Below are 57,671 nucleotides of genomic sequence, written 5' to 3'. Positions count from 1 at the left end.
CAAGGCGGCATTCTCGCTATCGCGCATATACGCGGAGGCGGCGAACTGGGACCCGCATGGCACGAGGAAGGGAGAGCGGATAAGAAAGAAAATTCCATTACCGATTTTATTCGTTGCGCTGAATATCTTATCGACAATCGCTACACCTCACCATCAAAACTGGCGATCGGTGGCGAGAGCGCAGGGGGAATAATCGTGGGTATGGCGATGGCCCAGCGCCCGGAACTGTTTGCCGCTGTGGCCATAGACGCAGGGATGCTCAATACCAGCCGACTGGATAAAATTCCGATAGGCGTAATGAACTATGAAGAACTGGGTTCGCCGATGACGCCGTCTGGCAGGCGCACCTTAATGAAAATAGATGCATACCGGCATCTGGTGACTCAAAAACGTTATCCTCCCGTTCTGTTGACCGTGGGTCTGAATGACCAGCGAGTTTCCCCATGGCAAACAGCAAAATTCGCTGCCCGTTTAGAGGCGATAAGCACGCCGCGAAATGTGCTGGTGTTGGCTTACCGTCAGGGAGGTCACAGTGCGGCAACATATGCCGAGGCTGATTCAAAATTAGTCGACACGGTAAGCTTCTTTATCTGGAAAACCGATCCTCACGTTCAGGATAGGTGAAAGCGGCACCCAGCTACGGGTGCCCTGTCGTTCATGCACGTAATGGTTCAAACATCCGGGAACATCACGCTATTCCCCGGCGCTTCCCGGTGCAAATGGATAAAGTTCAGGTGCCGTTCATACTGGTCCAGAATGTCCGTGATCACCTGCTCCTTGCTGTAATCCATCAAATCATTCCCCTGGCTACCCTCCAGTAAGAAGGTTTCCAGCCGGTAGTAGGTCGATTTCCCGCTGCGCGCCCGGTAGGTAAAGCCGGGTACCGAATACTGCTGCGGCCAGATCTGGTAGACAAAGTTCTGCTCGTCGCCCATATGCACCAGCAGATTCAGATGCCCTAACGTCTCTCCCTCCTCCGGCGGCAGGTTTTTCAGCTCCACGTAGGCACCACGCAGCTTCAGTTCCTGCGCCACCTCTTCCATCGCCGGGAAGCAGACCGTCTCCATCATCTGTTTGGTGTAGCGCGTGCCCGGGTAGTTCATCAGGCGTGACAGACGTTTCTTCCAGCTCAGCCTGTCCTGCGCGCCCATCGGGCGTGGCGCGGTGTCACGGCTGGCGCTTTCGCGGCGGTAATCTTCCACCTTGAGGGATTTATACAACCCGGCCATCACAAAGAAGATCACGAAGCTGAACGGCAGCCCCATGATCACCGTGGTGTTCTGCAACGCCGAGATCCCGTTGGTCATCAGCATGCCCAGCGTCAGCAGGCCGATGGCGACGGACCAGAAGATGCGCAGCCAGTTCGGCGCATCGCTGTTGATATCTTTCAGCTTCGAAGTGAAGTTGCCCAGCACAAGCGCACCGGAATCCGCAGAGGTAACGTAGAACAGCAGGCCGGTAATGGTTGCCACGGAGGCGCTAAAGGTGAACGCAGGGTACTGCGCCAGCAGGCTGTAGAAGCCGCGCTCCGGGTGCGCCATCGCTTCCTGCGCGAAGGTCGCGTTGCCATGAATAATCTCATGCAGCGCGCTGTTGCCGAAAATCGACAACCACAACAGAGTAAAGGTGAACGGGATAATCAGCGTGCCCATCACAAACTGGCGGATGGTGCGGCCACGTGAAATACGTGCCAGGAACAGGCCAACAAACGGCGACCACGCCACCCACCACGCCCAGAAGAACAGCGTCCAGTTGTTCATCCATTCGACCGGGCGATCAAAGGCGAAACTATTCAGAGTCATCCCCATAAAACGGTTCACGTAGTCGCCGACGTTAAGCACTAACGCATTGAGCAGGAATGAAGTGTCGCCCATAAACAGCACGAACAGAATTAAACCAAGCGCCAGGGCCACGTTCAGCTCGGAGAGCACGCGAATGCCTTTATCTACCCCCGACGTCACCGAAATGGTGGCGATAATCACCGACAGCGCAATCAACGCCGCCTTGGCAGCCATCGAATCCGGAATATCAAACAGCACGCTCAGGCCGTAGTTGAGTTGCACCACACCGATGCCGAGCGTCGTCGCGATACCAAAGATGGTACCGATCACCGCCGCAATGTCGACGCTGTGACCAATCGGCCCGTTTATCTTTTTCCCGAAAATTGGGTACAGCGCAGAGCGGATGGTGAGGGGTAAATTATAACGATAGCTAAAGTATCCGAGCGCCATCCCCATCAGGGCGTACATCGACCAGCCGGTTAAGCCGTAGTGGAACAGCGTCCAGACCATCGCCTGACGCGCGGCCTCCATCGTCTGCCCTGCCCCTTCCGGCGGCTGCATATATTGCGTGACCGGTTCCGCCACGGAGAAGAACATCAGGTCGATGCCAATGCCCGCGGCAAACAGCATCGCGGCCCAACTCAGCAGGCTGAACTCGGGTTTTGACTGCTCTGGCCCAAGCTTCACCGAACCGAAGCGCGAGCAGGCAATGCAGACAACAAAGACAATATAGAGCGTCGCCGCCAGTAAGTAGTACCAGCCGAAGGTCTTCGACACCCAGTCAAGAGTGCGCCCAATCCACTCGGCAGAAAAACCGCTAAAGAAGATCGTCATCAGGGAAAACAACAAAATCAGCCCGGCGGAAGTATAAAAAACGACCGGGTTGATTTTGTCTTTTTCTCTGTCTTGTGAAAGGTCTGTCATCCAGTATCCTCACTGTTTTTGTAACTATTAAAATCCAAATCCGCAACAATTAAGACACATTTTATATTGAACGTCCAATCAAAAACCGCTTTAATGTATAACCAAAGCTGATGAATGGAGTGGCAAAAATGCCCAAAGTGGGGATGCAGCCGATCCGGCGCAGGCAGCTAATTGACGCCACGCTGGAAGCAATAAATGAAGTGGGAATGCACGATGCAACCATCGCGCAGATCGCCCGTCGGGCGGGCGTGTCCACGGGGATCATCAGTCACTATTTCAAAGATAAAAATGGTCTGCTGGAAGCGACCATGCGCGACATCACCGGCCAGCTTCGCGACGCGGTTTTAAGCCGTTTACGCGCTCTGCCGGACGGCAGTGCGGAGCAGCGCCTGCAGGCCATTGTCGGCGGCAATTTTGATGAAACCCAGACCAGCAGCGCGGCAATGAAGGCCTGGCTGGCCTTCTGGGCGAGCAGCATGCATCAGCCGATGCTCTACCGCCTGCAGCAGGTGAGTAGCCGCCGTCTGCTTTCGAACCTGGTGTACGAGTTCCGCCGCGAACTGCCGCGCGAGCAGGCCCAGGAGGCGGGCTATGGCCTGGCGGCGCTGATCGACGGGCTGTGGCTGCGCGCCGCGCTGAGCGGCAAGCCTCTGGATAAGCCCCTGGCGCAATCGCTCACCAGCCACTTTATCAGCCAGCATTTACCGACCGAATAACCGAGGAGAATTTATGTCCCGAATGGCAGAACAGCAGCTTTATATCAATGGTGGTTATACATCCGCCACCAGCGGTCGCACCTTCGAGACCATCAACCCGGCCAACGGTGAAGTCCTGGCAAGCGTTCAGGCGGCCGGGCGTGAAGATGTCGACCGCGCCGTTGAAAGCGCAAAACGCGGGCAAAAAATCTGGGCAGCGATGACCGCAATGGCGCGCTCGCGCATTCTGCGCCGAGCTGTCGACATCCTCCGCGAACGTAATGACGAACTGGCGAAGCTGGAAACCCTCGACACCGGTAAAGCGTATTCCGAAACCTCAACCGTCGATATCGTCACCGGCGCGGACGTGCTGGAGTACTACGCGGGGCTGATCCCGGCGCTGGAAGGCAGCCAGATCCCCCTGCGTGACAGTTCGTTCGTCTACACCCGTCGCGAACCTCTGGGCGTGGTGGCGGGCATCGGCGCGTGGAACTACCCGATCCAGATCGCCCTGTGGAAATCTGCTCCGGCGCTGGCGGCAGGCAATGCGATGATCTTCAAGCCGAGCGAAGTGACGCCGCTTACCGCGCTCAAGCTTGCCGAGATCTACACCGAAGCGGGCCTGCCGGACGGTGTGTTTAACGTCCTGCCGGGCGTGGGCGCGGAGACCGGCCAGTACCTGACCGAGCATCCGGATATCGCTAAAGTCTCCTTTACCGGGGGCGTCGCCAGCGGCAAAAAAGTGATGGCGAACTCGGCGGCCTCGTCCCTGAAAGAGGTGACGATGGAGCTGGGCGGCAAATCCCCGCTGATTATTTTTGACGACGCGGATCTCGATCTCGCGGCAGACATCGCCATGATGGCCAACTTCTTTAGCTCCGGCCAGGTATGCACCAACGGCACCCGCGTGTTCGTGCCTGCGAAGTTTAAAGCCGCGTTTGAGCAGAAAATCGTTGAACGCGTGGGCCGTATCCGCGCGGGCGATCTGTTCGATGAACGCACCAACTTTGGCCCGATGGTCAGCTTTCCGCACCGCGACAGCGTGCTGCGCTACATCGCCAAAGGCAAAGAGGAAGGCGCGCGCGTGCTGTGCGGCGGCGACGTGCTGAAGGGTGAAGGCTTCGATAACGGCGCGTGGGTTGCCCCGACCGTGTTCACCGACTGCACCGACGAGATGACCATCGTGCGCGAAGAGATCTTCGGCCCGGTGATGTCCATCCTCAGCTATGAAAGCGAAGAAGAAGCGATCCGCCGCGCCAACGATACCGACTACGGGCTGGCGGCGGGTATCGTCACCGCCGACCTGAACCGCGCGCACGGTGCCATTCATCAGCTCGAAGCGGGCATCTGCTGGATCAACACCTGGGGTGAATCCGCCGCAGAGATGCCGGTCGGCGGCTACAAACACTCCGGCATTGGCCGTGAGAACGGCGTGATGACGCTGCAGAGCTACACCCAGGTGAAGTCCATCCAGGTTGAGATGGGTAAATTCCAGTCCATATTTTAACCGGGAGGTTTATTTGCAATTTGACTACATCATTATCGGGGCCGGCTCTGCCGGTAACGTACTGGCAACGCGACTGACCGAAGATCCAAACACCACCGTGCTGCTGCTTGAGGCGGGCGGGCCGGACTACCGCTTTGATTTCCGCACCCAGATGCCCGCCGCGCTGGCGTTTCCGCTGCAGGGCAAGCGCTACAACTGGGCGTACGAAACCGAGCCAGAACCCTTCATGAACAACCGCCGCATGGAGTGCGGGCGCGGCAAAGGGCTGGGCGGCTCGTCATTGATCAACGGCATGTGCTACATCCGCGGTAACGCGATGGATCTGGACAACTGGGCAAAAGAGCCGGGCCTTGAGCACTGGAGCTACCTCAACTGCCTGCCCTACTACCGTAAAGCAGAAACCCGCGACGTAGGGCCGAACGACTATCACGGCGGCGACGGTCCTGTCAGCGTCACCACTTCCAAACCTGGCGTGAACCCGCTGTTTGAGGCGATGGTGGAAGCGGGCGTGCAGGCGGGCTACCCGCGCACGGACGATCTTAACGGCTATCAGCAGGAGGGCTTCGGCCCGATGGACCGCACGGTGACGCCGCAGGGCCGACGCGCCAGCACCGCGCGTGGTTATCTGGACCAGGCGAAACCGCGTCCGAACCTGACCATCCGCACCCACGCCATGACCGATCGCATCCTGTTTGAGGGCAAGCGCGCGGTGGGCGTCGAGTGGCTGGAGGGCGAAAGCACCATTCCGTCGAAAGCCACCGCTAACAGAGAAGTGCTGCTGAGTGCCGGGGCGATTGCTTCTCCGCAGATCCTCCAGCGCTCCGGCGTGGGCAACGCGGAGCTGCTGAAACAGTTCGGTATCCCGCTGGTGCATGATTTACCCGGCGTGGGTGAAAACCTGCAGGATCACCTGGAGATGTACCTGCAGTATGAATGCAAAGAGCCCGTTTCCCTCTACCCTGCCCTGCAGTGGTGGAACCAGCCGAAGATTGGTGCCGAGTGGCTGTTTAACGGCACCGGCGTGGGCGCGAGCAACCACTTCGAGGCGGGCGGGTTTATCCGCAGCCGCGAAGAGTTTGAGTGGCCGAACATTCAGTACCACTTCCTGCCGGTGGCGATTAACTACAACGGTTCGAACGCGGTGAAAGAGCACGGTTTCCAGTGCCACGTGGGCTCCATGCGCTCGCCGAGCCGTGGGCACGTGAGGATTAAGTCACGTGATCCGCACCAGCATCCGGCGATCCTGTTCAACTATATGTCCCACGAGCAGGACTGGCAGGAGTTCCGCGACGCGATCCGCATCACCCGCGAGATCATGCACCAGCCTGCACTGGACAAATACCGTGGCCGCGAAATCAGCCCAGGTATCGAATGCCAAACCGACGAGCAACTGGATGAGTTCGTGCGTAACCACGCCGAAACCGCGTTCCACCCATGTGGCACCTGCAAAATGGGTTACGACGAGATGGCGGTGGTGGACAGCGAAGGTCGGGTTCACGGGCTGGAAGGGTTACGCGTGGTGGATGCGTCAATTATGCCGCAGATCATCACCGGCAACCTGAACGCCACGACCATTATGATCGGTGAAAAGATGGCCGATGCCATCCGCGGACGCGAGCCGCTGGCGAAGAGCACGGCGGCGTATTATGTGGCGAACGGGGAACCGGTTCGTCAGGTAACGCAGAAGGCATAATTGTCACGCCCTCTCCGTAAAGGAGAGGGTTTTCACTATTAAAGCGCGGGTAAACCGTTGCTGTAACCTATAAGAATTAACTATTACCCTGTAATACGTTTTATTATTTAAAACAGTGTTGACACTCTCTCCTAAACTCCATTAAGTTTTAATCGAAGATTATTTATCCCAACATATACAATATATTCAAATCCAGAATGAAAGGGTTTGTCATTATTCTTTAATTCTTCCCTGCCTTTTATTTTCTGATTCACACTACAGTGAGATAAGGTCATGAATAATAGTGCAAACAAGGTTGTCGTTATCACCGGTGCCAGCAGCGGGATTGGTGAAGCCATTGCCCTCCATTTAGCGAATAACGCGTTTTCGCTGGTACTGGTGGCGCGCCGTCAGGAAAAAATTAATGCCCTCGTGGACAGGATAATCCAGCAAGGCGGTAAGGCCATCGCCGTCAAGGCCGATGTTACCCGTCAGGAAGAGGTCCAGCGCGCCATTGAGGCCGCCATCGCCGCATACCAGCGCGTGGACGTGCTGATCAACAACGCTGGCTTTATGGCTATCGCCCCCCTTAGCGAGCTGAAAACTGAAGAATGGGACAAGATGATTGATACCAATCTGAAAGGGGTACTGTACGGCATCGCGGCCGCATTACCGGTGTTTCAGCGTCAGGGAAGTGGTCACTTTATTAACGTTGCCTCGGTGGCGGGCATCAAGGTCCTTGCCCCCGGCGGCGTGGTGTACAGCGCGACAAAATTCGCCGTTCGCGCGCTGAGCGAGGGTCTGCGTCAGGAAGCAGGTAAAACGATACGCACCACGCTTATCTCTCCCGGCGCGGTCGAAAGCGAGCTGCAGTTCGGCAGCTCAGACGAAGAGAGTAAAAAATTTCTCCATGAGTTTTATAAGCAGGCTATTTCGGCTGACGCGATTGCCCGCTCCGTTTTATTTGCCATCGAACAGCCAGGCGACGTTGATATTAATGAAATTGTTGTTCGTCCGACGCAGGAAGAATTTTAGCATGAATTAAATAACGCTGAATGAGGTTTAATTATGATTAAATCATTAACGTCCTTATCAGATTTAAATATGCGGTCAGGCGCCGATATTCTTCTTGAGGTGCTGGAGAGTGAAGGCGTGGAATATATTTTTGGTAATCCGGGTACCACCGAACTTCCGCTCATTGATGCCCTGCTTCGCCATGAAAATATTCACTATATTCTGGCGCTTCAGGAGAGCACCGTGGTGGCGATTGCCGACGGCTATGCGAAAGCCTCCGGCAAAACGGGCTTTATCAATTTGCATACTGCCAGCGGCCTGGGGCACGGCATGGGGAATCTCATTAATTCGCGGATCATGAAAACCCCGCTGGTGGTCACCGTTGGACAGCAGGATACGCGACACTACGTCCGCGATCCGCTTCTGTATGATGATATTGTTTCCATTGGCTCCCCGGTCATGAAATGGGCACAGGAGGTCACCAGCGCCGACCAGCTCCCGGTGCTGGTGCGACGCGCGTTTCACGCGGCCAGCTACCCTCCGGGTGGCCCGGTCCTGCTCTCTCTGCCGATGAACGTGATGGAAGAGTTGAGCGACGCCGGAATACAGACGGCGTCCAGAGTGAACTACCACACCGTCGCGGGCTCGCTGGACGAGCTGGCAGAGGCACTCAGCGAGATCGCTCCAGGCAGGATAATGATTGTGGCGGGCGATGAGGTGCACTCCAGTGGCTCGACGCAGGAGATTGTCCAGCTGGCGGAAGCGCTCAGCGCCCACGTCTACGGCTCCTCCTGGCCGTTGAACCTCCCCTTTCCCACGCAGCACGCGCTCTGGCGGGGCAATATGCCCACCACCGCCAGTGAAATCGCCAGCATCATCAACGCCTACGATGCCGTCTTTATCATCGGCGGCAGAAGCCTGATTACCATTTTATATAGCGAGGGCGAGGCCATTCCGGAAACCTGCGCGGTATATCAGCTCTCGGCGGATATGAACGAACTTGGCCGCACGTATGCCACTCGCCTTTCGGTAATGGGGGATATCAAACTGTCCCTGCACGAACTGTTGCCGAAGCTTGAGCAGCGCCGGGTGGCAAGCAAATTGACGCATCAGCGGCTGCTCAAAGCGGCACGCGCTGAACGTGAAAAAGAGTGGCAACTGCAGGAAGAACGTCTGGCAGCCGAGCGGCTGCGCCCGCCCCTTTCGCCGATGGTCGCAGCATATGAGGTCATCCGGTCCATTCCGGCGGGTACCACCATCGTCGATGAGGCGATAGCGACCGCCAGACATGTCCGCGGGTTCATCTCTGACCAGCAGCATCAGCGGTACTACTTTATGCGCGGCGGCGGTCTGGGCTGGGGGATGCCTGCCTCAGTAGGGCATTCGCTGGGACGCGGGCGGGAACCGGTGATATGCCTGATAGGTGATGGAGCCTCCCTGTACTCGCCGCAGGCGCTCTGGACGGCGGCACATGAAAATCTGCCGGTCACCTTTATCGTCATGAATAACAGGGAGTACAACATCCTGAAAAACTTTATGAAGAGCCAGGCTGACTACAGCTCAACGCAACTGGGGCGTTTTATCGGGATGGACCTCGTGAATCCGCATATCGATTTTCAGTCGCTGGCCACTGCCATGGGCGTCCACTGCTGCTGGGTGACCGAGGCTGCAGATATCGCCGAAGCGGTAACCCGCGGACTACAGTCCGGAAAAACTAATTTGATTGAAATTGCCATTTCCGCGGATTAGCCGCGTGTTTACGCTGTACCCTACATAAAAAGCTTATAACCGAAACGCCTCAAGCCGCTTAATCTGCCGCCCTTCCCCGTCAAAATTCTCCGCCGCCAGCCAGGCGCGCAGTTCGGCGTCTCTTTGCGGCCATTCGCCGTCAATAATAGAAAGCATATCGCTGTCGCGGTTGCGCCCTTTGCGAACCAGCTTCTGGCGCAGGCGCCCTTCCCAGACAAACCCCAGCCGCTCCGCCGCATTGCGTGACGCAACGTTCATTGAATCGCACTTCCACTCCAGACGACGGTAGCCGTGCTCAAACGCATTTTTCAGCAGCAGCCACACCGCTTCAGTACCGATGCGGGAGCCTTTCATTTTGCGCGACCAGGTCACGTGACCGATTTCGACCGACCCCAGCAGCCGCTCGTTAGCCATATAGCTCACCAGCCCCACCGCACGTTCAGTGCGTAAATCAATGACGGCAAACGGCACCAGCTCGTCATCCAGCACCTTTCCCAGCACCCAGTGTGCGGTGGCTTCCACGCTTTCAGGCTGTGTGCTGGCAAGCCATGTCCAGTCGCTGTCGTCGCCCAGCGCGTAGGCGTCATAGAGATCGGCCGCGTGACGTTCGGCATCCAGCGGCTCCAGGCGGCAATACTGGCCAAACAGCGGCGTGCGGGTTAATACGCGCGCGCCTTTCCAGCCAGGAACGATATCGTTAACGGTTTGACCATGTTGATTGATTTCGGGCACGACGGTGACTCCCTGAAAGGTAAGGAGTTTGTTATAGCAGGTTAAAAAGCGGGCGAAAAGCAGCGTATTCTAATAGCCCGAGCGCATGCGATATTCCCGGAAGATATAAGCAAAGCTGAATTTCGACTTTGCGGAATTTAAGAGTCGACCTAACGTAGCGGAGCATAAAACAATCACAATATATTCTTCTCAGGGATCGCTATGACGAAAAAACTGTTGCCGTTACTGGTGCTGGCTGCGCTCTCAAGCGCTGCCCACGCCGCTACTCCGCCCAACACGCTGGTTGTTGCCCAGGGGCTTGATGACATCGTAAGCCTCGACCCGGCTGAAGCCAACGAGCTTTCCAGCATCCAGACCGTGCCGAGCCTCTATCAGCGCCTGGTACAGCCGGACCGCGATAACCCTGAAAAAATCACCCCGATTCTGGCAGAAAGCTGGGAAGCGGACGCGGCAGCAAAAACGCTGACGATTAAACTTAAGCCCGATGCCAAATTCGCCTCCGGCAACCCGCTGCGCCCGGAAGACGTGATCTTCTCCTATACCCGCGCCGTAACGCTGAACAAATCTCCGGCGTTTATTCTCAACGTGCTGGGCTGGGACGCGAGCAACATCGCCAGCCAGCTGAAGAAAGTGGACGACCATACCCTCACGCTTCACTGGACGGCGGACGTTAGCCCGTCGGTGGCGCTGAATATTCTCTCCACGCCGATTGCCTCCATCGTCGATGAAAAGCAGGTCGCGGCAAACGTGAAGGATAACGACTTCGGTAACGCCTGGCTGAAAATGCACTCGGCGGGCAGCGGCGCGTTCAAAATGCGCGTCTATCAGCCGCATCAGGCCATCGTGCTGGAAGCCAACGAGTCAGCGCCCGGCGGCGCGCCGAAGCTCAAAAGCATCATCATTAAAAACGTCCCCGACCCGGCTTCACGCCGCCTGCTGATCCAGCAGGGTGATGCGGACGTGGCGCGCGATCTGGGTGCAGATCAGATAAGCGCCCTGGACGGCAAGCCTGGCGTGAAGGTGCTGAGCATTCCGTCCGCCGAGCAAAATTACCTGGTGTTTAACACCGGCAACAGCGCCAACCCGCTGCTGAATAACCCGGCCTTCTGGGAAGCGTCGCGCTGGCTGGTGGACTATGAAGGCATCACCAAAAACCTGCTGAAAGGCCAGTACTTTGTTCATCAGAGCTTCCTGCCGGTCGGGCTGCCGGGCGCGCTGGAAGACAATCCATTTAAGTTTGACCCGGCAAAAGCGAAAGCGATCCTCGCAAAAGCGGGGATTAAAAACGCGCACTTCACGCTGGACGTGGAGAACAAGCCGCCGTTCATCACTATCGCGCAATCCATGCAGGCGAGCTTTGCCCAGGGCGGCGTGAAGGTCGATCTGCTGCCTGCCGCCGGGAGCCAGGTCTATGCCCGTGTGCGCGCAAAGCAGCACCAGGCGGCGATTCGTCTGTGGATCCCGGACTACTTCGACGCGCACTCTAACGCCAGCGCCTTTGCGTGGAACGACGGAAAATCCAGCACCGTGGCCGGGCTGAACGGCTGGAAAATTCCAGAGCTGAACAAAGCCACGCTGGCGGCGGTAGCCGAGCCGGATCCGGCGAAGCGTCTGGATCTCTACAAGAAGATGCAGGAACAGCTGCAGCAGAATTCGCCGTACGTGTTCGTCGATCAGGGCAAAACCCAGATCGTGGTGCGCGATAACGTGAAGGGGTATCAACAGGGGCTGAACGCGGATATGGTCTGGTACGATCGCGTCACGAAGTAGCCCTTGTTGCCGGGTGGCGCTGCGCTTACCCGGCCTACGTTCTCGGTTTTTGTAGGCCGGGTAAAGCGAAGCCGCCACCCGGAATGAAGAGATCTCCCATGCCACATCTTTCCACCCGCGTGCTCCAGGGTCTGCTGACCCTGCTGCTCACGCTCTTCGGGCTGCTGCTCGTCACGTTTGCGCTCTCGGCGTTTTCACCGGTCGATCGCGTGCTGCAGATCGTCGGCGATCACGCCAGCCAGTCCACCTACGATCAGGTTCGCCACCAGCTAGGGCTGGATCGCCCCCTGCCCGTGCAGTTCTGGCACTACCTGCAAAATCTTGCCCACGGTGATTTAGGCACGGCCAGCGCCACCGGGCAGCCGGTGCTGCAGGACCTGCTGCACGCGTTCCCCGCCACGCTGGAGCTGGCGACGCTGGCGTTAATCATCGGCGCCGTGCTCGGCGTGATTGCCGGGGTGCTGTGCGCCCGCTACGCCGGTTCGCCGCTCGATCTCGCCATCAGAACCCTCACCCTGATCGGCAACTCGGTACCGATCTTCTGGCTCGGCCTGCTGATGCTGGCTCTGTTCTACGCGAAGCTGCAGTGGAGCGCGGGTCCCGGCAGGCTGGACGATATCTGGCAGTTCACCGTCGAGCCGCGCACCGGCTTTGCGCTGGTGGATACCTGGCTTTCCGGCGACCGCGAGGCGTTCCGCAACGCCGTCAGCCACCTGGTGCTGCCGGTGCTGCTGCTGGCCTATTACTCGCTCGCGAGCATCACACGCCTGACGCGATCCGCCTGCCTAAGCGAGATGAACAAAGAGTACATTCTGCTTGCCCGCGCCAAGGGTGCCGGGGAGATGGCCATTCTGCTGCGCCACGTACTGCCGAACATTCGCGGCACCCTGCTGACGGTGATCGCCCTGGCCTACACCAGCATGCTGGAAGGCGCGGTACTGACCGAAACCGTCTTCTCCTGGCCGGGCATCGGGCGCTACCTCACCACCGCCCTGTTCGCCGGAGACACCACCGCCATCATGGGCGGCACGCTGCTGATTGGTATCTGTTTTGTGCTGATCAATAACTTTACTGACCTGCTCGTGCGGGCGACCGATCCCAGGGTGCGCTGATGCCGTTTTATCTTTTCTTACGCCGCCTGCGCCGCTCCCCCGCCGCGTTTTGCGGGCTGGCTGCCATCGCGCTGCTGGTGGCTATCGCCCTGTTCGCACCGTGGCTCGCGCCGCTTGACCCGAACTGGCAGGACGCCGCCGCGCGCTTACAGGCACCCAATATCCAGCACTGGCTGGGCACCGACAGCTACGGTCGCGACCTGCTTTCACGTCTGATTTACGGCACCCGTCCGGCGCTCGGGCTGGTGGCGTTAGTCACCGTTATCACCCTGCCCGCCGGGCTGCTGGTGGGGATTTTGTCCGGCTACTACGGCGGCTGGATAGAGCGCATACTGATGCGCTTTACCGACGTGGTGATGTCGATGCCGCGCCTGATCCTTGCCTTCGCGTTTGTGGCGATGCTCGGCCCCGGGCTGGTCAACGGCGCGCTGGCGCTGGCCCTAACCACCTGGCCCGCCTACGCACGGCAGGCGCGGAGTGAAATTCAGCGTCTGCGCCACAGCGACTATCTCGCCGCCGCCGAAATGATGGGCATTCGCGGGCTGCGCCTGCTGGTCGGCCATATTCTGCCCCTGTGCCTGCCGTCCGCGATTGTGCGGCTGGCGCTGGATCTGGCGGGGATTATTCTGGCGGCCGCCGGGCTGGGCTTCCTCGGCCTTGGCGCGCGTCCGCCGATGGCCGAATGGGGCGCGATGATCGCCGACGGCATGCAGGTCATTTTCGACCAGTGGTGGATCGCCGCCATTCCGGGCGGCGCGATTCTGTTTGCCAGCCTCGCCTTTAACCTGCTGGGCGACGGCCTGCGCGACGTACTGGAGCCACAGCATGACTGAACAACGCGTCATCGTCGATGCGCTGAATATCGACTACCCCGCCGCGCGCGTGGTCAACAGCCTGAGCTTCACGCTGGGCAACGAGCGGCTGGCGCTGGTCGGGGAATCCGGCTCGGGCAAATCGATGTCCGCCCGCGCCCTGATGGGGCTGGTGCGTAAGCCCGGCATCGTGAGCGCGAACCGGCTTAACGTGCTCGGCAACGACCTGCTGACCCTGAGCACCCGCCGCTGGCAGGCGCTGCGCGGTAACGGGATTGCGATGGTCCTGCAGGACCCGCGCTACGCGCTGAATCCGGCGAAAAACGTCGCCGCTCAGCTTGATGAGGCGCTCACCCTGCATCAGCGTCTGCCCCGCTCAGAACGACGTGAACGCATGCACGAGATTATCCGCGCCGTAGGACTCAACGAACATGTCCTCACGCGCTACCCCGGCGAGCTCTCCGGCGGCATGGGCCAGCGGGTGATGATCGCCATTGCGCTGATCAACAACCCGCAGGTGCTGATTGCCGACGAACCCACCTCCGCGCTGGACGCTCGCCTGCGCAACCAGATCCTCGAGCTGCTGGTGCTGCAGAGCGAAGAACGCCAGATGGCGATGCTGTTAATCAGCCACGACCTGCCGCTGGTGGCGGAACACTGCGACCGCGTGCTGGTGATGTATCAGGGCGAGAAGGTCGATGAGATGGCGGCGAACCGGCTTTCGCAGGCGACGCACCCGTATACGCGCACCCTGTGGACCTGCCGTCCAAACGCCAACACCTTCGGCCAGATGCTGCCGACGCTGGACCGTTCTCAGCCGTGGAAGGAGACCGCTCATGACGCTCGTTGACGTTAAGGATCTCCAGGTGAGCTTCGGGGAGAAAACGGCCGTGTCCGCCGCCAGCTTTGCCATCGAGAAAGGCGAAACCTTCAGCCTGATAGGTGAATCCGGCTGCGGGAAATCGACTATTCTGCGCGTGCTGGCGGGGCTGCAGCGCGAGTGGAACGGCCGCATTTCGATCCTGGGAGACGCGTTACGGCCAGGACGGCGTTTTGAAGGCGAGCTTCGCCGCAACGTGCAGATGGTGTTTCAGGATCCGTGGGCGTCGCTGCACCCAAACCACACCGTTGCGCGCACCCTGTCGGAGCCGTTAAACATCCACGGCGAAACGCAGATTACCGAAAAGGTGGCGGATGCGCTGCAGCAGGTGGGGCTTTCCGCCGACGCGGGCAAGCGTTATCCGCATCAGCTTTCCGGCGGCCAGCGCCAGCGCGTGGCCATTGCCCGCGCGCTGCTGCTGCGCCCGCAGCTTCTGCTGCTGGACGAGCCGACCTCGGCGCTGGATATGTCCGTGCAGGCGGAAATTCTCAATCTTTTGAACCGCCTGAAAGCCGAGCACGGCATGACCTACCTGCTGGTGAGCCACGATGCGGACGTGATTGCGCATATGTCCGACCGGGCGGCGTTTATGGCGCACGGGGAGATCCAGAGGGTGTTTGACCGCGAGGCGATGTTGCGGGGCGAGCACCGGATGGGGTAAGTGCGCGCGGCGGTGCCCGGTGGCGCTGCGCTTACCGGGCCTACGTTTCGTGCCGCGTTGTGGTTTTTTGTAGGCCGGGTAAGGCGTAGCCGCCACCCGGCAAAAAAATTACTTCAGCAGCTTCACCGTGGCATCAATGTCGATCTCATCTTCGGTGAAGATCAGCGTCGTGTTCTGGAAGGTGGTGATCGCCAGCTTCTTCACCGTGCGCATTTCGCCCGGCTTTTTCTCGGACTTCGGCTTAATGCTGTTCATCAGCAGCCCCACCGACAGCACCGCGTTCTCTTTGTCGATTTTAGTATCAACCGGTTCTTCTTCGTTAAACACCACAAAGGATTTGATCGAGGTGAGCTTCACGCGCTCGCCGGCAATATAGAGGTGTTTACTTTCCGGGATCACCTTCACCGCATAGGCGGAAAGGCCTTTGTTGTTGGTGGTTGGCTCGAAGGTCACCGCCGCATCTTTCTTAATCAGATCAGGGTTCGCGACCTTAATCACATGAAAATAGCGGTTGTCGCCGTTTTCATCTTTGATAAATCCAAAGCCTTTATCTTTAAACCACGTTGTGATTGTACCGTTCATCGCTGTTACCGCCTGTCAGATCGTAATGACTAAAGTTTTGCAGCGCGCAGTGTAATGCACAATGGCGGAGGAGACAAAAAAAAGCCCCTGCACGGGTGCAGGGGAAAACTCATGTCAGAGCTTATTAGTATTTAGTTAAACACCATCCCACCATCAATTAAGAGCGACTGGCCGGTCATATAGTCGGAATCTGGCCCGGCGAGGTATGAAACACAGGCGGCGACATCTTCTGGTTCAGACAAACGGCCAAGCGTAATGCGTTTGGCAAAGGTTTCAGTCCCGTAGCCGAGCGGTTTACCTGCCGCCTCAGACACCTGACGGTCGATCTCCGCCCACATTGGCGTTTTAACGATCCCCGGGCAATAGGCATTAACGGTGATCCCCAGCGACGCGAGATCCCGTGCTGCCGTCTGGGTTAAGCCGCGCACCGCGAACTTGCTGGAACTGTACACCGCCAGTTCCGGGTTGCCGGTATGGCCCGCCTGAGAGCAGGCGTTGATGATCTTGCCGCCGTGCCCCTCTTTACGGAAAGCATCGATCGCAGCCTGGATGCCCCAAATCACCCCTTTCACGTTAATGTTGTAAACCTTGTCGACAATCTCCGGTGTAATCGACTCGATTGGCGTAGAAGGCGCGATCCCGGCGTTATTCACAATCACATTGAAACCGCCCAGTGCGGTACGCGCTTTCTCCACCGCCGCAAATACCTGATCGCGGTTCGAAACATCCACCTTCACGGCGACAGCACGACCGCCGTTACGGGTAATTTCATCGGCAACCGCTTTCGCTGTTTCCTCGTTATAATCCGCAATGGCGACGGCGAAGCCATCTTTTACCAGGCGCAGCGCAATTGCTTTACCAATCCCCTGGCCTGAGCCTGTTACGAGAGCAACTTTTTGCATTTCTCTGTCCTTATATTGAGTCACAAAATCTGGCTGAGATGGAGCTGGCCCATCAGCAGCGGGTTATCGCTATAGTCGACGGGAATGGCCACCACGGCGGGGCCATCGACATCCATTGCTGCACGCAGCGTCGGTTCAAGCGCATCGGCGCTCTCCACGGCAAAACCTTTCGCACCAAAGGCGTCGGCATACACTTTGAAATCGACCGGGCCAAACTCCACGCCGGAAAGACGCTGGTATTTTTTCTCTTCCTGAATGGCGACCATGTTGTAGCCGTTATCCACCCAGATGATGTGCAGCACGTTGGCGTTATGACGTACAGCGGTTTCCAGCTCCATGCTCGACTGCAGGAAACCGCCGTCACCGGAGACCGAAACCACCTTGCGCCCCGGGTTCACCAGCCATGCGCCAATGGCCCACGGCAGCGCGACGCCCATGGTCTGCTGACCGTTGGAAATCATCACCTGACGCGCCCGGAAGCTGTAGAGATAACGGGCGATCCAGATGTGGAAGCTGCCCATGTCGACGGTGAGCGTTACGTCGCTGTTTACGATGTCCTGCATGGCACGCACGATGCGCAGCGGATGCAGGGCAAACTGGTTAAGCGATGCGCCACGACGATCGAGCAGATCGCGCTGATGCTGGCGATCGACCAGGATTTCAGAGGCGCGTGGACTCAGCTCCAGCTTATGATCGATCCGGCTGGAGAGCAGATTGAGCGTTTCGGCGATGTCTCCCACCAGCTCAAGATCCGGCACATAGTTACGTTCTTCATAGGCAGGCAGCACATCAATGTGCACCAGCGTGGCATCCCCGCTGTTCCACATAGACGGTTCGTATTCCACCGGGCTGTAGCCGATGCAGATGATCAGATCCGCCAGATGGAGCAGCCTGTCGCCCGCCTGGTTATTGAACAGACCGACGCGTCCGGCAAAGCGGGTGAAGTGCTCCTGGTTCACCGCCCCGGCAGCCTGATAGGTGCTGGTGACCGGAATGCGACTTTTCTCCAGCAGCTTACGCAGCGCGTCACTGTTAGCGGGCTGGCTGGCCATCAGGCCCAGCAGGATGACCGGGTTTTTGGCTTTTTCAATTAGCTTTGCCACGTCGTTAACCGCTGACTCCGGTGCCGGGCCCATTCTTGCTGCGCCACTGGCAGGCAAAATCGCGCCCGTCGCGGGCTGGTCGACAATATCCTGCGGCAGGCTGACGAACGCGCCCCCCGGTCTGCCGTGCTCGGCGGCACGGAATGCATTCGATACCACTTCGGCAATCGCATCCGGAGAGCTGACTTCCACCGCGTATTTGGTGACAGGGCTGAACATGGCGACCGTGTCCATGCTCTGGTGCACCAGTTTGGCTTTATCCGCTCGCTTGACCGCCCCGCCCAGCGCTACCACCGGGTCGCCTTCGCTGTTGGCGGTGGCAATGCCGGTGATCAGGTTGGAACAACCCGGCCCGGAGGTGACCAGCGCTACCCCGGCTTTGCCGGTCAGGCGCCCTACCGCCGCCGCCATAAACGCCGCATTCGCTTCGTGACGCACCGGAATAATCTCGATGGAAGAATCCAGCAGGGAATCAAAGACTTTGTCGATTTTCGCCCCCGGAATACCGAACACCTGCTTCACGCCCTGCGCTTCCAGCTGGCCGACGACCATATCGGCGCCATGCGCCCACTGACGTGACTGTTTCTCACTGTTCACGGTAGTTCTCCTGTTAGTTTTCGACGGAACGGATCGCTGCATCAAGATCGCTGGGGTGCAGGTTGGCCTGCAAAAACGCACTGTCGGCGGGCAGGTCAATCATCAGCTTGTGAATTTCACCGAAGGTCAGCACGCCGCTCTCCAGCTGGTAGTCGAGCAGATGGCCCCCGCCCTGACGGTCGTCGGTGATGAAATGTTCGTGGTAGCCCGCCACGTTAATACCCTGCATATGCTGCGGCGTGCGGAACCCGACCAGTACACCTTTCCGCTGGTTGAAGCGGAACACCGGCTGGTCGTCCAGCACGTCGGTCATCGCCCGGTACGGCGGCTTCTGACGTGGTACCGTGCGGGTATGGGCATGGCGGAAGTTACCGTCGATACGCAGCGCGCAGAACAGGTTATCGGAGGGGATTTGCTGGTCGATCACATCGTGGATCTGTTGGCGACTGACCGGCCCATCAAAGGTTTTACGATACTGCGGCTGGAACCAGGTCATCACCGCGAACGGCGTTTTCTGCTCTGGCTTCGCGGCGCGGGCGCTGCCGTCGGCGCGCAGCTGGTACACCTGGCTACTGAAGGCAATCATTTCGCCATCCAGCTCGTTGAAAGTGCCCAGACCAAAATCACCGTGTGCCAATAGATCGGCGATGGTGGTGTTCCCCTCGTACACGCCGCTTAGCAGGGCGCTCATTAGCGATGTCTGATAGATCACACTGTCAGGATGCTGAGCGGAGAACCCTCGCAGGGTCTCGCACAAGCTGGCCTCACAGTCGCAGGCAGATGAATGCATCATCATGCTCGTCCTCTTCAACTTTATTTAGAAAGGTTAAATAAATGTTGACCCGATTCAGCAGAGAGTTCCAATATAGAATCCATGCTGGTTTGAGACGTTTTAGATATGGAACTTCGTTATCTGCGGTATTTCGTCGCGGTTGCTCGCGAGCGACACTTCACCAAAGCGGCCAAAGCGCTGGGTATTTCTCAGCCTCCTCTGAGTCAGCAGATCAAACGGCTCGAAGAGGAAGTGGGCACGCCGCTGTTCAGACGCCTGACGAGGGGCGTGGAGCTGACCGAAGCGGGGGAAGCGTTCTATGAGGATGCCTGCAAGATCCTGGCGCTGAGCGACGCCGCGCTGGAAAAGGCCCGCGGAATCGCGCGCGGGCTGAACGGTAATCTGTCGATTGGCATCACCAGCTCCGACGCTTTCCATCCCAAAATTTTCACGCTGATCCGCCAGTATCAGGTGCAGAACATGGCGGTGCAGGTTCACCAGGTGGAAGCCAATATGTCTTCGCTGACGACGATGCTGGCGGAGGGTGAGCTGGATATCGCCTTCGTGCGTCTGCCGTGCGAGAGCAGCAAGGCATTCGAGTTAACAATCCTCGACCGGGAGCCGATGGTGGTGGCGCTGCATCGCGACCATTCGCTGGCGGCGTGCGGCGATCTGGCGCTGGACCAGCTCCGGGATACGCCGGTCGTGCTGTTTCCACAGGAGGTTGCGCCGGGACTGTACGACCGGGTTTACGGCTGCTGCGAACGGGCCGGGATTGACGTGCAGCACGCGCTGCAGTCATCACAGCTTTCGTCCTCCCTGAGCATGGTTTCCGCCGGCGGCGGCTTCGCGCTGGTACCGAAATCCATGGCGGCCATTTCTCCGCCGAATGTTACCTACCACGCACTGAGCTCACCGGCGCTTTACACCGATATCGCGCTCTGCTGGCGGCGTTTTGAACGCTCGCGGACGGTGAAGCGGTTTCTGGCGATGATGAGCGAGGGGTAGCAGCCGGTTTGGTTGGTGGCTTTTGTAGGCCGGGTAAGGCGCAGCCGCCACCCGGCAACATAGCCTCCGTCGTCAAATCCAGACGTCGTTCTCTGCGGTGCGCTCCCCACCTTCGTGTCCGGTATTCAGGACCCCACACGGTTCTATCATCATCATTTTTACCGTCGTTTCAGCAGACGTTTTATGTTCAACGCCTTTTGGCACAACGTACATTTCCCCTGGATTGACGAGCACATGTCCGTCAAGAAAATCAATACGTAACACGCCCTCGACCACGATGAATGCCTCATCGGTTTCAGGGTGCGCGTGCCATATAAAATCACCCGATATTTTGACGATTTTAAACTGATAGTCATTCATCTTAGCGATGACTTTCGGCTGCCAGTGCGCGTCGAAGAGAGAGAATTTATTGTCTAAATTAACAGGACTATACATTGCGACACTTCCTATGGTTGAGAAGCATCCAGGATAGAATAAGGCCGGCGTGCCGGTCTTGAACGATCGTGCAAATCAGGCAGGATGACCTTTAATGAATTTTTGCCAGCGCCCCGGCGACATACCCAACGTTTTGATGAACTGACGAGTCATGTGACTTTGATCTGAAAACCCCGCTGCAGCGGCAGCCTCAGCAAGCGACAGGCCCGCCTGAATCAGGCGTCGACAGTATACAAGTCGACGCATGGTCACATAGCGATAAGGACTCGTTCCATAAAGCGCACGAAAATCCCGGCTGAGGCTCCAGCGATCTCTGCCACTGACGGCGGATAAAGTATCCAGCGTAATATTGTGAATGAATTCAGTGTGTATATATTCGCGCGCGCGTTCTGCGGATTGATAATCCACCCGATTCCGGCGAAAACGTTGTCCTCCCACGACGGCGAGCGTGTGGGCGAGATCGTAGAGCGCATCGTCTTCTTCCAGCGTATCGAAAGATTCTTCCGGCGCTTTTAACAGCGGTTCGGTCGCTGCAAAAAGCCGGGGATCGGATGAAATTCCGCCGGGAATAAACGGCAAAGGCTTTCCGCCCAAGATTTTTTGAATTAACGCCGGATCGATATACAACATCCGATACTGGAATCCGTCGTTCGTTCCCGCCTCTCCGTCATGTATTTCGTCAGGGTGCAGGACCATTGTCCCGCCCGGCAGGCTATGTTGTTTACTTCCCCGATAGTGAAAACTCTGCACCCCGGATAAGGTCCGGCCTATGGCATAAGTGTCGTGACGATGCGGCTCATAGCCATGCCCGCTGAAATACGCCTCTATGCGCTCTATTTTTCCGGGTTGTTGCGCCAGTCTGACCCAGTCTTTGTTAGCTTTTGCATTCGACATATATGACACCTGATGCCCTGAGAGGGTGAAACAACACCATAAACGCATCGGGTGCAGTTTGGAAAGTTGTTGCAGGCAACGCGGGGTCGGATCCAGGACTTTGCTGTTTTATTGATATACGCTCCGGAACTACGTTTTCCTGGTAATTGTTTGCCGCATGCCATCTGTTACTCTGACAGAGTGCAAAGGATGACAAGGACGTGAAATGCTGAACCCCGGATTCGTTACCCGCAAAGCGCTTGCTCTCTGGCGGGATGTCCCTGCTTTTTTACCCCAGTTTCAGTTCCATGAGAAACATCGAGCGGTCATTCATACTTCCAACCCTGAAAATATTCTGCCGTTAATTGCAAGCTTTGACGTCCAGCAAGACCCCGTCATTCGGCGGCTGATGTCTTTGCGGCAATTACCGCAGAAATTTCTGCACAATCAGCAGACTAACTCGACGGGCAACTTTGGGCTGCACAGTTTTACGCTGTTGCACAGCTCAGCATCCGAGCTCTGCTTTGGCTTAAGAGGGCAATTCTGGCGGACAGATTTCGGTCTGGAAAACGCGCCCGATGCGATTGCTTTTCAGGCACCCGCCGGGCCGGGCAGCGCAAAACTGTTGCTGCGCTACCAGGTAGCGGAACTGGCGCCAGGTCAACATGAACTCTGTACTGAGACCTTCGTCTATTGTCCGGACAAACGTACTCAACTCAAAATGGCGGCCTACTGGCTGGCAATACGGGCAGGGAGCGGCTGGATCCGTAGAAGGACGCTGGAGGCTGTCAGGTTGCATGTTGAAAATCAGAAGTGAGGGATTTCTGTGAAATGCCCTGAGCACTGGAGGTTTTGATGACTATACGAGTTATTACATTTTTGCTCATACTCGGTGCATTTGCTGTAAATGCAGCTGGTGGCGGTAATGGTGGGGATGGTGGGGATGGAGGAAATGGTTCGGATGGAGGAAACGGTTCGGATGGCACCGTCTCAGCTCCGGGCCGTGCGGGTTGTTCGGGCGGAACAGATCCGGACGCGTCGGGAAAATTTTATCTTCCAGGAACAAAACAGCAATGCAATCCCGGGAAGCAGGATGCCGTGAAAAGCGCCATGCAATCAGATGCAGAGTGACAGTATGCTAACCCATCCTGACTCCACATCCTCACTTGCCTCCTGCTTCAGGCATTAATACCTGCGGCGGAATACGCAGACCTAGACTTTCTCCTCCGCACGCAATGCGGCCTGCACAGCGGGCCGGGCACTGATTTTTTCCCTGTACGCCAGTAGCGCGGGCCAGTCGTTGAGTTCAATTGAGAAGAATGTGCACCATCCCAGCACGGTGAAAAGATAGGCATCTGCCACGCTGAATGCCGATCCCGTCAGATAAGCGCTAGTGGAGAGCGTTTCCTGAAGAAAACTGAACCGCCTGAACAGCTTCTCACGAAAAATCGATTTGGCCTCTTCCGGCAACATATTGTTGAAGAGAGGTGCCAAACCAGCGTGTATTTCGCTGGTGATAAAGTTTAGCCATTCCTGAAGCCGCACTCGCTCCCAGCTGTCTGCTCGCGGTGCCAGCCCACTTTCTGGCTTGAGGTCTGCCAGGTACTGCAAAATGGCTGGCCCCTCGGTCAGGATTTTCCCGTCATCCAGCTCAAGCGCTGCGACATAACCTTTGGGGTTGATGGTCAGGAAGTCGTGCCCGTCAGCGGTAAGCTTGCTCCTGTTGTCCACTTTAATCAGTTCAAACTCAATCGCCAGTTCGCGAAGCACGATATGGGGTGAGAGTGAACAAGTGTCCGGGGCGTAATAGAGTTTCATAATCTCTCCGTTAAAGCTGTTGAGTGGTGACGATTCGGTTTGCATTCACTGTGCTTAAAACCGATCTCGCTGTAAAATTAATGATTCATAAATTAGCTATTAGCTGAGCTACTGATACCCATGATGAATCTTTTACACTGGCGCTTACTGGTTGCAGTGGCCGATGCCAGTAATATTTCTCGTGCCGCTGAAGAGGTTGGCATGACGCAGTCGGGCGCCAGCCAGGCGATCGCTCAGTTAGAGGCCTCATTAGGATTTGCTGTATTCACGCGTGAGCGACGCCACATCGGCGTGACGGCCCTGGGCGAGCGGGTTGTTAAAGAGGCTAGAAGTATGCTGGCGCGGCTGGACGCCATCCGCCTACTGGCGGATGAGAGCCGGGGGCTGAATGGCGGTCGCATTCGTCTTGCCAGTTTTCCTTCGGTGACATCCACATTTTTGCCCGGACTACTGCGCGATTTTAAGCGCCTGCATCCTGAAATCGAGGTGGTCGTACTGGAAGGGACGGACCAGGAAGTCGAAGAGTGGCTGGCGGCAGATACGGTTGATGTGGGTGTGATCATGAACCCTATACCCGGACGCGCGGATGCAATCCTGGGACAAGATGCGTGGGTCGGGGTGCTGCCAGCCAGTCACCGTCAGGCTCGCTATGCGCGTTCGCGGGGCATCACCCTTGAGGAATTGGCAGACCAGCCCTTCGTGCTCGCAACCGGCGGTTGCGCCGTTAATGGAAAAAGCCTGATGGAACAGGCAGGCTTGCGGCTGACTGACGTTCGTGTGACCGTCCGGGACTGGATCAGCGCCTGCCTGCTGGTACGCGAAGGCATGGGCGTCGCGCTTATACCAGAATCCGCCCTGCCGGTTGAATTACGCGGTTTGTGCGTCGTGCCCGTGACGCCTTCGCTGTACCGTGAGTTTGGGGTGGTTTGTTCGGCGGCGAGCAAATCCTCCCGAGCAACTCAGACGTTATTGGAAGTGTTGCTCAAAATGAAAAGGTCTACGTAAGGAGTTACGGCGGTGCAAACTGTGCCCGGCGGCGCTGCGCTTGCGCGGGCCTACGGTCCGTGTCGCGGGTAGGTTGACGGTTTTGTAGGCCGGGTAAGGCGTAGCCGCCACCCGGCAATGCCCTTCTGGAAGCCGCCTCGCAAACCTGCAAGCAACCTTATGTAATTCATAGGCATCCCTTTTCATCCCTTCTTCACGGTCGTAAAGTGCCTGCGTTGCGGCACATCCGTAACCGGGCGTAGGAACCCGTTAGCATAAAGCGATATTTTTTGTCGCGACAGCGCATATCCCGTTAGAATCACGGTGGCGCTGACGGAGCAGCCGAAAGGCTGGCCGTTTTTCTTTATGCACGGTATTCCTACCTCCGTCAGCGCTACCCCCTCTGAGCGTAGGAACTCATCGGGCGGTTAATATTTTTTTGCATAAAGAGGATGCCTTATGGCTACTATCCCAGGATTTTCTTACGCGCTTACTGAAGAAAGCGCTGTTTATCACCTTCTCCACCTGCAACTTCCCGATTCTGCGGATCTCTTCGAACTGGCTGACGCCTGCACTGCGTATGTTAGTGTTCTGGTGGAAACTGACGACGCGGTGACGTTTGCCACGCTCTGCAAGCGATTGCTGGCTGTGCTGAAGCGGCTGCGTGAGTGCTGCGATGCCGAACTGCCTTCGTATCTGGTTGAACAATTGATCGCAGGGGAAAAGATTACCTCCTGCGTGCCGGACTGCTGGCAGGAGACGACGCTGCAAGTGGACTATGCCGTGGCGTTAACGCTGGCGGTGATGGGCGGGACACTGCCTGCGAGCGTGGCGAAAGAACTCACCGGACTGCTGCATGATATGGTCTGGCTGCTGGCGGAGTTTGTGAAGGAGCCTTATATAACGGCGCACTGAGGCGGGTGATGGGAGGCCGGAGTTCTGCTAGGTAAGAAGCAGGATTTCGGCCTTACGCAAAGTACAATGCTGTCTGTTGAATGTCCGTTAAGAGCGAGAAGCGGACCTTCAGATTATTTACAGCAATAACTATTTTAATAGTGGAGCATTTAATGATTGCACTATGTATAAAACGCTGTAAAAATGAAGGTGCAGGATTTATCATGGCGTTAATATCAATACGCCCTTATTATTTACTAAATAGTTAAATGTCATTATGCGAAAGAAACTATATATTATAAGGCAGGAAAAGTTAGAGGTTGGCGATGTGATTTTTACCTCTGAGAAAAGTTTTATAAGTTGGTTCGTTAGGCTGGTTACATTTAGCAAATTCTCCCATGTAATGTTATATGTTAATGGCACTACAATTCATTCTGTAAGTGGTGGTGTATATTCAAAAAACCTCCAGCGACTGCTATTTAAAAAACAAGATGAAGTTAAGGTTTTCAGACCCAAAAAAAACTTAACCGCAGCGGAACAGTCTAAAATTTGTGAATATGCAAGAAATAAAGTTTTATCAGTATATGCTTTACTTGAAACGATTTATGTTGTTATTCCGTTTACAAGCATAGCTAGTAAAAAACAATTTTGCTCCAGGCTAGTTGCCCAATCGTACAAAGCTGCAGGGAAAATAATTGTAAGAGACCCAAACTACTGCAGTCCAAAACAAATAATGATGTCTGGCTTTTTTTATGAGGTAACCGATTGCATAAAACCTGCCAGCGAAGAGGAAATTGAGTTCACCAAAAAGTTTAATCCAATACAAATCATTGAAAATAGTACGGTATCTATGATAAAAGAAGTGAGGAAGATATACGGTAAAAAAATACAAACAATTCATGACATAATTAAGCTCCTAATCATTCATCCTGAAGCTGATGACTCCGTTACATCGTCAGCACATAAATTTGGTTACTTTGAACATGCTCACTTTGACTTAAAAATAAACTCATGGAGATATAATGTAAAAGATTTCATGAACTATATTAATTCATTGGAGTTAAATGACAATGAGATCAACAGTCTGGCTAATGAGGTATATAATGTTGGGAGTGATGCAGCTAATGTTCATGCTAACGAATTTTATTTATACACTATTCTGTATGAAAAATACAAGCTTACCTTCTTTTATGATAGTATGATTTTATATAAAAAACTTATTGATACTGATATTTTAAGGAAAAATACAGCCATTTCTATATTGTCACGATAGATATTTTAAAATGATAAATTGACATTTAATTATTGTTGCTTCTATCAAACGCTATTGCTATAGCATTTTGTTTCTAAACTTCAGATTGCATAGTTACAATTATGCTAGCAACTATTATTATCTACTAGAATGTAAAGTAAAGGGTGGTTAAGTTTCAACCACTCACACTTGCTTGATTATAAATAACTATTTTAACTGTGGTATTTTTCGTTATTAATTGTTTATATATTTCATACGTTACTAGCAGCGTCCGCATTTGGCACAAAGCGGACATTTCTTTCACAGTCACCTCATAAAGTGTTCGCATACATTAAATGAGCGCCTTCATCACGAGCATATGAACACTGCACTCCATCAATGTTTCTACATTATCAACCCACCAACCATCACCTATAATATTTCCTGTCTGAAACAAGGGGCAAGGATGCACGTAGTCTCAAGAGCGCCTTTCGACGCAGCCACCAGACAATTTCCTAATCAAGCACCTACTCTGGACGATCTTTACCGGGTACTAAAAAAGGAACACTATCCATCACCAGACGACATGCGAAAGCGCTTTCCCAGCCTGGATCGGATGAAATCCGGGAAAAATGGTGGTCATTGATTTACCGCTGGCATCGATTAAATGCATATCCTGAGCGAGAAGATCATCAAGATAAAAAGGTTGTTAGAACCAGTAAATGTCACCACTGCTCTAGTCACGAAGATGTTACCTCCTGTCAGGGAGATCCAGGTTTCATTCGGTTGTAAATATAAATACAGCAGAGCCCGGCATCCTGCAGCAGGCGGTAGTCCTGCCACAGGAATGGGTCTACCCGATCGGATAGACATAATTAATTTTATAAAAATGCTGTTTCGCCACTACCAATTTTCTTCACTTCAAGCCCTTTAAATTTGATGCCAATCCCATGTTCCTGATCCAAATCGGTCGAGAACATGAACCCAAATTCATTGTCCTCATCTGGGGAAAGGTAAACTTTCAGCAAAATCAAGTCTTTTGCATCCGCACCATATATACGCTTGCTATATACCTGGGTTTCAGTTGCGATTTTCTCGAAAAAATCTTTCTGTTTCTTAATAAGAAAATCGATGTCTTTTTTCATTTTTTCATCGACCGAATCAGATGCAAGGTTTATGCATTGGACGAGAAAAGGACCAAATACCGATAATACTAAATCGACTGAAACACCTTCATCATCTACATAAAAATCCAGTTCAAGTGACATTACCACCCCTATTTCATTTTGGATTAAATGAGTTGGCTGTTTTCTTAGTTTCAAGAGACTCCTACTTAACCCCGTGATATTTTTCGAATTGATTTATAGAACCTCTATGCGGGAAAGACATAACGAAGTGCAGTAACTTTTGACTCTAATGGAGCATTAACCATCAGAGAATAAAAAAAAAGTCGGTAAGGATTATTTCCCAACCGACCATTTACAATACAGAAGTTACTTTCTTGAGAACGGAAAAAGGCATTCCCTAAAAGAACTTTCCTTCACTTCACTTTGAAATTCTCGACCATTTTCAAGTTCTAATTTATCTAATTTAGCCAAAACAAACCTTTCGTTCTCAGCATGAGCTTTATCATAAAAACCAATAGATTGCTGCCCTAAATCATCAATCTCTATTAGTTTAGAAAAAATAGAGTTAATCAGAGGACTACCTGCGTACATTACAGATTCGGTTTCCTCACAAGAAAATTTTAAATACATTATCGCTTTTTTCAAGGCGACTACTTCACTTTGACTTAAAGTCAAATTTTTTTCTTGGTTATCAGCCACACCTACCTCCTCTAGACTTTATTTGCTCCTGATTCATCTTCAGTCGTCGCTCATAAGGTAAATGGGATACAATATCATAAGGGTTTTTGCCTGCATGAAGTACCTCACCTAATTTTAACCGACCTGAATGAATGTATTCTAATTCGGAACTCTGGATAATGTTACCCATTTGGGAATTATCAGCTTTGAATATAATTGAATAGTCACCACGTCCTGTATGTAATGGATCGTTAATGAAAATATCTCTCATTGCATCCTGAGGTGACATTAAGATATCAGTAACATAAACCTTACCTTTTGAGTTAGGTTCAATAACTCCGGAATTCATGATGCGATCTAAGCCAGCCTTATCCGTATAATGGATAAATACATCTTCTCCGCTTAAACCCCACGGATCGATCCAAGATAGCGGATTCGGCGCATACTGATAAAGGTTCCACCCGCCATTCAACCCAATCGGATCCTGCACAATAAACCGCCCGAGCTGCGGGTCGTAGTAGCGGAACAGGTTATAGTGCAGCCCCGTCTCACCATCAGCGTACTGCCCGGCATAGCGAAGCGGCTGGTGAGCCATCGCCGTGCGATTCACAAGCCGTGAGAACCCTTCGCTCTGATGGCGCACCTCGCCAAAGCTGCCGTACTGGCCGCTCCAGCGCACCGTGCCATGCTCGTCGGTCACTTCAAGCGGAGCGCCGTTCAGGTCGGTGTTGAACCAGTAAATCTCACCGCTGCTCTGGTCACGAAGGTGATCCACCCGCGCCAGCGGGCTCCAGGCTTCATTCGGGTCGTAAATATAGGTGCTGCACAGCCCGGCGTTCTGCTGCTCCTGCAGCAGGCGGTAGCCCTGCCACAGGAAGCGGGTGTCGGTGGTGCCATGCGTCGTGGTGACGATTTTGCGCGTGCGGCGCCCCAGCGCGTCATAGTGATAGCGCGCCTCAAACCGCCCTTCCGGCCCGGTTCCGCGGGCTGATACCAGACGGTTCTCGGCGTCATAGACATAATGCTGCTCATACAGCCCGTTGCGGCGGCTGACCAGGTTGCCCCAGTGGTCGTATTTCATAAACAGCGCCTGCCAGTGCTGCAGGCGGTTATCCGTGACCGGTACCGCATCGTCATTGGCGGCGAGGTTATCCGCGGCGTCGTAGCTGAACTGCGCGCGGCTGTGCCCCTGTCGGGCCTCGTAGTGCTTCAGCAGACGCCCTTCGGCGTCGTAGCCGTAGTCCACCTCTCCGCGCAGCGTGTCACTGACGCCGGAAAGCTCACCGCGCGCGGTGTAGCGATACAGGCGTTCCAGTAGCGTCTGCTCCGGCAGGGTCACGTTCGTGCTCAGTTCGCTGCGCTGCAGGGTGCGTCTGCCGAGGCTGTCATACTGGCGGAGCTGCTCGCGCGCGCCCTGAGTGCGGCGAACTTCACGGTGCAGGCGGTCGCGGGTGAACTCGGTCACCAGCTGCTGTCCGAAGCGGATAGCGCTGACGTGGCCGGAGCCGTAGTGCAGCCAGGCCAGCTTTTGCTCACCGGGCAGCGTCAGGCTGGTCAGGTTGCTCAGGGCATCCCATTCGTAACCGACCGCGCCGTTAATGCCGGATTCGCTCAACACGCGTCCGGCGGTATCGTGGCGGTAAACGATCTCATCGCTTTCGATACCCAGGGCAACGCCCTCAGCTGTCGGCGTACGGCGGATGCGGGTGATCTGGCCGCTCAGGTCGCGGAAGTAGCGGTACTCCGCGTGGTGCTGAGTGCGTCCGATCAGCAGCCCGCTGTCGTCATAGCTGAACTGCTGGACGCGACGGGCGATACCACCGTCGGCGGCAGGCCGTCCGTTTTCTTCGAGCGCGCAGAGTAACCCTCGCGCGTCCCATTCCATATGGCGCACGGTCTCGTCCGGGCGCGTTTCGCTGAGCGGTCGGCCCACGGCGTCGTAGGTGAAGCGGTATTCCGCCCCGTTGCCGTTCTCGAGTCGCAGCAGGTTACCGCGCGGGTCATAGCGCCACTGGCGCACGCGGCCAATACGGTCGGTAAGGCTGACCGAGAGGCCGAGCGCGTTATAGGCCCAGCTCACCTCGCTTTCCAGCGGGTCGCGCCAGCCCGTGAGCTGGCCGCGTTCGTTCCACACCAGCGACTCGCGGCTGCCGTCCGGATGGATCACGGCGCTCAGCAGCCCGGCACGGCTCCACTCCCGCCGCGTGGTATTCCCTTCTGCATCCTCGCTGGCAATCAGTTGCCCGAAGCGGTCGTAGGTGAAGCGGGTCACGCTGCCGGAGCAGTCGGTGCGCTGCGTCAGCAGCCCCTGGTGATTCCAGACAAGGCGCACCACGCCGCCGATGGCGTCGGTGATGCCTTCCGGCAGGCTTTCTTCCTCATCGGGATAGCGATACGCGGTGGTGCTACCGGCCGGATCCGTTTCCGACAGCAGGCGACCGCGAAGGTCGTACATTGACTGCGATGAGGTGCCGTCCGGATACACCGTGCGGGTGATGCGGTCAGTCAGGCGATGCCAGTGATACTCCGTGTGGCGGCCCGCCGGGTCCGTCTCGCTGGTCATACGGCCATATTTGTCCCACGTGCTGCGGCGCATCGCACCGCCGGGCAGAATGACGTCGCAGAGCTCGCCGTCGCGGTAGACAAACGTCGTCTGGCGACCGTCGTAATCCGTGAAGCGCGCAACGTTGTCGTCGTCATCCACCAGCCAGTGCGCCTGCGAACCGTCATCGCGGATGGCCCGACGGATGCCGTTATCAAAATCATATTCGAACGTCAGCTGTTCGCCACCGCTATGGCGGAAGCCGACCACGCGAGGCAGGCCGTCAATCTCGCGCCAGCGGTATTCACTCAGCAGGCCGTTGGCGTCCTCGTGGGCGCTCATCAGCCCGTCCTGCCAGCGGAAGCGTCGGCGCACGCTACCGCCCCGGCCGGTCACACAGACCAGCCGGCGCTGTTCATCATAAGCGTAACTGACCAGGCAGATCTCGTCATCCAGCCAGGCGCTGGCGAGTCTGTCACGGTCGTAGCGGCAGACAACGCGCTGACCCGCGCTGTCGGTCAGGGCATGCAGGGTATGATCCGCATTCCACTCGAAGAGAATATCGTTGCCGCAGGGCTCAGAGAGGCGCTGGAGCAGTGACGGGGCATCATCCTGCAGCGGTGCATAATGCCAACGCTCGCCGCTGACGTCATACACCGACCAGCTGTCGTCAGAGTGATGTTCAAGCCAGCTTTTTTCGCTTTCGCAGTAGGTCCGTAGCCCTTTCGGTACCCTCGGGAAGGCGACGTAATCGCCAGACGGTGCGCGCCACACCAGGCCGTCCTGATACGGCTCCAGGCGGCTTTCCCAGAACAGGCTCCAGCCGCGGCCCAGTACGCTGTCGCCGGGGTTGCCGCTGCGCCAGTAGCGCTGCCAGCGCACCGGCAGACGGGAAGGCAGGACGAAATCCAGCTCATCATCCCCGCTGAGAAACTTCTGTCCGCTGACAATATCCACCGGGCGGGCAATGATCCCCGCCGCCGCCACGCCGGTCATCAGCGTGCCGGCGCGGCAGGCGATACGGGCCAGCTTATTAATGCCAGGGATTTTGCCCAGCAGCTTAGACAGCGCCCCGACTTTGCCGGCCGCACCGCCCCAGCCGCCGATAAGCCCGGCGAACAGCAGGGTAAGATCGGAGACTTTGTAGAGCCACTCCGGGACTTCAGACTGAATAGGAAGGGTTTGCTGCGGATCGCCGCCGATGATGACGTTGTCCGAACCGGTCATCACCTTCGCGTCGCAGGTGGTTCGATCCCCGATGCGGGCCGCAGGCAGGCCGTTAATAGAGACCCGCGAGGAGCCTTCGGCCATCTGCTGCGAGCCGTCGTCAGAGCACTTCACCGCGCTGTCCGTGGCCATGGCGGCAGGTTTACCGTTGATAAACACATTGGGCGAGCCGGAGGTGATGACGCCTTTCTTCGTCATGCTGGATGCCCCGGCGTCTGCGATGCTGTCCCGGGCTGCGGTCGCCAGCTCCCCGGTGTAATACCCCACGGCCAGGCTGGCGCCGACGAGCAGAACGCCCACACCAAGACAGGATGCGCCAAGTCCGGCAATAAACATGGCCCCCGCCAGAATCCCCCCGGCGGCGGCAATCAGGCCACCGACAATCGTTCCGGCAATCATCCCGGCCAGCGCACCGGAGTGGCCGATATCATCACCAACGCGTGCTGCTTCAAACATAACAACGATCCCTGAAGTTACTGGTGGAAGCGGAAGCTCCTGAGAAGTTCGCCAAACAGCGCGCTGTCGGCATCGTCCAGCACGCGCGTGCAGGTCATGGTGAACACCAGAATTTTATGGCTGTCGACAGTAAACACGGCCTGCTGCTGCCAGACGCGTTTCCCGTCGCGCAGGTAGCTGGCATGGACAATTTCACCCTGCAAAAGGCTGTCGCCAAGCGTCGCGTCGCTACGCTCACCCTGCTTCCAGCCTTTGATGTGTTTTTCCATCAGGGCGAGCTGGCGATCGATATACGCGGCAAGCGTTTCGCCGGGGTTGAGGGCATCGCGGGAGATATTAAACGCTGGTGCATCCGCCGCGGGCGGCGCGAATACGTTTACGGTACGATCCTGATAGCCATCAGGAAAGTTGATCAGTCCTTCACTGAAAAGGCACTGCGAAGATGGTTCTGACATTGAGCGGGTCCCACCACATTTTTTCAGAAGCGGTAAGTTTCGCATATGTGTTTAAGGCTGAAAAGATGCTGGTCCGGCGATCTCTCTGCTGACCGAAGGTCATTTCTGGCTTCATCGCAAATACAACTCTATTTTCCTGGTAATTACCTGTGGTAAGCCATCTGTTACTCTGGCTGTGCTCAAGGGGTGACAAGGAAAAGAGATGCTGAATCCAGGATTCGTTACCCGCCCTGACGCTATTCTGCCGTTAATTGCCAGTTTTGATATCCAGCAAGATGCCGTTATTCGGCGCTTAATGGCATTAAGGAAAATTCCACTAAAAATCCTGCGCAATCAGCAGGCTCAGGCAGCCGGTGATTTTGGCTTGCACAGCTTTACCCTGTTGAAAAGCTCGGCATCAGAGCTCTGCTATGGCTTAAGAGGACAATTCTGGCGGGCAGATTTCGGTTTGGAAAACGTGCCGGATGCCAGTGCATATCAGGCGCCAGTTTCGCCGGGCAGCGCTAAACTTTTGCTACGCTACCGGGTAACGGAACTGGCCCCCGGCCAACATGAACTCTGTACAGAAACGTTCATCTACTGCCCGGACAGAAGTACTCGGCTAAAAATGGCGGCTTACTGGCTGGCAATACGGGCGGGCAGCGGCTGGATCCGCAGAAGAACATTAGACGCGGTTAAGTCGACTCTTCAGGACATGGAGTAAGCTATTGTCGATCGTTCCTTGAGGAAATTAATCCTGCTTCACTTTTGTTATCCCCTTTTGCCACGAGCAGAGTTGAACCCGGTAGCAGAGCGGATATGCTCTGACATCTTCTTTCTTCCCGTATAAGGATGCGCTACTCTCACCAGTGCGTTCGCGACCTAAACAATCCGGAACCTATGTGCTTGCCGGTAAAAGGATATAAAATGAAAAAAACAATCCCAGAATATACGCCGGTTGACTTGTCTCGTTGGGCGAGGAAGGAGCATTTTGAGGTATTTCAGGGCTTTGCCCAAAGCACAATTAACCAAACCGTTCTGATAGACATTACGGTATTGCTAAAACATATAAAAGAGGTTGGCTGGAAATTTTACCCTACGATGATTTTTCTCCTTGCAAAAATTGTCAACCGGCACACAGAGTTCCGTATGGCTATAAAGAACAATGAGCTTGTTATATGGAATGAAGTTCATCCCAACTATACCATCTTCCATAATGAAACGGAGACCTTTTCGTCAATGTGGAGCCATTACGATGGCAATATTCAACACTTCCAGAATACTTATTCAGAAGACGTTGCACGCTATGGTAATAATCTTGCATATTGGCCTAAGGAAGAGTCTCGGGAAAACATATTTTTCGTCTCGGCTATTCCCTGGGTGAGTTTTACCAGCTTTAATATCAACGTTGCTAATATGCAGAACTTTTTTGCCCCCATGTTCACGCTGGCAAAATATTACGAGCAAGATGGAAAAGTATTGTTGCCTCTCGCCATTCAGGTACACCACTCCGTGTGCGACGGTTTCCATGTAGCAAGACTGTTCAATGAGCTACAGGAAATGATTAATGACCTACCTCACCAGTCAGAGAAACGCTGATTGGTGCTATCAGGCGGCGTCTCCAGGGTTGCGGGCGCAGCCAGGCCGAATCAGGAATGGACAGAATTTTACGTGAAGCAGAATCTCCTCATCCCGCAAAAGTGCCCGCCATCTATTTCCTGCAGAAATAACTTCTGTTAACAGATGTATTTTAATGCAACAAATAGTCTAAACAATCAAAGATTACATTCCCCCTCATTTATATATTAAAAATACCTTAAAAGCTAATTAAGTTGAATCACCTGGAGTAACTACGTAAAAATTTAGCGAATTGATATTTGACCATGCGCATTTTTTGGTTATTTCTCATCAGTTACGTACTCCTACGTATCCCAGTGCTCCAGTTTATTTTTTCGCTTTTAGCGTTGCCCTTTATGAAGAGGGTGAGGGATTTTTCATGCAAAAGAAAACGTTATTATCTGCCTGTATCGCTTTGGCTTTAAGTGGACAGGGCTGGGCTGCTGACCCAGGTGATGCAGAAGGTGTAGCCCGCGAGCGTAAAGGGTCAAGGATATCTTGCCCAACCAACCCTGACAAACTGAGCCCGGAACAATTAAAAACCCTGCCGTCTGAATGTTCTGAAACTCATGACAACAAACTCTTTTCCTGGATTGCCGTTGGTGCTACTGCGCTGTTCACCACGTTCGCAGCCACTGAGCTGAATAACAATGACGGTCACCATGCTCACACTACTGACACTCCCCCTTCCCCACCCGATGACGATAATGGGGATGATATACCGGACGACGGCGGCGTGACTCCTGTTAAAAACGACCCTGTTACATTTAATAACGCCGTCATCTGGGATAAAGACGCCGGTACGCTGCAAATCCGCAACGCCACCTTTACCTACGCTGAAAATCCTGACGGCAGTTATACCCTGACATCAAAAGACGGTCGTACCACGATTGTGCAGAGCTGGCAGGTCCATGAGAGCACGAACACGGTTGTCTTCACCGGCAAGAATGCTGGGGGCGATCTGCTGTGGAGCTACGATGATACGGGTCAAATTATCGTCACGAAGCTGAATGGCGTGGTGGTTGATGGCGAGAGAGGAAGTCATATAACGATCAATGACGCCACAATCATCGATCAAGGCGGGAATACTGCGCTGAATGGCGGGACGGTATTACGCATTGACGGCAATAACATTGTGCTGAACAACGAAGGCAAAACCGTAGCCATCGGAGAAGGTTCGGTTGTCGGTATCCTGACAGGCGATAACATCACTATTAATAATGATGGTGATACGGTGGTAGCGGGCGGTACCGCGGTCATTGTTAACGGTGATAATGCCTCCCTTTACAATATTGGTGATGTTGATGTTTCTGCTGCCGGCACGGGTAGCGTGATTAACGGTGATGGCGCCCATGTGGTAAACCAGGGGAACATGACCGTCGATGGTGAGAATAGCATCGGTTCAAAGATCGTAGGTGATGATGCCACGGTGAAACAGAGTGGCGATTTATATGTCAGTGGTGGCGCACGAGGGATTGAGATCGCTGGCGATCGGATGAAACTTGGCAATACCGGCAACATCACGGTGGTGAATACAAACTCCATCGGGGTGGCCATCGAGGGTAACGATGCAATATTTGCTAATGTGGGGAATATCAACGTCAGCGATTCTGCCGTTGGCGTTAGCGTAACGGGTAACAGCGGGAGGCTCTCTCTGGCAGGCGACGTGCTGGTAGGGGATTTTTCCACTGGCCTGAACATTACCGGGAATAACAACAGCGTAACGCTGGCGACCAACGAACTGAACGTTACCGGTCAGCAGGCAACTGGCGTTAACCTCACTGGTGACGGTAATACTGTTGATATTACTGGTAACATTCTGGTGGATAAAGATCAGAAAACCGATAATGCAGTTGACTACTTTTTTGCCCCTTCTACCGGCGTCAGCGTGCAAGGCGATAATAATAATCTAACGCTCGACGGTAGTTTGACTGTCATAGCTGATAGCGAATTAACCACACATACTTACAGCGAGATTGATGGTAGCCAGGAAAATATCAGTGGGATTATTATTTCTGGTGATAATAATAACATTAACATCACCGGTGGTATTCACCTCGTCGGTGAAGAAGCTCAACTGTCAGATGGGTCGATACCTGCCTCTCAGCGTACAAGCTTCGGGCAGACGCCACTGATCGGCGTTGATGGTCATTCTTCTGTTTATTTGGATGGTGATTCCTCTGTTAGCGGTGCTTTCCCTGTAGGTTATTACAACATCATCAGTCTTAGTCATGGTGCTTCTCTTGAAATTGGTGAGCATGCGACTTTTTCATCACAAGATGTTGATGCCTATAATCATTATTTTATGGACACGCCCGCCATTATAGCCGTTCAATCAGGATCATTGCTAAAAAATGAGGGTTCCGTCAGCGTACAAAACATAGGGTTTGTCGAAGTTCGCGATCGGAATAGCATTGCCATTAATAACGGCGATATTACCCTGTTGCAGTATGACTATTCGACACCAGCAAGTTCCTCACAGGAACCAGGAGCCAGCGTTTTCTTTAGCGAGGATGGCTCAAGCGCCATAAATGATGGCATCATTACTGCGAAGGTCATGGAACAATATAGTGTAACGAATATGATTTCATCTGAAAATATTAGTTACGACTTTGTCTTTAATAACCATGTCTTAAGTATGACGGGAATGACTGCTGGTAATAGCGGTTCCGTTTATAACGACAGTACGGGTCTCATTGATATGTACGGTCGTGGTAATGTTGGCATGCTTGCAATCAGTAATTCCACCGCCAGTAACGCCGGTCAGATTAAACTGGATACACTCTGGGTCGATGCCGAAGATACAACTCAACGACAGGGTAATCTGCGCTCAAACACGGCGATAGATTATGGTGTTGGCATGGCAACAGGTTCCGACACGTATAGTGGCCCAGGAATGAATGCGACAGCCATCAACCAGCAGAGTGGCAGCATCACTATTTACAACGCGGGTGCAGGAATGGCCGCTTATGGTTACGGCAATACGGTAATCAATCAGGGTGAGATAAACCTTGAAAAGAATGAAAACTACGATGACAGTATCGGTCAAAACAAACTCGTCGGAATGGCCGTGTATGACAGCGGCACAGCAATAAACGATCGGACTGGGATTATTAATATCAATGCCGAAGCAGGTCAGGCATTTTATAATGATGGCACTGGCTTTATCATTAACTATGGCACCATCTGTACATTCGGTACGTGTCAAAACAGTAATGAGTACGTTGATCCTAATCATGCCATCAGCGATGTGTTGTCCGATGGCGATATTCTTAGCCATGATAAACAAACCGTTTCGTTAACCAACTCAACGCTCATTGAGGGGGAAGTAACCAATGCTGGTAAGGTTAGTAACGGCTTTATTATGATAGATAATGGCGGTGAACTAAAAAACCAAACGACGGGCACCATTAACACCAACATAAAGATTAACAGCGGTGGTGTACTAACGAATGATGGCACCCTGAACACCGTAGAAATGACCGGTGGCATCTTTAATAATAACGGCACGCTAAACAGTACAGTGACGCTGGATCAAAGCAGTGATGCGGTGCTTAATAACACGGGTTCACTCTCTACGCTGCAATTAAAAGATGGCACGGTAAACAACAGCGGCATATCGACAGCGCGCGTCAATGCACAGGGCGATGCCGTGTTTAATAACCTCGTGGGCGGCGAGGCCCGTAAAGGCGCTATTCTCTATAATTCGGCGGTAATCAATAACGAAGGGACCTGGAAGCTGGGTTATCAGAATGAAGGTAACAATGCCGGGACGCTGGACATAGATGACCAGTCTGTCTTCAACAACAGGGGTTCACTCATTCTTGATAACAGCAAAAACGCCATTCGTTTTCAGGGCGCTAATGCAGATGCGACGTTATACAACACGGGTGAAATGAGACTGGATACCGCAATGGGTAATGGTGCGATTCACTACGACAGCGGTGCCAGTCAGTTCATCAACAATGGCCAGGTGGATGCCAAAGTAACCATTGCAGTCAGTACGGCGGATGCAACTGAAGACAAGGCTTTCTTCTGGAATCAGGAAAACGGCGTTATCAATTTTGATCATGACGGCACCAGTGCCGTGACATTCACCCATAACAATTTTGTGGCGCAGAATGACGGCACGATGAACGTCAGCGGCAACAATGCCGTGGCGATGGAAGGAGATAAAAACGCCCAACTGGTAAACAACGGCACCCTTAATCTGGGTACTGAAGGCACCGCCGACTCCGGTATGGTGGGGATGCAACTGGATGCCAATGCCACCGCAGATGCGGTTATTGAAAATAATGGCACCATTAATATATTCGCCAATGATTCGTTTGCATTCAGCGTGCTGGGAACGGAAGGCCACGTCGTCAATAACGGTACCGTCGTGATTGCCGATGGTGTAACCGGGTCGGGGCTTATTAAGCAGGGAAACGGCGTTAACGTTGAAGGCGTAAATGGCAATAACGGGAATAATACCGAAGTGCATTACGGCGATTATGCCCTGCCGGACGTCCCGAACACCGCTACGGCCTCTGCTGCATCCGATAATCATCTCGCAAACAGCGGCATGAACAATCTCAGTGGTTACGTGGTGGGGACGAACCCTGATGGCAGCGCCGGTACGCTGATGGTCAATAATGCCGGCATGTATGGTGTGGGAATCAACACCGGTTTTGCGGCGGGCACGGCAGACACGACCGTCACCTTTGACAACGTGGTGAAAGGCAGCAACCTGTCGAATGCCGATGCGATTACCTCGACGTCAATTGTCTGGACGGCGACAGGCAGCACCGACGCCAGCGGCAACGTTGACGTGACGATGAGTAAAAAGGCTTACACCGATGTGGCCACCGATAGCTCAGTGAATGATGTGGCAAAGGCGCTGGATGCGGGCTACACCAATAACGAGCTTTACACCAGCCTCAACGTGGGCACCACCGCAGAGCTCAACAGCGCTTTGAAGCAAATCAGCGGTAGCCAGGCCACCACGGTTTTCCGTGAAGCACGCGTGTTAAGCAATCGCTTCAGCATGCTGGCAGACGCGGCACCGAAGATGGGTAACGATCTGGCGTTTAACGTGGTAGCGAAAGGCGACCCACGAGCCGAGCTGGATAACAATGCCGAGTACGACATGATGGCGCTGCGTAAAACTCTCAATCTGAGCGAACACCAGACAATGAGCCTGGAGTATGGTATCGCGCGTCTGGATGGTAAGGGGGCTCAGAATGCGGGTGATAACGGCGTGACGGGCGGCTACAGCCAGTTCTTTGGCCTGAAGCATCAGCTGGCTTTTGAGAATGGCATGAGCTGGAATAACGCGCTGCGTTACGATATCCATCAGCTGGAGAGCAGCCGATCAGTGGCTTATGGCGACGTGAGCAAAACGGCGGATACCAGCGTGAAGCAGCAATATCTGGAGCTTCGCAGTGAAGGAGGAAAAACCTTTGAACTGCATGAAGGAGTGAACATGACTCCGTACGCGGGTGTGAAACTGCGCCACACGCTGGAAGGCAGCTATCAGGAACGCAATGCCGGTGACTTTAACCTGAACATGAACAGCGGCAGCGAAACGGCGGTGGACAGTATCGTTGGGCTGAAGCTGAACTACGCAGGGAGAGACGGCTGGAGTGCCAACGCCACGCTGGAAGGCGGCCCGAACCTGAGTTACAGCAAGAGCCAGCGCACGGCGAGTCTCGCCGGAGCGGGCAATCATCACTTTAACGTGGACGATGGTCAGAAGGGTAGCGGCATCAACAGCCTGGCGAGTGTTGGTGTGAAGTACGGCAGTAAAGAGCGTTCTCTGGTTCTGGATGCATACCACTGGAAAGAGGACGGTATCAGCGATAAAGGCGTGATGCTGAGCGTTAAGAAAACGTTCTGATAGCCACCAGATCTTAACCTGTATGCCAGATACACCCTTTGTATCTGGCATTTTTTTTACTCATTCGCGTTTATTACCCATGTCCTCTACGCATCTTCCTTTCGACACGGAGGGCTCACGAGCAGAGCGCGCCATCCCCGTTGTCTATACTCAACATCTCACTGACAACGGAGTGCGCCATGTCCTTACCCGATTTCCATTCCTCCGAACCTTTCACTCTTGGCATCGAACTCGAACTGCAGGTGGTGAACCCACCGGGATACGATCTGAGCCAGGACTCCTCAGCCCTTATCGCCGCCGTTAAAGACAACATCAAAGGCGGTGAAGTCAAACACGACATCACCGAAAGCATGCTCGAAATCGCTACCGGGGTGTGTCAGAACATCGACCAGGCGGCAGCACAGCTCTCGGTAATGCAGCAGAACATTCTGCGCGCGGCGGCGGAGCAGCACATTCAGATCTGCGGCGGCGGGACGCATCCGTTTCAGAAATGGCAGCGTCAGGAGGTGTGCGACGACGAGCGCTATAACGTCACGCTGGAGCGCTTTGGCTACCTGATTTTGCAGGCGACGGTATTCGGCCAGCACGTGCACGTCGGCTGTCGAACCGGGGACGACGCGATTTATCTGCTGCACGGTCTGTCACGCTTTGTGCCGCACTTCATTGCCCTGGCGGCGGCATCGCCGTACATGCAGGGCACAGACACGAAGTTTGCCTCGTCGCGGCTTAATATCTTTTCCGGGTTCCCGGATAACGGCCAAATGCCGTGGGTCAACAGCTGGCAGGAGTTCGAAGGGCTGTTCCGCCGTTTGAGCGCCACCAGCATGGTCGACAGCATTAAAGATCTGCACTGGGACATCCGCCCCAGCCCGCACTTCGGCACCGTCGAGGTGCGGGTGATGGATACCCCGCTGACGCTCGGCCACGCGATCAATATCGCCGGGCTGATCCAGGCTACGTCGCACTGGCTGTTGACAACGCGGCCCTATAAGCATCAGGAACGGGATTTTCTGCTGTATCGTTTTAACCGTTTTCAGGCATGCCGTTACGGGTTAGAGGGCATCCTGACGGACGTTTACACCGGCGAGCAGAAGACTGTTGCAGAAGAGATCGCCTGGCTGCTGGAGCAGGTTGCACCGTCGGCCGAGAAACTCGGCGCGACAAGTGCGATGACGGAAATTGCCCTGCTGTTAAAGCAGGGCAAGAGCGAGGCGCAACGCATGCGGGACTTTATTGCAGACGGTGGATCGCTTATCTCCCTGGTGCAAAAACATTGCGAACTATGGGCAACCGCTCCGTAACCCTCTCCCCACCTGGGGAGAGGGGTTTACGTTATACAGCCTTACGGAACCTGCGGGTCAGTCGCTTCTCGATTTCGACGACGAAGAACATCACGCCTGCAACGGCCAGGGTCACAAACCAGTAGCGCAGCGGCAGGGCTTCGGTACCAAACAGCATCTGCATAAACGGCAGGTAGATAATCGCCGCCTGAAGCAGGAACAGCACGCCCGTCACCAGCCAGATCCCTTTGTTCGCCAGCAGGCCGCGGTTCAGGGAGAATGATTCCGTGTTGCGGCAGTTAATCATATAGACCCACTGAGCGCAGACCAGCATCTGTAGCAGCACGGTGCGGATGAACTCCGCGCTGTGGCCGCGCGGGGCCAGCCAGGCTTCCAGCGCAAAGGCGGCGATGGCAATCATGGTGCCGACGAAGGCCACGCGCCAGACGGCGTAGGCGTCCATCACGTGCTGCCCGGTCTGACGCGGCGGACGGCGCATGATGTTGCGCTCGGCGGCCTCAAAGGCCAGGCCGAAGGAGAGCGTGGCGGAGGTCGCCATGTTCATCCACAGAATCAGCACCGGCGTCAGCGGAATGATATTTCCTGCCAGCAGCGCAATGACAATCAGCAACCCCTGCGCAAGGTTGGTCGGCATGATGAAGAGGATGGTCTTCTTCAGGTTGTCGTAAACGCGACGCCCCTCTTTCACCGCGCTGGCGATGGTGGCGAAGTTATCGTCCGTCAGGACCATATCAGCCGCCTCTTTGGTCACTTCCGTGCCCTTAATGCCCATCGCAATACCCACGTCCGCCTGACGCAGCGCCGGGGCATCGTTCACACCGTCACCGGTCATGCCGACGATTTCACCTTTGTCCTGCAGCGCTTTCACCAGGCGCAGCTTATGCTCCGGGCTGGTACGGGCGAAGATGTCATACTTCACCGCGGCTTCAGCCAGCCCGGCGTCGTCCATTTTCTCCAGCTGATAACCCGTTACGGCCTGCTCGCTGTTACTGATCCCCAACATCTGGCCGATGCTCATTGCCGTCTGCGGGTGATCGCCGGTGATCATCTTCACGCGGATCCCCGCCTGCTGACAGGCGTTTATCGCCGCAATGGCTTCCGGACGCGGTGGGTCCATCATCCCGGCAATACCGAGGAAGATTAGACCGTGCTTCAGCGCATCGTGGGTTAACGCCTGCTCGCCGCTCGTCGGTTTGAACGCTGCTGCCACCATACGCAGCCCCTGGCGCGCATAGCGCTCCATCTCGGTTTCCCAGTACGCGCGGTCGAAATCTTGTGTACCGTTACGGCTCTGCTGCTGCGCGCACAGGGCGAAAATCACGTCCGGCGCGCCGGTGATCAAAATCTGCTCCTCACCGCCAATCTGGTAATGGGTGCTCATGTACTTATACTGCGAGTCGAACGGGATCTTATTCACCAGCGTGGTCATCACCGGCTCAAGGCTGGCTTTCGCCGCCAGCACCTTCAGCGCGCCCTCGGTTGGGCCACCGGTGATGCCCCACAGCCCGCGTTCGTCCTGAATCAGCTGACTGTCGTTACACAGGTCGATGGTGCGCAGGTACTGCTCCAGCACGGTGCCCGGCTGGATCTGAACCGGCTCGTCGCTGCCTTCCAGGTAGATGTTGCCTACCGGCTCGTAGCTGTTGCCATCCACGCGGTAGCAGGCGTCGGCGGTGATGATAGCTTTGACCGTCATCTCGTTCATGGTCAGGGTACCGGTTTTATCCGAGCAAACCACGGTCATCGCACCCAGGGTTTCAACCGTCGGCAGCTTGCGGATAATCGCCCGCTTGCGCGCCATCGCCTGCACGCCAAGGGAGAGGATGATGGAGATAATGGCCGGCAGACCTTCCGGTACGGAAGCCACCGCCAGGCTAATCAGGGAGAGCAGCAGCTCGCCCATTGGGATCTCGCGGAACGCCAGGCTGAAAACAAACAGCGCAGCCATCATTGCCAGAATAATGACGAAGATCGCTTTACCCAGCTTGTCCATTTGTACCAGCAGCGGCGTGCGGTGCTTTTCGATACCCGCCATCATCTGGTTGATGTGGCCGAGTTCCGTATCCTTACCGGTCGCGGTGACCACGCCAACGCCGCCGCCCGCACTTACGGTCGTTCCGGAGAAGACCATGTTGGTACGATCGCCCAACGGCAATTCACCGTTCAGCGGCAGAATGTGTTTATCCACAACCGTGGATTCACCGGTCAGAATCGCCTCTTCCACACGTAAATTATGCGCTTCGATGAGACGCATATCTGCCGGAATACGATCTCCCGCACGTAATACAATAATATCGCCCGGGACTATTTCAGTTGTCGGTATAGTTTCATGATTGCCGTTACGAATAACGCGCGCCTCGCTGGAGAGCATATTGCGAATACCCTTCAGGGATTTTTCCGCATTACTTTCCTGAACATGGCCAATTAACGCGTTAATGACTGCAACGCCCAAAATAACCAGCGTATCGACCCAGTGGCCCATCACTGCCGTTAATACGGCGGCAGCCAGCAGAACGTATATCAGAACATCATTAAAATGGGACAAAAAACGCAGCCAGCCAGGTTTACCTTTTTTCTCCGGCAGCGCGTTCGGACCTGATTTTTGCAGACGTGCCTGCGCCTCTGCACGGTCCAGACCGCTAGCCTGGCTCTGCGTGTGGGTAAGCACCTGCTCGACGGTCTGCTGATATGCCAGCCCGCCGGAAGGCGGCACGTTTGGGGACAATTTTTTTTCAGTCATCGTATTTTTCCTTCAATATCCGGTGAAGAGAAGCCTGAATTCCTTTCTGGCTTAAATAAATTCATTTTAAAGTCTTGCGGGTAAAATTGATCTACCGCAATATAATTGTGTCTCGGTTATTCAAAACTGCTTAAAACTATTTCGACGAGCTAATTTTTACAAAATATTTCTAAACCAAATCTAAACGAGGAGGATCCATGTTTGGTATTTATCGCGGGCGCCGCCTGGCGTTATACATTATCGCAGCCATTGTTATTGCCACGTTAATTGGTTATAGCACCTATACATTTGTAAAATTATTTTCGTAACGCAGACATTTATTGACATAAGGCGATATTAATTTAATTGTCTGCCGGATAATATTTTATTCCTGTGATTAACACACAGATTACGGCGATTATTTTCTTGAAATCGAGTGGGCGGGTTTATATTGCTTTACGTTCCGGGATGCCGGACAATGACATTTTTAACTGACGATTAACATTAAGATGAAACACCCGTTAGAATCGCTGCTCACTGCGGGAGGCATTTTACTGCTGGCCCTGCTTTCGTGCCTGCTGCTCCCTGCGCCCTCGCCTGGGCTGGTGCTGGCGCAGAAACTGGTTACCACCTTCCATATGGTCGATCTTAACCAGCTTTACACCATTTTGTTCTGCCTGTGGTTTTTACTGCTTGGGGTTATCGAATTCTTCGTGTTGCGTTTCGTCTGGCGTCGCTGGTTTTCACTGGCGTCGTAAGCCATAAAAAAGCCGGGTGATGGCTACGCCTTACCCGGCCTGAATTTCGATATGTTCAATGCGCCTGGCTATGATTCTCTTTGCGGTATGCTCCGGGCGGCTGGTTGAACGTGCGGGTAAAGATGCGCGTAAACGTCTGCTGCGAGTCATACCCGTAGCGCAGACAGATTTCATAGACGCGCTCGTCTGACTCACGCAAATCGCGCGCCGCCAGCAACAGCTTGCGTTCACGGATATAACGTCCCAGACTCTCCCCTTTGTACTGCATAAAGAGTCTCTGCAGGTGCCATTTCGAGTAACCCGCGTGGCGAGCAATCTCGTCAATACGTAATGGCTGATGCAGGTTGTCGTCGATCCACTCGACGATGGTATCAATGACTTGAGCGGAAATGGTCATACTGCTCTCCCCTTCTGCTTCTCGTTTAAACATTATTCCCACCATTCACGAAATGTTTGCGTGGTATCGCTCACCCGAACAGGCTCGCCCAACTCTGGAGTCAGCAGCCGATAGTTTTTGCCCTTGCTGGCTTTTGCCAGCTGGATCAGCGGGTCGTTCCATGTGTGTTTCGCCAGTACAAAGCGCCCGTTATGCCCGGGCACGACGGCTTTTGCATTAAGATCGGCTGAAGCCTGCGCCGTTTCATCCGGCAGCATGTGGATGTACTTCCAGTCCTGGTCGTACTGGCCGTTTTCCATAATGGCTAAATCCACCTCGCCAAACTGTTCGCCGATAGCCCTGAAGTGCGGGCCGTACCCGGAGTCACCGCTGTAGTAAACCTTCTGCTCTGGCGTAACGAACATAAAACTGCCCCACAAGGTTTGATCGCGTTTGATACCGCGTCCGGAGAAGTGACGCGCCGGCAGTACATGCACCGTCAATTCATCACTGATGTGCACCGACTGGTTCCAGTCTCGCTCGTCGATAATCTCTGGTTTCATCCCCCAGTAACGCAGGTGAGATCCGACACCCAGCGGTGTCACCACACGCTTAACCTTCGGCAGTAATGCCCTGATGGTGGCGTAATCAAGATGATCGTAGTGATCGTGCGAGATAATCAGCAGGTCGATTTCCGGCATGCTCTCAGCGCGCCATGGATATTCACCGGCGAACGCTTTATTCAGGAACGAGAACGGCGCGGCATAGTTGCCCAGCACCGGATCGATCAGAATGCGTTTGCCCACCAGCTGGAGATACCAGGAAGAGTGACCAAGCCACACCAGGGTGTCCTGCTCCAGCGGCAGGCTCGCAAGATCGGTTTTCACCATCGGCAGCGGCTGAGCCGGGCGTGCGTTTTCCGTTTTTTGGGTCAGAAACTCCCACATCGCCACCAGCATATTTTTGTCACCGTTATAACCCGGTGTCGGCAACGTATTATGGAATTTCCCGTCACGATGCTGTGGGGAAGCCTCGACTTCCGTGAGCTGAGCCCCCTGCGGGGACTGGCCAAATCCGGCATTCAGGACAAACGGTAAACTTGCAGCTGAAGCAATAATCATGACAAACACCACGCAGATGAATTGAGGCTTTTTCATATCCTGACCCGAAAACGCGCCCCATCCGATGGTTTGCGCGGGGTAAACTTGATTATGAGTGAGTAAGCACTCATTATAGATGTGATGATAAAGTCGTCAAGACGTTTTCGATCTTTGACATTCCGCGTTGCAGCGTGTCAAAGCACGTGTTTCAATCAGGGTTTTTATAATTGACAGGGGGAAAAATTTAGTGGCACGTCCGAAGAGTGAAGATAAAAAACAGGCCTTGCTGGAAGCCGCAACGGTGGCGTTTGCACAGTCAGGTATTGCCGCCTCAACGGCACTCATCGCCCGAAACGCGGGCGTCGCCGAAGGGACTCTGTTTCGCTACTTTGCTACCAAAGACGATCTGCTGAATGCCCTCTATCTGCACCTGAAGCAGGATCTCTGTCAGGCAATGCTGTCCAACCTGGATCGCAGCCTTACCACGCCAAAAGAGCACACGCGAAACATCTGGAATAGCTACGTTGACTGGGGGATCAAAAACCCTCTCGCCCACGCCGCGATTCGCCAGCTTGGCGTGAGTGAAAAGATCAACGCTGAAACTGAGCAGGCTGTGAAAGAGATGTTCCCCGAGCTGCATGAACTCTGCCGCCGCTCGGTGCGTCATGTATTTATGTCTGATGAATTTAAAACGTTCGGCGATGCGCTGTTTTTATCGCTGGCCGAAGCGACGATGGAATTTGCCACCCGCGATCCTTCCCGCGCCGTTGATTTTAAAGCGCTCGTCTTTGAGGTGATGTGGCGCGGGCTTGCCCAGGAGGAGAGCGATGGAGAGTAAGGCATTGCAGGAGCACGCAAAACGCGTGGCGCTGGAGCTGCCGTTCACCGAACACTGCTGGCCGTTTGGGCCGGAGTTTGACGTGTTTAAAGTAGGCGGAAAAATTTTCATGATTGTGGCGGTTGCCCACAGGCGCCCGCACGTTAGCCTGAAATCAGACCCGGAGAAATCCCTGCTTAATCAGCAGATCTATCGCGGGATAGAGCCGGGCTACCATCTGAGTAAAAAGCACTGGATTTCCCTTTACGGCACTGACGATGTGACACCGGAACTGGTTACCGACCTCATCAATGATTCCTGGCATCTGGTGGTGGATAAGCTACCGAAAAAAGACCAGAAGTGGATCCGTCCGGCTTGATTGTTCGTCTGAGACGAACAGAATAAGCGCTCGAATTGCACTTATCTTTTTCCGCGTCGCGCTGTAATCTGCTCACCTTTCGCGCCCGCGCACGGGCGAATTTCATCACCAGGAGTTGTTATGGATATCATTTCTGTCGCCCTGAAACGCCACTCCACCAAGGCGTTCGACGCAAGCAAAAAACTGACCGCTGAAGAAGCGGAAAAAATCAAAACCCTGCTGCAGTACAGCCCGTCCAGCACCAACTCCCAGCCGTGGCACTTTATTGTTGCCAGCACCGAGGAAGGTAAAGCACGCGTGGCGAAGTCTGCTGCGGGCACCTATGTCTTCAACGAACGCAAAATGCTGGATGCTTCTCACGTGGTAGTGTTCTGCGCGAAAACGGCGATGGATGATGCCTGGCTGGAACGCGTCGTGGATCAGGAAGAAGCTGATGGCCGCTTTGCGACACCAGAAGCGAAAGCCGCGAACCACAAAGGCCGCACCTATTTTGCCGACATGCACCGCGTGGATCTGAAAGATGACGACCAGTGGATGGCGAAACAGGTTTATCTGAACGTCGGTAACTTCCTGCTGGGTGTGGGGGCGATGGGTCTGGATGCGGTACCGATTGAAGGTTTCGACACCGCGATCCTCGACGAAGAATTTGGTCTGAAAGAGAAAGGCTTTACCAGCCTGGTGGTGGTGCCAGTTGGCCACCACAGCGTGGAAGATTTCAATGCCACGCTGCCGAAATCTCGCCTGCCGCTGAGCACGGTTGTGACCGAGTGCTAAACAAAACGGGCCGCTCAGTGCGGCCCGTTACGTTTTACCGGCCGCCAGCATGCCAAATCCGCTCCGCATATCGTCCTATCACCGCCAGCGACGCCGCCAGAATCAGGAAGAACACCACCTTATTCATGCCGTCCCAGAAGTACTCGAAATAGCGGGTATAAAGGTTGATGGCAAGAAACGTCAGACCAAAGCCGCGCAGCATACCGTCGTCGGTTTTCAGGCTGATATAAATACAGATTACCGCAGCCACCGCAAACAGCAGCGCCCACGGCAGAAGCGAAGCCTGCGTCACGCTGTACCAGTTATCAATGTCGTAATTGCCAAATATCGACATGATCCACAGGGCAACAAACAGGTACGTTAACCCCATTGCTTTGCTGGTCGTGTAGAGCTGCCGCGCCTGCAATAACGCCCGCAGAACCCAGCACAACGCCAGCAGCCCGCCGCCAAAGAAGATAAACCGTACCGGGTAGTTCATCCCCAGCCAGTACGCGCCCCAGCCGGATACATAGCCCGTCTCAGCACCAAACCAGTTGCCAAGTGAGAGCAGGAAAAACAGCCACACCAGCCCCGAGCGACCAAAAAAGCCCACCAGCCCGTAAATCACGCAGCCTGCCAGGAACAACGGCGCAACGTGGCCGCTGCCGTTATCGAGCCGTTCGCCAAGCTGCCAGAGCGCGATGGCGGTAAAGAAGACCCCAAGGAACAGGATCGCCTCAGTACTGTAGTGCCACTGGGTTTCCCGCCGCTGTCGGCTGAATCCCCACAGGTAAAACAGCACCGCAATCACCGCCGGTAAGCCGATGCGGGCGAAAGAAGAGAAAGCGAAGAATTCGATAATACGCGCCATCAACTCACTGTCGGAGAACAGGCTGCCAATGGCGATGATCACACAGGCGAGCGCCGTCCAGAAGGCGTAGCGGCTAAGGCGCTGCCAGTCCATGGAGACGCGTTTCAGGGTCCCGGTCAGCCGTTGGTGTTCGTCGTGGGTTAACACACCGTCCTGTTGCCACTCATCGAGTGCGCGACGTAAAAGTCGCTCCTGTTTTCGGGTCACCTTCATTTAGCCTGCTCCGCCAGCCATTCCATTGCTTTCTCCCCCGCATCATCCACTGGCAGATAAACCAGCAGTCGCGAACCGTTGCGAGGAGCAGAGTACCAGTACATTTGTTGCAGGGTAAACTCCCCAAGTTCAGGGTGGGTGAATAGCTTGAGCTGGTTTTCCACGCCGCGCACGTCGTTGCGCTGGTGCCACAGGGTTTTAAACTCGTCAGATACCGCGAAGAAGCGTGCCAGTTTAGCTTCCCACAGCGGGTCACCCCGGTGCTCGGCCATCGCCGCCCGGAAATAGGAGACAAATATCGGCAGTACATCGTCGCGTCTGCCAAGCCGCGCACGCCACGCAGGATGCGTGAGGAACAGATAAATACAGTTGCGATCTTCCGGCGGGATAGCATTGAAATCGACGCCCATCAGATGACCAAAGCTGTCGTTCCACGCCACGATGTCGAAATTCGGTTTCTGAATACTGGCCGGTTTTGGCATCAGCGTATCCAGCAGACGGCGCGTACCTTCGCTAATCCCCTCGCAGCAGGTCGCCTGCGGTGCTTCACCCGGCGGTAATCCGGCCAACACAAACAGGTGCCGTGCTTCAGTCGGGGTACATTGCAGTGCTTTTGCGACGGCGGCCATGACCGCGCTGGAAGGATTAACATCCCGGCCCTGCTCAAGCCAGGTGTACCAGGTCACACCCACGTCAGCCAACAGAGCGACCTCTTCCCGGCGCAACCCTGGCGTGCGTCGACGACCACTGCGCGGAAGGCCGAGACGCTGCGGATCAAGGCTTTCGCGACGGGCACGCAGAAATGCCCCCAGCTGTTTTCGGGTGTCATCCTGAAGTGAGACGACAGGTTCAGACATCAGCGCCATAAATCCCCCTGCATGGTAGTGCCAGTACCAGTATAAGCAAGAACTGGTACCCGTTTATCAGATAGTTGATGCTACGACCATCTGATGAATGACGCAATGGAGTTACCATGAATACGTCAGTTGTTTCACCGGGTCGCGCAGGCCTGATATTGCTGTTAACCGGCCAGATGCTGCCCATGATTGATACCTCAATCACCAACGTGGCGCTGGACGCCATCACCCATTCTCTGCATGCCACCGCCACCGAGCTGGAGCTGATTGTCGCCCTATACGGCGTGGCCTTCGCCGTCTGTCTCGCGCTCGGCAGCAAGCTGGGGGACAACCTTGGCCGTCGTCGTCTGTTTATGTGGGGAGTGGCAATCTTTGGCCTGGCCTCGCTGCTATGCGGGATTTCGGGGAATATTGAACAACTGCTTGCTGCGCGCATTGTGCAGGGTGCTGGCGCGGCGTTGATCATGCCGCAAATTCTCGCCACGCTGCATGTCACATTGAAAGGTACGGCCCACGCCAAAGCGATAAGCCTGTTTGGCGGGATCGGCGGGATCGCGTTTATCGTCGGGCAGATGGGTGGCGGCTGGCTGGTATCGGCGGATATCGCCGGGCTGGGCTGGCGTAACGCGTTCTTTATCAACGTGCCAATCTGTCTGGTGGTTCTGGCGTTGAGCTGTCGCTATGTGCCGGAAACCCGTCGCGAAACGCCGTCGCGCATTGACTGGACGGGCACCGTCCTGCTGGCAGTGATTCTCTGCTGTCTGCTGTTCCCGATGGCCCTCGGCCCGCAGTGGCACTGGTCATGGCCGCTGAAGGCCGCGCTGATTGCGATTATCCCGCTGGGATATCTGATGGTATTGAATGCCCGTAAAAAAGAGCGTGAGGATGCCCATCCGCTGATCCCACCGCGTCTGATACAGCTTCGCAGCATTCGCTTTGGCGTGCTGATTGCGATGCTCTTTTTCAGCGTCTGGTCCGGGTTTATGTTCTGTATGGCGCTGACCATGCAAACCGGTCTCGGGATGGCGCCGTGGCAGTCGGGGAACAGTTTTATCGCCCTGGGTGTGACCTACTTTATTTCAGCATGGTTTGCCCCGCGTATGATCGCCCGCTACAGCACCAGCACGATCCTGCTGACCGGGCTGGCGATCCAGATTATCGGCCTGCTGGCGTTGATCGCCACATTCCGCCTCTGGGGCATGAACAACACAACGCTGACCCTGGTTCCGGCGACCGGCCTGGTTGGCTATGGACAGGCGCTGATCGTCAACAGCTTCTACCGCATCGGGATGCGCGACATCCAGCCTGATGATGCCGGTGCCGCGAGTGCGATCCTGAGTACGCTTCAGCAGGCGGCACTCGGTCTTGGTCCGGCCATTTTCGGCGCAATTTTGCTGCACGGGCTGAGGAATCATCACGGGGATTATACTCAGGCGATAAACCTCTTCCTGGCCGTCGAAACAGGTTTGATGCTTATCCTTGCGCTGGCAACATTACGTATGCGTCATCGTCTGTGTCTGCCCGTGGTAAAAACCTGCCACGTCACTAAATAAGCCAGGCAGATTTGCATAACAGGTTTGCAGCCGCCATTATGGGGCTGCATCAATACAGGAGACGTTATGCAGGAATTAATTGCTCAGGTTGAAGAGTTAGGCATTGAAATTAATCACACTACTTCTTTAGTGATTATCTTTGGTATTATTTTCCTTACTGCCCTTATCGTTCATTTTATTCTGCACAAAGGGGTACTGCGCGTTTTTGAGAAACGCGCGCAGGCCAGTAGCCATTTGTGGTTACAGATCATTACCCAGAATAAGTTATTTCACCGTCTGGCCTTTACCCTTCAAGGGATAATCGTTAACGTTCAGGCGGTTTTGTGGCTGCAAAAAGGCAGCGAAGCGACTGAAATACTCACCACCTGCGCGAAGCTGTGGGTAATGGTCTATGCGCTTCTCTCCTTCTTCTCCCTGCTGGATGTGATATTCAATCTGTCGCAGAAAATGGCCACCGCGTCACAGCTGCCGCTAAAGGGGATATTCCAGGGAATCAAGCTGGTGAGTGCGATTCTGGTTGGCATCTTAATTATCTCCCTGCTGATTGGACAATCCCCCGCCATTCTGATTAGCGGGCTGGGTGCGATGGCCGCAGTTCTCATGCTGGTATTTAAAGATCCGATTCTGGGGCTGGTCGCCGGAATACAGCTGTCCGCCAACGATATGCTCAAGCTGGGCGACTGGCTGGAAATGCCTAAATTCGGCGCGAACGGCACGGTGACGGATATTGGCCTGACCACCGTGAAAGTAAGAAACTTCGATAACACCATCACAACGATCCCAACATGGGCGCTGGTGTCCGATGCCTTTATCAACTGGAGCGGAATGTCGGCTTCAGGCGGGCGACGTATTAAGCGCAGTCTGAATATTGATACCACCAGCATTCATTTTCTCAACGAGCAGGAACAGCAGCACCTGATTCAGGCGAAGCTGCTTAAGCCCTATATGGCCGCACGGCACGAGGAAATTAACCTGTGGAATCAGGAGAACGGTGAAGGGGAGTCGGTATTAAACCTGCGTAAGATGACCAATATTGGCACCTTCCGCGCCTACCTGAATGAATATCTGCGCAATCACCCGCGTATTCGCAAAGATATGACGCTGATGGTGCGCCAGTTAGCGCCTGACGCGAATGGTCTGCCGATCGAAATATATGCCTTCACCAACACAGTGATCTGGGCAGAATATGAGGAGATTCAGGCCGACATCTTCGACCATATTTTCGCGGTGGTGGATGAATTTGGGCTGCGTATTCACCAGTCCCCCACCGGAAACGACATTCGATCTCTGGCAGGTGTTATCGCGAAATAAGCATTAAGCCCGGTAAGCGCAACGCTACCGGGCGAAAACCGCACTATTTCTTGCGGGAAAGCTTAAACGCCGCAAACAGGAAAATCACCCACACTGGCAGCAGCATCGCCGACAGGCGCATCTCATCCATCGTGCACATCAGCACCAGAATCAGCCCCAGGAAAGCGATACAGAGATAGTTACCTGCCGGATAGAGCAGCGCCTTAAACTGTGTTTCACGCCCCTTGCGGCGCATCGCCGCGCGAAAACGCAGGTGCGCCAGGCAGATCATGATCCAGTTCAGGAGCAACGTGGCAACCACCAGCGCCATCAGCAGGCCAAAGGCCTCTTTCGGCAACAGATAGTTAATCAACACCACCAGCGACGTAATAGCGCCAGAAAGCAACAGCGAATTCACCGGCACGCCACGACGGCTGACGCGGGTTAGAAACCTCGGCGCGTTGCCCTGCACAGAGAGGCCAAACAGCATGCGGCTGTTGGAGTAGACACCGCTGTTATAGACCGAGAGTGATGCCACCAGGATGACGAAGTTCAGCGCAGAGGCCACCACGTTGCTGTTCAAATCGTGGAAAATCATCACAAATGGACTGCTGTCTGACTTCACCTCAACCCACGGGTAGAGCGCAAGCAGCACCACCAGCGAACCGATATAGAACAGCAGAATACGGTACACCACCTGGTTGACCGCTTTAGGAATGCTTTTATGCGGATCGCGCGCTTCAGCAGCGGTGATGCCAATCAACTCCAGGCCGCCAAAGGAGAACATAATCACGGCAAGAGAGAGAATAAGCCCCTTCCAGCCCGTTGCCAGGAAACCGCCGTGTTGCCACAGGTTGTCGATAGTGGCACGCTCGCCACCGTGACCTGAGAACAGCAGCCAGAGGCCAAAGCCGATCATACCGATAATCGCCAGCACTTTAATCAGCGCGAACCAGAACTCGGTTTCACCATACAGGCGCACATTCACGAGGTTAACGGCGTTAATGATAATGAAGAAGGCCGCCGCCCAAATCCACGTCGGAACGTCCGGCAGCCAGTACTGCATATAGATGCCAGCCGCCGTCAGCTCAGCCATCCCCACCAGCACGAACATCACCCAGTAGTTCCAGCCGGACAGGAAGCCTGCAAAAGGGCCCCAGTATTTATAAGCAAAGTGTGCGAAGGAGCCTGAAACCGGCTCTTCAACGACCATCTCACCGAGCTGGCGCATGATCAGGAAGGCGATAACCCCGGCGATACCGTAGCCCAGCAGAACCGCCGGGCCAGCCATCTGAATCGCAGGACCGATACCGAGAAACAACCCGGTACCAATTGCGCCGCCGAGGGCAATTAACTGAATATGTCGATTTTGCAAACCACGTTGCAGCGTCGGATTCTGTTCCGACGAAGCTTCAGCACTACCGTTGCCTGAAGCGGATGACGCGTCTTTCACGTCCTACCCCTGTCTCTTTTTTAGAAGGGGCACGTTTTAACACTTCATGCTGGAGGTAGCAAGGGATTGGGTGGAACCTCGGGCAGCCACCCCGATACCGGAGTGGCTGTGGTGTCATTATTTTTTCTTGTAAATATTAGCCGTACCGTGAATTTTATTGTTGGTGTTACCTGAAGTGAGCACCAGCACATCCGCGCCTTTCTTATCCGCTTTTTCAATCAGCTCTTTTTTTGCGTCATCCACCGATACTTCATTCGAGGTGCTTACCGTACCGATTTTTTGATACTGAGACGCAACTTTCTTGAACTCATTTTTTGTCAGCAGTTGGGCAGCAAACGCATTGGTTGTAAACAGTAACGCAGTTCCCAACAAAATAGCCGTTGTCTTTTTCATAACCTTTTTCCTTGAGATTAATCAGCAACTACGAAAAACCTCACACATTATGGTGAGGTTTTATGAGCATGGTAGAGAATCTCAGGAAATGCCATACGTCCTGGAAAATTCTTTTATAACAACCCGTTGCATGAAATTACTAACGACTATTAAGAATATTCAAAAACACGCGCCGTGCCAGCAATATCAATGCGTACAGACGTCCCAGGGTTCCACCCAGGCTGGCTTACCGTCTTCAGAATCACAGGCTGCTGTTGCCCGGCTAATCCCAGGGTGAGCGTCGACAGCTGACCGGTGAAATCCACATCAAGAATCGAGATCGGGCTTTCATGCGCTGCACATGCCGTTACGCGCAGTTGTTCGGGGCGCATCATTACCCTGCCCTCTCCTGTCGCATGCGCGTTGTCCGTCAGCACCTCACCCAGCGCGCACAGGGCACTCCCGGCATTGAGCTGAGCTGGCAGGATCACCGCATCCCCAAGAAACAGCGCCGTTTCTTCGTCAACAGGCTGCGTGTAGACTTCATAAGGCGTACCAACCTGGGTAAAACGTCCGGCACGCATGACGGCAACCTGGGTGGCAAACGACAACGCTTCGTTCTGATCGTGGGTGACCAGAATGGAGGCAACGCCCGCTTCGGCCAGCAGATCGGCCGTTGCCTTCCGCGTCATCGCACGCAGGCCCGTATCCAGAGCCGAGAAAGGTTCATCCAGCAGCATCAATGAAGGACGTTGGGCCAGCGCACGGGCCAGCGCCACACGCTGCTGCTGCCCACCGGAAATCTCATGCGGCCAGTGTGTCGCAAGCTGTCTGTCCAGCGAAACCATATCCATCAGCGCTTCAATACGCTGACGCTTCTCATGACGTGTACCGTTCAGCCCCCAGGCAATGTTATCTGCCACATTAAGATGCGGGAACAATGCGCCCTCCTGAGGAACAAAACCGATCCCGCGCAGGTGGGCGGGGACAAAACTGTTCTCATCGAACAGCGTTCGCCCCTGCATGACAATGCGCCCGGTGTCCGGTGTTTCAAACCCGGCAAGAATTCGCAGCAGCGTGGTTTTACCTGACCCGGATGGCCCGACAATTGCCGTCCGGCTCCCGGGGGCAACGCTCAGGTTTAAGCTGTCGAGCACCTGCACATCAGAGAATGTTTTAGAAATGGAGGTTAATTCAAGCATGTCAAAGCCCTGCAATTTTTTTCGACTGCATATAGAGAATGGCGGTCAGCGGGAGTGAAATCAGGATCATCAGCATTGCGTAAGGCGCTGCGGCCACATAGTCAATTTCACTGGTCAGCGCCCAGAACCCGGTCGAGAGCGTGCGCGTGCCCAGCGGAGAGAGCAGCAGAGTCGCAGTCAGCTCGTTGCTGACACCGAGGAAAACAAGTGCCGCCCCCGCTGCCGCACCCGGCGCAGCCAGCCGCATCGTGACGCTCCATAGCGCCTTCGCCGGCGTACTGCCAAGACTACGCGCCACGTTTTCCAGTTCCACCGGTGCCTGTGCAATCCCGGCACGCAGGTTAATGAGCGCGCGGGGCATAAACATCAGCAGATAGGCAAGGAACAGGGTAATTTCCGTCTGGTAAATGGGACGGGCGTAATGAATGGTGACAGTGACCAGCGCAAGCGCGGTGACAATCCCCGGCAGCGAACTGGTGATGTAGATGCAGCCTTCCAGCAGACGAAAAACGCGGTGGGGGTAGCGAATTCCGAGCCAGGCGATGGGGATCACACACGCTGTCGTCAACAGAGCACCACCCACACCAAGCATCAGCGTCTGGCGCAGTGAGTGCCAGAGATCGGCGCTCATCCAGTTTTGCACACCGCCGAGCCAAATCCAGCGACACAGAACAATTAATGGCACGCCCAGTGCCAGAACAATCAGCACGATGAAAAACAGCTGACCCAGCGCAGCCGCAGCGGGTTTCAGCGGCCAGCGCTTCTGTTCACGTGCGGCACCAGCACCAATGCGCGCGTAGCGTGCTTTTCCGCGCGTCACGCCTTCCAGCACTAAGATAGCCAGACAGCACAAGGCCAGTACACCCGCCAGCATGTTTGCGGCAGGACCGCTGAAGGTAGACTGAAACTGGTCATAAATCGCCGTGGTGAAGGTATCAAAACGGATCATCACGTACAGGCCATATTCCGCCAGCAGGTGCAGAGCCACCAGCAGCGCGCCGCCGCAGATAGCCAGCTTGAGTTGTGGCAGCACCACGCGGAAAAAGACCCGCCACGGCGGCGTGCCGAGCGAAGCGGCCACATCTTCCAGCGTCGGGTCAAGGCGGCGCAGCACCGCCGCTACCGGCATATAGATAAAGGGATAGTAGGCAAGCACGGAGAGGAACACGCCTGCAGAAAGTCCATGCATC

Annotated in this window: 50 protein-coding genes and 1 pseudogene (2 of these 51 only partly in view); 29 read left to right on the top strand and 22 right to left on the bottom strand. The window is 54.9% G+C overall.

The window, feature by feature from the left end:
- Nucleotides 1-624, top strand: the 3' end of a protein-coding gene (locus AAHF05_RS05560) for a prolyl oligopeptidase family serine peptidase (RefSeq protein WP_332613810.1). Its footprint begins 1,482 nt before the window's first position; the window shows 624 of its 2,106 coding nt (coding positions 1,483-2,106); its start codon lies off the left edge, out of view; the stop codon is at nt 622-624.
- Nucleotides 625-671: 47 nt separating this feature from the next.
- On the opposite strand, the gene betT is transcribed toward AAHF05_RS05560, so the two are convergent.
- On the bottom strand, nt 672-2,705 hold the full coding sequence (gene betT / locus AAHF05_RS05555) for a choline BCCT transporter BetT (protein ID WP_108090634.1): 2,034 nt from the start codon (nt 2,703-2,705) through the stop codon (nt 672-674).
- A 128-nt stretch (nt 2,706-2,833) separates the two neighbouring features.
- Between betT and betI the strand changes: the two genes are divergently transcribed.
- The 5 genes from betI (at nt 2,834) to AAHF05_RS05530 (ending at nt 9,342) form a co-directional block, all read left to right on the top strand.
- Nucleotides 2,834-3,421: a transcriptional regulator BetI gene (gene betI, locus AAHF05_RS05550; RefSeq protein ID WP_129323604.1), complete on the top strand. Its 588-nt coding sequence runs from the start codon at nt 2,834-2,836 to the stop codon at nt 3,419-3,421.
- A gap of 13 nt (nt 3,422-3,434) precedes the next feature.
- Entirely contained in the window at nt 3,435-4,907 is a 1,473-nt protein-coding gene (betB, locus tag AAHF05_RS05545; protein ID WP_129323605.1) for a betaine-aldehyde dehydrogenase, read from the top strand.
- A gap of 13 nt (nt 4,908-4,920) precedes the next feature.
- On the top strand, nt 4,921-6,600 hold the full coding sequence (gene betA / locus AAHF05_RS05540) for a choline dehydrogenase (protein WP_129323606.1): 1,680 nt from the start codon (nt 4,921-4,923) through the stop codon (nt 6,598-6,600).
- A gap of 273 nt (nt 6,601-6,873) precedes the next feature.
- Nucleotides 6,874-7,614: an SDR family oxidoreductase gene (locus tag AAHF05_RS05535; protein ID WP_028019528.1), complete on the top strand. Its 741-nt coding sequence runs from the start codon at nt 6,874-6,876 to the stop codon at nt 7,612-7,614.
- 33 nt (nt 7,615-7,647) lie between these two features.
- Complete coding sequence (locus tag AAHF05_RS05530) at nt 7,648-9,342, top strand: thiamine pyrophosphate-binding protein (protein WP_129323607.1); 1,695 nt, start codon at nt 7,648-7,650, stop codon at nt 9,340-9,342.
- Nucleotides 9,343-9,375: 33 nt separating this feature from the next.
- Here AAHF05_RS05530 and AAHF05_RS05525 read toward each other — a convergent pair whose 3' ends face one another.
- Nucleotides 9,376-10,074: a GNAT family N-acetyltransferase gene (locus AAHF05_RS05525; protein WP_129323608.1), complete on the bottom strand. Its 699-nt coding sequence runs from the start codon at nt 10,072-10,074 to the stop codon at nt 9,376-9,378.
- Between the two features lie 201 nt (nt 10,075-10,275).
- Between AAHF05_RS05525 and AAHF05_RS05520 the strand changes: the two genes are divergently transcribed.
- The 5 genes from AAHF05_RS05520 to AAHF05_RS05500 all read left to right on the top strand — a co-directional run bounded on the left by AAHF05_RS05520 (nt 10,276) and on the right by AAHF05_RS05500 (nt 15,309).
- Nucleotides 10,276-11,844 carry an ABC transporter substrate-binding protein gene (locus tag AAHF05_RS05520; protein WP_108090639.1) on the top strand — a complete coding sequence of 523 codons (1,569 nt, stop codon included), beginning with the start codon at nt 10,276-10,278 and terminating at the stop codon, nt 11,842-11,844.
- A 98-nt stretch (nt 11,845-11,942) separates the two neighbouring features.
- Nucleotides 11,943-12,956 (top strand): ABC transporter permease, encoded by a 1,014-nt coding sequence (locus AAHF05_RS05515; protein WP_129323609.1) that lies wholly within the window; start codon nt 11,943-11,945, stop codon nt 12,954-12,956.
- Nucleotides 12,956-13,789 carry an ABC transporter permease gene (locus AAHF05_RS05510; RefSeq protein ID WP_129323610.1) on the top strand — a complete coding sequence of 278 codons (834 nt, stop codon included), beginning with the start codon at nt 12,956-12,958 and terminating at the stop codon, nt 13,787-13,789. The genes AAHF05_RS05515 and AAHF05_RS05510 overlap by 1 nt, the downstream gene beginning before the upstream one ends.
- Nucleotides 13,782-14,618 carry an ABC transporter ATP-binding protein gene (locus tag AAHF05_RS05505; RefSeq protein ID WP_374936465.1) on the top strand — a complete coding sequence of 279 codons (837 nt, stop codon included), beginning with the start codon at nt 13,782-13,784 and terminating at the stop codon, nt 14,616-14,618. Before AAHF05_RS05510 ends, AAHF05_RS05505 begins: the two co-directional genes overlap by 8 nt.
- Nucleotides 14,605-15,309 carry an ABC transporter ATP-binding protein gene (locus tag AAHF05_RS05500; RefSeq protein WP_129323612.1) on the top strand — a complete coding sequence of 235 codons (705 nt, stop codon included), beginning with the start codon at nt 14,605-14,607 and terminating at the stop codon, nt 15,307-15,309. The genes AAHF05_RS05505 and AAHF05_RS05500 overlap by 14 nt, the downstream gene beginning before the upstream one ends.
- 108 nt (nt 15,310-15,417) lie before the next feature.
- On the opposite strand, the gene AAHF05_RS05495 is transcribed toward AAHF05_RS05500, so the two are convergent.
- From AAHF05_RS05495 to budA, 4 genes are all read right to left on the bottom strand, one after another.
- A complete protein-coding gene (locus AAHF05_RS05495; RefSeq protein ID WP_028019531.1) occupies nt 15,418-15,891 on the bottom strand; it encodes a cold-shock protein in 474 nt (157 codons plus the stop codon).
- Nucleotides 15,892-16,022: 131 nt separating this feature from the next.
- Nucleotides 16,023-16,793, bottom strand: coding sequence for a (S)-acetoin forming diacetyl reductase (locus AAHF05_RS05490; protein ID WP_129323613.1), 771 nt, complete (start codon nt 16,791-16,793; stop codon nt 16,023-16,025).
- Between the two features lie 20 nt (nt 16,794-16,813).
- Nucleotides 16,814-18,448, bottom strand: a complete 1,635-nt coding sequence (gene alsS, locus AAHF05_RS05485; RefSeq protein ID WP_241697864.1) for an acetolactate synthase AlsS — start codon at nt 18,446-18,448, stop codon at nt 16,814-16,816.
- 58 nt (nt 18,449-18,506) lie between these two features.
- Nucleotides 18,507-19,286 (bottom strand): acetolactate decarboxylase, encoded by a 780-nt coding sequence (budA, locus tag AAHF05_RS05480; protein WP_028019534.1) that lies wholly within the window; start codon nt 19,284-19,286, stop codon nt 18,507-18,509.
- A 105-nt stretch (nt 19,287-19,391) separates the two neighbouring features.
- Between budA and AAHF05_RS05475 the strand changes: the two genes are divergently transcribed.
- Complete coding sequence (locus AAHF05_RS05475; RefSeq protein WP_129323615.1) at nt 19,392-20,273, top strand: LysR family transcriptional regulator; 882 nt, start codon at nt 19,392-19,394, stop codon at nt 20,271-20,273.
- A 72-nt stretch (nt 20,274-20,345) separates the two neighbouring features.
- Here the strand turns inward: AAHF05_RS05475 and AAHF05_RS05470 are convergent, their stop codons facing one another.
- Both AAHF05_RS05470 and AAHF05_RS05465 read right to left on the bottom strand, forming a co-directional pair.
- Complete coding sequence (locus AAHF05_RS05470) at nt 20,346-20,708, bottom strand: cupin domain-containing protein (protein ID WP_129323616.1); 363 nt, start codon at nt 20,706-20,708, stop codon at nt 20,346-20,348.
- Nucleotides 20,709-20,783: 75 nt separating this feature from the next.
- Complete coding sequence (locus AAHF05_RS05465; RefSeq protein WP_164989094.1) at nt 20,784-21,602, bottom strand: AraC family transcriptional regulator; 819 nt, start codon at nt 21,600-21,602, stop codon at nt 20,784-20,786.
- A gap of 205 nt (nt 21,603-21,807) precedes the next feature.
- On the opposite strand from AAHF05_RS05465, the gene AAHF05_RS05460 reads away from it, so the two are divergent.
- Nucleotides 21,808-22,398, top strand: coding sequence for a hypothetical protein (locus AAHF05_RS05460; protein ID WP_028019538.1), 591 nt, complete (start codon nt 21,808-21,810; stop codon nt 22,396-22,398).
- Nucleotides 22,399-22,436: 38 nt separating this feature from the next.
- The gene (locus AAHF05_RS05455) at nt 22,437-22,712 is read left to right on the top strand and encodes a hypothetical protein (protein ID WP_129323618.1); all 276 of its coding nucleotides are present in this window, start codon (nt 22,437-22,439) and stop codon (nt 22,710-22,712) included.
- Nucleotides 22,713-22,793: 81 nt separating this feature from the next.
- Here AAHF05_RS05455 and gstA read toward each other — a convergent pair whose 3' ends face one another.
- Complete coding sequence (gene gstA, locus AAHF05_RS05450; protein WP_374936444.1) at nt 22,794-23,399, bottom strand: glutathione transferase GstA; 606 nt, start codon at nt 23,397-23,399, stop codon at nt 22,794-22,796.
- 120 nt (nt 23,400-23,519) lie between these two features.
- Between gstA and AAHF05_RS05445 the strand changes: the two genes are divergently transcribed.
- From AAHF05_RS05445 to AAHF05_RS05425, 5 genes and pseudogenes are all read left to right on the top strand, one after another.
- Nucleotides 23,520-24,404, top strand: coding sequence for a LysR family transcriptional regulator (locus AAHF05_RS05445; RefSeq protein WP_129323620.1), 885 nt, complete (start codon nt 23,520-23,522; stop codon nt 24,402-24,404).
- A 345-nt stretch (nt 24,405-24,749) separates the two neighbouring features.
- The gene (locus tag AAHF05_RS05440; protein WP_230122858.1) at nt 24,750-24,815 is read left to right on the top strand and encodes a hypothetical protein; all 66 of its coding nucleotides are present in this window, start codon (nt 24,750-24,752) and stop codon (nt 24,813-24,815) included.
- 27 nt (nt 24,816-24,842) lie between these two features.
- The gene (locus AAHF05_RS05435) at nt 24,843-25,298 is read left to right on the top strand and encodes a hypothetical protein (protein WP_129323622.1); all 456 of its coding nucleotides are present in this window, start codon (nt 24,843-24,845) and stop codon (nt 25,296-25,298) included.
- 256 nt (nt 25,299-25,554) lie between these two features.
- Nucleotides 25,555-26,550 carry a YiiX/YebB-like N1pC/P60 family cysteine hydrolase gene (locus AAHF05_RS05430; protein ID WP_332613850.1) on the top strand — a complete coding sequence of 332 codons (996 nt, stop codon included), beginning with the start codon at nt 25,555-25,557 and terminating at the stop codon, nt 26,548-26,550.
- A 424-nt stretch (nt 26,551-26,974) separates the two neighbouring features.
- Nucleotides 26,975-27,147 (top strand): annotated as a pseudogene (locus tag AAHF05_RS05425) (cytoplasmic protein); the annotation flags it as partial.
- Between the two features lie 242 nt (nt 27,148-27,389).
- Here the strand turns inward: AAHF05_RS05425 and AAHF05_RS05420 are convergent.
- The 4 genes from AAHF05_RS05420 to AAHF05_RS05405 form a co-directional block, all read right to left on the bottom strand.
- On the bottom strand, nt 27,390-27,776 hold the full coding sequence (locus AAHF05_RS05420; protein ID WP_129323883.1) for a hypothetical protein: 387 nt from the start codon (nt 27,774-27,776) through the stop codon (nt 27,390-27,392).
- Between the two features lie 225 nt (nt 27,777-28,001).
- Nucleotides 28,002-28,334, bottom strand: a complete 333-nt coding sequence (locus AAHF05_RS05415; protein ID WP_129323882.1) for a hypothetical protein — start codon at nt 28,332-28,334, stop codon at nt 28,002-28,004.
- Complete coding sequence (locus AAHF05_RS05410; RefSeq protein ID WP_374936443.1) at nt 28,327-32,538, bottom strand: RHS repeat-associated core domain-containing protein; 4,212 nt, start codon at nt 32,536-32,538, stop codon at nt 28,327-28,329. Before AAHF05_RS05410 ends, AAHF05_RS05415 begins: the two co-directional genes overlap by 8 nt.
- Nucleotides 32,539-32,555: 17 nt before the next feature.
- Nucleotides 32,556-32,993: a DcrB-related protein gene (locus AAHF05_RS05405; protein WP_108090653.1), complete on the bottom strand. Its 438-nt coding sequence runs from the start codon at nt 32,991-32,993 to the stop codon at nt 32,556-32,558.
- Nucleotides 32,994-33,195: 202 nt separating this feature from the next.
- Between AAHF05_RS05405 and AAHF05_RS05400 the strand changes: the two genes are divergently transcribed.
- From AAHF05_RS05400 to AAHF05_RS05385, 4 genes are all read left to right on the top strand, one after another.
- Nucleotides 33,196-33,696 carry a hypothetical protein gene (locus AAHF05_RS05400; RefSeq protein WP_241697869.1) on the top strand — a complete coding sequence of 167 codons (501 nt, stop codon included), beginning with the start codon at nt 33,196-33,198 and terminating at the stop codon, nt 33,694-33,696.
- A gap of 203 nt (nt 33,697-33,899) precedes the next feature.
- The gene (gene catA, locus AAHF05_RS05395; protein WP_129323880.1) at nt 33,900-34,571 is read left to right on the top strand and encodes a type A chloramphenicol O-acetyltransferase; all 672 of its coding nucleotides are present in this window, start codon (nt 33,900-33,902) and stop codon (nt 34,569-34,571) included.
- A gap of 397 nt (nt 34,572-34,968) precedes the next feature.
- Entirely contained in the window at nt 34,969-40,467 is a 5,499-nt protein-coding gene (locus tag AAHF05_RS05390; protein WP_129323879.1) for an autotransporter outer membrane beta-barrel domain-containing protein, read from the top strand.
- A 179-nt stretch (nt 40,468-40,646) separates the two neighbouring features.
- Nucleotides 40,647-41,768, top strand: a complete 1,122-nt coding sequence (locus tag AAHF05_RS05385; RefSeq protein ID WP_129323878.1) for a YbdK family carboxylate-amine ligase — start codon at nt 40,647-40,649, stop codon at nt 41,766-41,768.
- A gap of 31 nt (nt 41,769-41,799) precedes the next feature.
- On the opposite strand, the gene AAHF05_RS05380 is transcribed toward AAHF05_RS05385, so the two are convergent.
- Complete coding sequence (locus tag AAHF05_RS05380) at nt 41,800-44,508, bottom strand: cation-transporting P-type ATPase (RefSeq protein WP_129323877.1); 2,709 nt, start codon at nt 44,506-44,508, stop codon at nt 41,800-41,802.
- A 488-nt stretch (nt 44,509-44,996) separates the two neighbouring features.
- On the opposite strand from AAHF05_RS05380, the gene AAHF05_RS05375 reads away from it, so the two are divergent.
- The gene (locus tag AAHF05_RS05375) at nt 44,997-45,245 is read left to right on the top strand and encodes a DUF1158 domain-containing protein (RefSeq protein WP_129323876.1); all 249 of its coding nucleotides are present in this window, start codon (nt 44,997-44,999) and stop codon (nt 45,243-45,245) included.
- Between the two features lie 55 nt (nt 45,246-45,300).
- Here the strand turns inward: AAHF05_RS05375 and AAHF05_RS05370 are convergent, their stop codons facing one another.
- Complete coding sequence (locus AAHF05_RS05370; protein ID WP_049007437.1) at nt 45,301-45,642, bottom strand: RamA family antibiotic efflux transcriptional regulator; 342 nt, start codon at nt 45,640-45,642, stop codon at nt 45,301-45,303.
- A 32-nt stretch (nt 45,643-45,674) separates the two neighbouring features.
- Nucleotides 45,675-46,778: an MBL fold metallo-hydrolase gene (locus AAHF05_RS05365; RefSeq protein ID WP_129323875.1), complete on the bottom strand. Its 1,104-nt coding sequence runs from the start codon at nt 46,776-46,778 to the stop codon at nt 45,675-45,677.
- A 190-nt stretch (nt 46,779-46,968) separates the two neighbouring features.
- Between AAHF05_RS05365 and AAHF05_RS05360 the strand changes: the two genes are divergently transcribed.
- The 3 genes from AAHF05_RS05360 (at nt 46,969) to nfsB (ending at nt 48,691) form a co-directional block, all read left to right on the top strand.
- Nucleotides 46,969-47,559, top strand: coding sequence for a TetR/AcrR family transcriptional regulator (locus AAHF05_RS05360; RefSeq protein WP_374936442.1), 591 nt, complete (start codon nt 46,969-46,971; stop codon nt 47,557-47,559).
- Nucleotides 47,549-47,917, top strand: a complete 369-nt coding sequence (locus AAHF05_RS05355) for an MmcQ/YjbR family DNA-binding protein (protein WP_028018445.1) — start codon at nt 47,549-47,551, stop codon at nt 47,915-47,917. The genes AAHF05_RS05360 and AAHF05_RS05355 overlap by 11 nt, the downstream gene beginning before the upstream one ends.
- Before the next feature lie 120 nt (nt 47,918-48,037).
- Complete coding sequence (gene nfsB, locus AAHF05_RS05350) at nt 48,038-48,691, top strand: oxygen-insensitive NAD(P)H nitroreductase (protein WP_129323874.1); 654 nt, start codon at nt 48,038-48,040, stop codon at nt 48,689-48,691.
- Between the two features lie 34 nt (nt 48,692-48,725).
- Here nfsB and AAHF05_RS05345 read toward each other — a convergent pair whose 3' ends face one another.
- Together AAHF05_RS05345 and AAHF05_RS05340 are read right to left on the bottom strand one after the other, a co-directional pair.
- Nucleotides 48,726-49,754 carry a DUF2157 domain-containing protein gene (locus tag AAHF05_RS05345; protein ID WP_108090659.1) on the bottom strand — a complete coding sequence of 343 codons (1,029 nt, stop codon included), beginning with the start codon at nt 49,752-49,754 and terminating at the stop codon, nt 48,726-48,728.
- Entirely contained in the window at nt 49,751-50,620 is an 870-nt protein-coding gene (locus AAHF05_RS05340; protein WP_028018448.1) for a helix-turn-helix transcriptional regulator, read from the bottom strand. The genes AAHF05_RS05345 and AAHF05_RS05340 overlap by 4 nt, the downstream gene beginning before the upstream one ends.
- A gap of 107 nt (nt 50,621-50,727) precedes the next feature.
- On the opposite strand from AAHF05_RS05340, the gene AAHF05_RS05335 reads away from it, so the two are divergent.
- Nucleotides 50,728-52,164: an MFS transporter gene (locus AAHF05_RS05335; RefSeq protein WP_129323873.1), complete on the top strand. Its 1,437-nt coding sequence runs from the start codon at nt 50,728-50,730 to the stop codon at nt 52,162-52,164.
- Nucleotides 52,165-52,230: 66 nt separating this feature from the next.
- Nucleotides 52,231-53,475, top strand: coding sequence for a mechanosensitive ion channel family protein (locus tag AAHF05_RS05330; protein ID WP_129323872.1), 1,245 nt, complete (start codon nt 52,231-52,233; stop codon nt 53,473-53,475).
- A 43-nt stretch (nt 53,476-53,518) separates the two neighbouring features.
- Here the strand turns inward: AAHF05_RS05330 and pheP are convergent, their stop codons facing one another.
- The 4 genes from pheP to AAHF05_RS05310 all read right to left on the bottom strand — a co-directional run.
- On the bottom strand, nt 53,519-54,907 hold the full coding sequence (gene pheP, locus AAHF05_RS05325; RefSeq protein ID WP_028018451.1) for a phenylalanine transporter: 1,389 nt from the start codon (nt 54,905-54,907) through the stop codon (nt 53,519-53,521).
- A 117-nt stretch (nt 54,908-55,024) separates the two neighbouring features.
- The gene (yahO, locus tag AAHF05_RS05320; RefSeq protein WP_024906894.1) at nt 55,025-55,300 is read right to left on the bottom strand and encodes a DUF1471 family periplasmic protein YahO; all 276 of its coding nucleotides are present in this window, start codon (nt 55,298-55,300) and stop codon (nt 55,025-55,027) included.
- A 149-nt stretch (nt 55,301-55,449) separates the two neighbouring features.
- Nucleotides 55,450-56,481 carry an ABC transporter ATP-binding protein gene (locus AAHF05_RS05315; protein WP_129323871.1) on the bottom strand — a complete coding sequence of 344 codons (1,032 nt, stop codon included), beginning with the start codon at nt 56,479-56,481 and terminating at the stop codon, nt 55,450-55,452.
- A 1-nt stretch (nt 56,482) separates the two neighbouring features.
- Nucleotides 56,483-57,671, bottom strand: partial view of an iron ABC transporter permease gene (locus AAHF05_RS05310; RefSeq protein WP_164989101.1) — the 3' portion only. It continues 386 nt past the right edge of the window; only the last 1,189 of its 1,575 coding nucleotides appear in the window; the start codon falls outside the window, past its right edge — the gene reads right to left on this strand; the stop codon is at nt 56,483-56,485.

The organism is Enterobacter adelaidei (assembly GCF_041937165.1).
GTDB lineage: Bacteria > Pseudomonadota > Gammaproteobacteria > Enterobacterales > Enterobacteriaceae > Enterobacter > Enterobacter adelaidei.
This window is presented reverse-complemented; position numbering and strand designations above follow the sequence as displayed.

Bases quoted from the DNA above. Each gene is read 5' to 3' on its own strand.
- betT (WP_108090634.1), bottom strand. From the start codon at position 2,705: ATGACAGACCTTTCACAAGACAGAGAAAAAGACAAAATCAACCCGGTC.
- betI (WP_129323604.1), top strand. From the start codon at position 2,834: ATGCCCAAAGTGGGGATGCAGCCGATCCGGCGCAGGCAGCTAATTGAC.
- betB (WP_129323605.1), top strand. From the start codon at position 3,435: ATGTCCCGAATGGCAGAACAGCAGCTTTATATCAATGGTGGTTATACA.
- AAHF05_RS05535 (WP_028019528.1), top strand. From the start codon at position 6,874: ATGAATAATAGTGCAAACAAGGTTGTCGTTATCACCGGTGCCAGCAGC.
- AAHF05_RS05530 (WP_129323607.1), top strand. From the start codon at position 7,648: ATGATTAAATCATTAACGTCCTTATCAGATTTAAATATGCGGTCAGGC.
- AAHF05_RS05520 (WP_108090639.1), top strand. From the start codon at position 10,276: ATGACGAAAAAACTGTTGCCGTTACTGGTGCTGGCTGCGCTCTCAAGC.
- AAHF05_RS05515 (WP_129323609.1), top strand. From the start codon at position 11,943: ATGCCACATCTTTCCACCCGCGTGCTCCAGGGTCTGCTGACCCTGCTG.
- AAHF05_RS05510 (WP_129323610.1), top strand. From the start codon at position 12,956: ATGCCGTTTTATCTTTTCTTACGCCGCCTGCGCCGCTCCCCCGCCGCG.
- AAHF05_RS05505 (WP_374936465.1), top strand. From the start codon at position 13,782: ATGACTGAACAACGCGTCATCGTCGATGCGCTGAATATCGACTACCCC.
- AAHF05_RS05500 (WP_129323612.1), top strand. From the start codon at position 14,605: ATGACGCTCGTTGACGTTAAGGATCTCCAGGTGAGCTTCGGGGAGAAA.
- AAHF05_RS05495 (WP_028019531.1), bottom strand. From the start codon at position 15,891: ATGAACGGTACAATCACAACGTGGTTTAAAGATAAAGGCTTTGGATTT.
- AAHF05_RS05490 (WP_129323613.1), bottom strand. From the start codon at position 16,793: ATGCAAAAAGTTGCTCTCGTAACAGGCTCAGGCCAGGGGATTGGTAAA.
- alsS (WP_241697864.1), bottom strand. From the start codon at position 18,448: ATGGTCGTCGGCCAGCTGGAAGCGCAGGGCGTGAAGCAGGTGTTCGGT.
- budA (WP_028019534.1), bottom strand. From the start codon at position 19,286: ATGATGCATTCATCTGCCTGCGACTGTGAGGCCAGCTTGTGCGAGACC.
- AAHF05_RS05475 (WP_129323615.1), top strand. From the start codon at position 19,392: ATGGAACTTCGTTATCTGCGGTATTTCGTCGCGGTTGCTCGCGAGCGA.
- AAHF05_RS05470 (WP_129323616.1), bottom strand. From the start codon at position 20,708: ATGTATAGTCCTGTTAATTTAGACAATAAATTCTCTCTCTTCGACGCG.
- AAHF05_RS05465 (WP_164989094.1), bottom strand. From the start codon at position 21,602: ATGTCGAATGCAAAAGCTAACAAAGACTGGGTCAGACTGGCGCAACAA.
- AAHF05_RS05460 (WP_028019538.1), top strand. From the start codon at position 21,808: ATGCTGAACCCCGGATTCGTTACCCGCAAAGCGCTTGCTCTCTGGCGG.
- AAHF05_RS05455 (WP_129323618.1), top strand. From the start codon at position 22,437: ATGACTATACGAGTTATTACATTTTTGCTCATACTCGGTGCATTTGCT.
- gstA (WP_374936444.1), bottom strand. From the start codon at position 23,399: ATGAAACTCTATTACGCCCCGGACACTTGTTCACTCTCACCCCATATC.
- AAHF05_RS05445 (WP_129323620.1), top strand. From the start codon at position 23,520: ATGATGAATCTTTTACACTGGCGCTTACTGGTTGCAGTGGCCGATGCC.
- AAHF05_RS05435 (WP_129323622.1), top strand. From the start codon at position 24,843: ATGGCTACTATCCCAGGATTTTCTTACGCGCTTACTGAAGAAAGCGCT.
- AAHF05_RS05430 (WP_332613850.1), top strand. From the start codon at position 25,555: ATGCGAAAGAAACTATATATTATAAGGCAGGAAAAGTTAGAGGTTGGC.
- AAHF05_RS05420 (WP_129323883.1), bottom strand. From the start codon at position 27,776: ATGTCACTTGAACTGGATTTTTATGTAGATGATGAAGGTGTTTCAGTC.
- AAHF05_RS05410 (WP_374936443.1), bottom strand. From the start codon at position 32,538: ATGTTTGAAGCAGCACGCGTTGGTGATGATATCGGCCACTCCGGTGCG.
- AAHF05_RS05405 (WP_108090653.1), bottom strand. From the start codon at position 32,993: ATGTCAGAACCATCTTCGCAGTGCCTTTTCAGTGAAGGACTGATCAAC.
- AAHF05_RS05400 (WP_241697869.1), top strand. From the start codon at position 33,196: ATGCTGAATCCAGGATTCGTTACCCGCCCTGACGCTATTCTGCCGTTA.
- catA (WP_129323880.1), top strand. From the start codon at position 33,900: ATGAAAAAAACAATCCCAGAATATACGCCGGTTGACTTGTCTCGTTGG.
- AAHF05_RS05390 (WP_129323879.1), top strand. From the start codon at position 34,969: ATGCAAAAGAAAACGTTATTATCTGCCTGTATCGCTTTGGCTTTAAGT.
- AAHF05_RS05385 (WP_129323878.1), top strand. From the start codon at position 40,647: ATGTCCTTACCCGATTTCCATTCCTCCGAACCTTTCACTCTTGGCATC.
- AAHF05_RS05380 (WP_129323877.1), bottom strand. From the start codon at position 44,508: ATGACTGAAAAAAAATTGTCCCCAAACGTGCCGCCTTCCGGCGGGCTG.
- AAHF05_RS05375 (WP_129323876.1), top strand. From the start codon at position 44,997: ATGAAACACCCGTTAGAATCGCTGCTCACTGCGGGAGGCATTTTACTG.
- AAHF05_RS05370 (WP_049007437.1), bottom strand. From the start codon at position 45,642: ATGACCATTTCCGCTCAAGTCATTGATACCATCGTCGAGTGGATCGAC.
- AAHF05_RS05365 (WP_129323875.1), bottom strand. From the start codon at position 46,778: ATGAAAAAGCCTCAATTCATCTGCGTGGTGTTTGTCATGATTATTGCT.
- AAHF05_RS05355 (WP_028018445.1), top strand. From the start codon at position 47,549: ATGGAGAGTAAGGCATTGCAGGAGCACGCAAAACGCGTGGCGCTGGAG.
- nfsB (WP_129323874.1), top strand. From the start codon at position 48,038: ATGGATATCATTTCTGTCGCCCTGAAACGCCACTCCACCAAGGCGTTC.
- AAHF05_RS05345 (WP_108090659.1), bottom strand. From the start codon at position 49,754: ATGAAGGTGACCCGAAAACAGGAGCGACTTTTACGTCGCGCACTCGAT.
- AAHF05_RS05340 (WP_028018448.1), bottom strand. From the start codon at position 50,620: ATGGCGCTGATGTCTGAACCTGTCGTCTCACTTCAGGATGACACCCGA.
- AAHF05_RS05335 (WP_129323873.1), top strand. From the start codon at position 50,728: ATGAATACGTCAGTTGTTTCACCGGGTCGCGCAGGCCTGATATTGCTG.
- AAHF05_RS05330 (WP_129323872.1), top strand. From the start codon at position 52,231: ATGCAGGAATTAATTGCTCAGGTTGAAGAGTTAGGCATTGAAATTAAT.
- yahO (WP_024906894.1), bottom strand. From the start codon at position 55,300: ATGAAAAAGACAACGGCTATTTTGTTGGGAACTGCGTTACTGTTTACA.
- AAHF05_RS05315 (WP_129323871.1), bottom strand. From the start codon at position 56,481: ATGCTTGAATTAACCTCCATTTCTAAAACATTCTCTGATGTGCAGGTG.